Here is a 57,671-nt window from a genome sequence, read left to right as displayed (position 1 = left end):
GATTCTTGGAATCGTTAATGTCGCCACATGAATATGAAGCAATTAAAGTAAATGTTAGCGTTGGTAAACATACTTTTGTTTTAAATGAAAAGATTACACGTCAATTAGGCTACAAAGCACTTAAAATGAGTAATAATGATGTGGTTAAGGGTGCTTCTTTTAAAAAGGGAGAAAGTTATTATCTTAATAATATCAAGGTTAATGAACATGAAACAACGCCTCCAGAATACTTTAATGAAGGTTCACTGTTAAAAGCGATGGAGAATCCGCAAAACTATATTCAACTTAAAGAGAAGAAACACGCTAATACATTGAAGCAAACTGGTGGGATTGGCACAGTTGCGACGCGTGCTGATATCATCGAGAAGCTATTTAATATCAATGCCATTGAATCTAGAGATGGCAAGATTAAAGTTACACCTAAAGGAAAACAAATTCTAGAGCTTGCGCCACAAGAATTAACATCTCCATTGTTGACGGCTGAGTGGGAAGAGAAGTTAATGCAAATTGAAAAAGGTAAGTACAATTCACGACGCTTTATTGATGAAATGAAGTCATTTACGCAAGCTATTGTAAATAATATTAAAAACAGTGAGCAAAAATACAAGCATGATAATTTAACGACAACAGAATGTCCTACCTGTGGGAAATTTATGATTAAAGTTAAAACTAAAAATGGACAAATGTTAGTGTGCCAAGATCCTGCTTGCAAAACTAAAAAGAACGTACAACGCAAAACCAATGCACGTTGTCCAAATTGTAAAAAGAAAATGACATTATTTGGTAGAGGGAAGGATGCAGTATATCGATGTGTTTGTGGTCATACAGAAACGCAAGAACAAATGGATAAAAGGTTCAAAAATAAAACGAGTGGCAAAGTATCTAAAAAAGAAATGAAAAAATATATGAATAAAGAGGAGTCACTTGAGAATAACCCGTTTAAAGATGCACTGAAAAATCTAAAATTATAGTTTAAAATCGAACTTAATTAAGTTAAATATCGGAAAAGTTCGTTTTTAGTATTGTGTTTTTCGGCAAGTAATATTAAAATATTAAAGTATTTCAATTAAAGGAGTTTAAAGCCGTGAAAAAATACTTTCAATTCGACGAGTATGATACTAACTATAAGAAAGAGATCATCGGTGGTATCACAACTTTCTTATCAATGGCATACATTTTAGCTGTAAATCCTCAAGTATTAAGTTTAGCAGGTGTTAAAGGTGTATCAGGCGACATGAAAATGGATCAAGGTGCTATTTTTGTGGCAACAGCTTTAGCAGCATTTGTGGGTTCTTTATTTATGGGACTGATTGCGAAATATCCGATTGCACTTGCACCAGGGATGGGACTTAATGCATTCTTCGCATTTACGGTAGTATTAACGATGGGTATTCCTTGGCAAATAGGTTTAACAGGGGTACTATTCTCAGGAATATTCTTTGCAATTCTAACTGCAACCGGTCTTCGAGAAATAATTATTAATGCTATTCCGTATCAAATGAAAATGGCAGTATCTGCTGGGATTGGATTATTTATTACTTTTGTAGGTTTACAAAGTGCTGGTATTATTGTAAAAAATGATTCTACATTAGTTACTTTAGGACATTTAACTAAAGGTCCTGTATTATTAGCAATCTTTGGTATCGCGATAACAATTATTTTATACGCTAGAAAAGTACCAGGCTCAATTTTTATTGGTATGATTATAACTGCTATCGTTGGAATGATAACAGGATTAATACATACACCTTCAGGCATAGTAGGTAAAATACCTAGCATTACACCAACATTTGGTGCAGCCTTTGAAGCATTTAAAGATCCAGGCCAATTATTTACGATTCAATTTTTAATTGTTATTTTAACATTCTTCTTTATAGACTTTTTTGATACTGCAGGAACATTGGTGGCTGTAGCAACTCAAGCGGGTATTATGAAGGAAAACAAATTACCTAGAGCAGGTAGAGCGTTATTTGCCGATTCACTCGCAACTATTGTGGGCGCGATCTTTGGTACAACAACTACAACGTCTTACATCGAATCAACGTCAGGTGTAGCGGTTGGAGCAAGAACAGGGTTTGCAAGTATAGTAACTGGATTCTGTTTCTTGTTAGCATTATTCTTCAGTCCGTTAATTGAAATTGTTACAAGTGCAGTAACAACACCTGCATTAGTAGTGGTTGGTATTTTAATGGCTGCGAATTTTGCAGAAATTAACTGGAAGAAATTTGAAGTCGCAGTGCCAGCATTTATAACAATTATTATGATGCCACTATCATATTCAATTGCAACTGGTATTGCTTGTGGATTCATATTCTATCCAATTACAATGATCATTACAAAAAAACATAAAGAAGTACATCCAATTATGTATTTCTTAATGGTACTATTCATTCTATACTTCATCTTTGTACACGGCTAAATTGTCATAAAGGGCTGTAACAAAATAATAAGATAATGCTACTTTGCAAATTAGTAGTAGTTGACTGAACTGAAAAATGCTTAAATTAAACTTTTTCAGTTCTAGTCAACCTTGAGAGCGGGACCCTAGCAAAGAGAATTTCACTAAGAAATTCTACAAGCTAAGCAAGCTAGGAGCGGACGATGAATTTAAAAGAATCCGTCCCACTTCTTTCCTACGATTAGTTAAGCATTACTTAACTAAACGTTTTAATTTATTTTTTGAATAAGATGTTAAACTGTATTTGATTGTACGTTTGGCTAATGTGGGGACATTTAATAATCGTACGATTTTTGATTCATTATCAGATAATGAATCGTTTTTAAAAGTCTATTTATACAAGCGACGACGGCAGTCTTTTGAGATTACTCATTAGGCTGCTTTTTTAGTTTGTAATAATAATCGACGACATGATTATCGTAGTTACGCTGGTCTCGGATAATATTCATCACTATCCAAAATAATGATTGTCTAGCTTTTTTATTTCCCCGCTTATTAATAGTATCCCTATAATAAGTGTTACCAGATTGATATGGTTTGATATCAATACCTATATAAAAATAGCTGTGAAGAAATCTACCGTCATAGATCTCTTCACAGCTAATTTAAGTATAGTATGTTTTAAATTACCATTTCTTGGATTGATCATCTTTATATTGTGTGTAAACGACTTTAGCATCTTTATTACGAACGTAGTTAGGTGCGTTTAAAACAACGAAAATAAAGAAAACCATTAGGAAGAATAGAATCCAATGGACAAACATACCAATAATAGGAATAAATGCGATAAAAGAACCAACAATACCTATAATAGGAATGATAGACATTGGCTTAATAGCATTTTGAGTATCTATTAATAGAATAAGGGCTACTATAAGATATAAAAAGGCATTGACTAATAAGGGTTGCCAACCGAAGCCTAAAATAAAGCTTCCACCTAGAAATGGTATACCATAGAAAAATTCACAAATTAATAAGACGACGCTTATAATTGCAAGCGCAGTTTTAGTACCTTTCTTCAAAACATTCACCTCCGGATGTAAATAAAAGAAACAAATTCAAATTTCTACTATTATATAGAAGAAATCAAAATTCATAACAACAATTACCTATATTATAAAGTAAAAACAAAAAAAGGGAAAAAATTTACCTAAAATGGTTGATGTCCTCATCTATTTAAAGTACAATACTTAGGTATGTGTTAGACAAAGTACAAAAAGTTATAGAAAAGCCTTGATTTATCAATGTATTTCCTGTAACATATCTAATGTTGGACTTGATGAAAGCGATGAAGCGAAAGGTTACTGACACACCCGGCCGCTTTGCCATGGCGTTGTGTGAGATAGTTTTCGTGGAGAAGTCTATCACTTAAATGTAGACGAATAAGGAGGGAAAATTATGGCAAAACAAAAAATCAGAATCAGATTAAAAGCTTACGATCACCGTGTGATTGATCAATCAGCAGAGAAAATTGTTGAAACTGCAAAACGTTCTGGTGCAGAAGTTTCTGGACCAATTCCGTTACCAACTGAAAAATCAGTTTACACAATTATCCGTGCGGTGCATAAGTACAAAGATTCACGTGAACAATTCGAACAACGTACACATAAACGTTTAATCGATATTGTTAACCCAACACCAAAAACAGTTGATGCCCTAATGGGATTAAACTTACCATCTGGTGTAGACATCGAAATTAAATTATAATAGAAAATTTTAGGAGGTGGACTTTCGATGACCAAAGGAATCTTAGGAAGAAAAATTGGGATGACACAAGTATTCGGAGAAAACGGTGAATTAATCCCAGTAACAGTAGTAGAAGCAAGTCAAAACGTAGTATTACAAAAGAAAACTGAAGAAGTAGATGGCTACAATGCTATCCAAGTAGGTTTTGAAGACAAAAAAGCATATAAAAAAGATGCTAAATCAAATAAATATGCAAATAAACCAGCTGAAGGTCACGCTAAGAAAGCAGGCACAGCACCTAAGCGCTTCATTCGTGAATTCAGAAACGTTAATGTTGATGAATACGAAGTAGGTCAAGAAGTCACAGTAGATACTTTTGAAGCAGGAGACATTATTGATGTAACTGGAACTTCAAAAGGTAAAGGTTTCCAAGGTGCAATTAAACGTCATGGCCAAGCACGTGGTCCAATGGCTCACGGTTCTCATTTCCACAGAGCACCAGGTTCAGTAGGTATGGCTTCAGATGCATCAAGAGTGTTCAAAGGCCAAAAAATGCCTGGACGTATGGGTGGAAACACAGTTACTGTTCAAAACTTAGAAGTAGTTCAAGTTGATACAGATAACAACGTGATTTTAGTAAAAGGTAACGTACCTGGACCTAAAAAAGGTTTCTTAGAAATCCAAACTTCAATTAAAAAAGGTAATAAATAATAAGTAGCGAAAGGAGGAAAAGCATAATGGCTAATTATGATGTTTTAAAAGTAGACGGATCTAAATCAGGTTCTGTTGAATTAAGCGATTCAGTATTCGCTATTGAACCAAATAACAGTGTTCTTTTCGAAGCAATTAATTTACAACGTGCTTCATTACGACAAGGAACTCACGCAGTTAAAAATCGTTCTGCTGTACGTGGTGGCGGACGTAAACCATGGAGACAAAAAGGTACAGGACGTGCACGTCAAGGTACTATTCGTGCCCCACAATGGCGTGGTGGTGGTATCGTATTCGGTCCAACACCAAGAAGTTATGCATACAAAATGCCTAAGAAAATGCGTCGTTTAGCATTACGTTCTGCATTATCTTTCAAAGTGAAAGAAAACAACTTCACTATCGTTGATAATTTTGGTTTTGAAGCTCCAAAAACAAAAGAATTCAAAAACGTATTAACTACACTTGAACAACCTAAAAAAGTGTTAGTAGTTACTGATAGCGAAGACGTAAACGTTGAATTATCTGCTCGTAACATCCCTGGCGTACAAGTTAGTACTGCACAAGGATTAAACGTATTAGATATCACTAGCGCTGACAGTGTTATTATTACTGAATCAGCTGCGAAAAAAGTTGAGGAGGTGCTCGGATAATGGAAGCAAGAGATGTTCTTAAGCGCCCCGTAATCACTGAAAAATCTTCTGAAGCAATGGCTGAAGATAAATACACTTTTGACGTAGATACTCGTGCTAATAAAACACAAGTTAAAATTGCAGTTGAAGAAATTTTCGACGTTAAAGTTGCAAATGTAAACATCATCAACTACAAACCTAAGAAAAAACGTATGGGCCGTTACCAAGGCTATACAAACAAAGGAAGAAAAGCGATTGTTACTTTAAAAGAAGGTTCAATTGACTTATTCAACTAAACAATAAAATAAAAGTTACCATTAAGGAGGTAAGCGACAATGGCTCTTAAAAAATATAAGCCAATTACAAATGGTCGTCGTAATATGACTAGTTTAGATTTCGCTGAAATCACGAAATCAACTCCTGAAAAGTCATTATTACAACCGCTACCGAAAAAAGCGGGTCGTAACAACCAAGGTAAATTGACAGTTCGTCACCATGGTGGAGGACACAAACGTCAATACCGTGTTATCGATTTCAAACGTAACAAAGATGGAATCACTGCAAAAGTTGATTCAATCCAATATGATCCAAACCGTTCAGCTAACATTGCTTTATTAGTATATGCTGATGGTGAAAAACGTTATATTATTGCTCCAAAAGGATTACAAGTAGGCCAAGAAGTTGAAAGTGGTGCAGATGCCGACATTAAAGTTGGTAACGCATTACCTTTACAAAACATTCCTGTTGGTACTGTAATTCACAATATCGAATTAAAACCTGGTAAAGGTGGACAATTAGCTCGTTCAGCGGGTGCAAGTTCACAAGTACTTGGTAAAGAAGGTAAATACGTATTAATCAGATTACGTTCTGGTGAAGTTCGTATGATCTTATCAACTTGCCGTGCTACAATTGGACAAGTTGGTAACTTACAACATGAATTAGTTAATGTTGGTAAAGCTGGACGTTCTAGATGGAAAGGTATCCGTCCAACAGTTCGTGGTTCAGTAATGAACCCTAACGATCACCCACACGGTGGTGGTGAAGGTCGTGCTCCAATCGGTAGACCATCTCCAATGTCACCATGGGGTAAACCAACACTTGGTAAGAAAACTCGTCGTGGTAAAAAATCATCAGACAAACTTATCGTTCGTGGACGTAAGAAAAAATAATAACAACTTATTTGGGTGTGCGGCTTAATTGCTGCACGCACACAATAAGAAGGGAGGCGCCCAAATGGCTCGTAGTATTAAAAAAGGACCTTTCGTCGATGATCATTTAATGAAAAAAGTAGAAGCTCAAGACGGAAGCGAAAAGAAACAAGTAATCAAAACATGGTCTCGTCGTTCTACAATTTTCCCAAATTTCATCGGTCATACTTTTGCAGTATACGATGGTCGTAAACATGTACCTGTTTATGTAACTGAAGATATGGTAGGTCACAAATTAGGTGAATTTGCTCCAACTCGTACATTTAAAGGACATGCTGCAGACGATAAAAAAACTAGAAGATAATAAATAGAAGTAGAGGAGGAAATCCTAATGGAAGCAAAAGCGGTTGCTAGAACAATCAGAATCGCACCTCGTAAAGTAAGATTAGTTCTTGACTTAATTAGAGGTAAAAATGCTGGAGAAGCTATTGCTATTTTAAAATTAACTAACAAAGCTTCATCACCAGTAATTGAAAAAGTATTAATGTCCGCTTTAGCAAATGCTGAACATAACTATGACATGAACACTGATGAATTAGTAGTTAAAGAAGCATATGCAAATGAAGGACCAACTTTAAAACGTTTCCGTCCACGTGCACAAGGTCGTGCAAGTGCTATCAATAAACGTACAAGCCACATTACAATCGTCGTAAGTGACGGTAAAGAAGAAGCTAAAGAAGCTTAATAACTATTTAAGGAGGGAACACTGTGGGTCAAAAAATTAATCCTATCGGACTTCGTGTCGGTATCATCCGTGACTGGGAAGCAAAATGGTATGCTGAAAAAGATTTCGCTTCACTATTACACGAAGATTTAAGAATCCGTAAATTCATTGATAACGAATTAAAAGAAGCATCAGTTTCTCACGTTGAAATCGAACGTGCTGCTAACCGTATTAACATTGCCATTCACACTGGTAAACCAGGTATGGTAATTGGTAAAGGCGGATCTGAAATTGAAAAACTTCGTAATAAATTAAACAACTTAACTGATAAAAAAGTACACATCAACGTTATCGAAATCAAGAAAATTGATATCGATGCTCGTTTAGTTGCTGAGAATATTGCACGTCAATTAGAAAACCGTGCTTCATTCCGTCGTGTACAAAAACAAGCTATTTCAAGAGCTATGAAACTTGGTGCTAAAGGTATCAAAACTCAAGTATCAGGTCGTTTAGGCGGAGCTGACATTGCTCGTGCTGAACAATATTCAGAAGGAACTGTTCCACTTCATACTTTACGTGCTGACATCGATTATGCACATGCTGAAGCAGACACTACTTACGGTAAATTAGGTGTTAAAGTATGGATTTATCGTGGTGAAGTTCTTCCTACTAAGAATACTAGTGAAGGAGGAAAATAATAATGTTACTACCAAAACGTGTTAAATATCGTCGTCAACATCGTCCTAAAACAACTGGTCGTTCTAAAGGCGGTAACTATGTAACATTTGGTGAGTATGGATTACAAGCTACTACAACATCTTGGATCACTTCTCGTCAAATCGAATCTGCTCGTATTGCTATGACACGTTACATGAAACGTGGCGGGAAAGTTTGGATTAAAATCTTCCCTCATACACCATATACTAAAAAACCTTTAGAAGTACGTATGGGTGCTGGTAAAGGTGCCGTTGAAGGCTGGATCGCTGTTGTAAAACCAGGTAGAATTTTATTCGAGGTTGCAGGCGTATCAGAAGAAGTTGCTCGTGAAGCATTACGTTTAGCAAGTCACAAACTTCCAGTAAAAACTAAGTTTGTAAAACGTGAAGAATTGGGTGGTGAAACAAATGAAAGCTAAGGAAATTAGAGACTTAACCACTTCAGAAATCGAAGAACAAATCAAATCTTCAAAAGAAGAGCTTTTTAACCTACGCTTTCAGTTAGCTACAGGTCAATTAGAGGAAACTGCACGTATTCGTACAGTTAGAAAAACGATTGCACGTCTAAAAACTGTTGCTCGTGAAAGAGAAATCGAAGAAAGTAAAGCTAATCAATAAAACATTCGAAAGAGGAGGTTACAAAAGTGAGTGAAAGAAACGATCGTAAAGTTTATGTAGGTAAAGTTGTTTCAGATAAAATGGACAAAACTATCACTGTATTAGTTGAAACTTACAAAACACACAAATTATACGGTAAACGTGTAAAATACTCTAAAAAATACAAAACTCATGATGAAAACAATTCAGCTAAATTAGGAGACATTGTTAAAATTCAAGAAACTCGTCCTTTATCAGCATCAAAACGTTTTCGTTTAGTAGAAATTGTTGAAGAGTCAGTAATTATTTAATACAAGATTAGAGATAAGGGAGGTTTAACTAATGATCCAACAAGAAACTCGTTTAAAAGTAGCAGACAACTCTGGTGCTCGTGAAGTTCTTACAATTAAAGTATTAGGTGGATCTGGTCGCAAAACAGCGAACATCGGCGATGTTATCGTATGTACTGTTAAAAATGCAACACCAGGTGGCGTTGTTAAAAAAGGTGACGTAGTCAAAGCTGTTGTCGTTAGAACTAAATCAGGCGTTCGTCGTAATGATGGTTCTTATATCAAGTTTGATGAAAATGCATGTGTCATTATTCGTGATGACAAAGGCCCACGTGGTACTCGTATCTTTGGTCCTGTTGCTCGTGAATTACGTGAAGGCAACTTCATGAAAATCGTTTCATTAGCACCAGAAGTACTTTAATTTATAAAAACCAAATCATTTAAGGAGGTGCCCACATGCATATCAAAAAAGGTGACAACGTAAAAGTTATCGCAGGTAAAGACAAAGGTAAAGAAGGTAAAGTAATCGCTACTGAACCTAAAAAAGACCGTGTCGTTGTGGAAGGTGTTAACGTAATTAAAAAACACCAAAAACCAACTCAATTAAATCCTGAAGGTGGAATCTTAGAAACAGAGGCAGCAATCCATGTTTCTAACGTACAATTATTAGACCCTAAAACAAACGAACCTACACGTGTCGGTTACAAATTTGTTGATGGTAAAAAAGTTCGTATCGCTAAAAAATCTGGCGAAGAAATCAAATCTAATAATTAATAACTAGTTGAAAGGAGGATCCACTTTGAACCGTTTAAAAGAAAGATACAATACTGAAGTTACTGAAAACTTAGTTAAAAAATTCAACTATAGTTCTGTAATGGAAGTACCAAAAATCGAAAAAATCGTTGTAAATATGGGTGTAGGTGATGCAGTTCAAAACTCTAAAGTGTTAGATAACGCTGTAGAAGAATTAGAATTAATCACTGGTCAAAAACCATTAGTAACAAAAGCTAAAAAATCAGTTGCAACATTCCGTTTACGTGAAGGTATGCCAATCGGTGCGAAAGTTACACTTCGCGGAGAAAGAATGTATGAATTCTTAGATAAATTAATCGCAGTTTCATTACCTCGTGTACGTGACTTCCAAGGTGTTTCTAAAACAGCATTCGATGGTCGTGGTAACTACACATTAGGAATTAAAGAACAATTAATTTTCCCAGAAATCGACTATGATAAAGTAAGTAAAGTAAGAGGAATGGATATTGTTATCGTAACAACTGCTAACACTGACGAGGAAGCTCGTGAATTGTTAACAAACTTCGGTATGCCATTTCGTAAATAATCTCTAAAAAGGAGGCTAATTAAGTGGCTAAAACTTCTATGGTTGCTAAGCAACAGAAAAAACAAAAATATGCAGTACGTGAATATACTCGTTGTGAACGTTGTGGTCGTCCACATTCTGTATATCGTAAATTTAAATTATGCCGTATTTGTTTCCGTGAATTAGCTTACAAAGGGCAAATCCCTGGCGTACGTAAAGCTAGCTGGTAATATATAAGAGTCTGAAAGGAGGCAACAATCAATGACAATGACAGATCCAATCGCAGATATGCTTACTCGTGTAAGAAACGCAAACATGGTGCGTCACGAGAAATTAGAATTACCTGCGTCTAACATTAAAAAACAAATTGCTGAAATCTTAAAAAGTGAAGGTTTCATTAAAAACGTAGAATACGTTGAAGATGATAAACAAGGTGTTATTCGTTTATTCTTAAAATATGGTCAAAACAATGAACGTGTTATCACAGGATTAAAACGTATCTCTAAACCAGGTTTACGTGTTTATGCTAAAGCAAACGAAGTACCTAAAGTATTAAATGGTTTAGGTATTGCATTAGTTTCAACTTCTGAAGGTGTTATCACTGACAAAGAAGCAAGAAAACGTAACGTTGGCGGAGAAATTATCGCATACGTTTGGTAATAATAAATAAGGAGGTGCCATAACATGAGTCGTGTTGGTAAGAAAATTATTGACATCCCTAGCGACGTTACAGTAACTTTTGATGGTCATACTGCTACTGTAAAAGGTCCTAAAGGTGAATTAACTAGAACATTTAACGAAAGAATGACTTTCAAACAAGAAGAAAACACTATCGAAGTTGTAAGACCTACTGAGTCTAAAGAAGATAGAACAGTTCATGGTACAACTCGTGCTTTATTAAATAATATGGTACAAGGTGTTTCTCAAGGTTTCGAAAAAACACTTGAGCTTGTTGGTGTAGGTTACCGTGCTCAAATGCAAGGTAGTGACTTAGTATTAAACGTTGGTTACTCTCACCCTGTTGAAATTAAAGCTGAAGATGGCATTACTTTCGCAGTAGAGAAAAACACAACTGTTAGAGTATCTGGTGTATCTAAAGAACAAGTTGGTGCAATCGCATCTAACATCCGTTCAGTAAGACCTCCAGAACCTTACAAAGGAAAAGGAATCCGTTACCAAGGTGAATACGTTCGCCGTAAAGAAGGTAAAACAGGTAAATAATAGATAACTCTCTTAAGAAAGGAGTAATACAATGATCAGTAAAATTGATAAAAACAAAGTGCGTTTGAAAAGACATGCTCGTGTGCGTACTAAATTATCAGGTACAGCTGAAAAACCACGTTTAAATGTATATCGTTCAAACAAACACATTTATGCACAAATTATCGATGATGTTAAAGGCGTAACTTTAGCTCAAGCTTCATCAAAAGATAAAGATATCGCAAGCGAATCAGCTTCTAAAGTAGATTTATCTACAAAAGTAGGCGAAGCAATTGCTAAAAAAGCATCAGAAAAAGGCATTAAAGAAATCGTATTTGATCGTGGCGGTTATTTATACCATGGTCGTGTAAAAGCTTTAGCAGAAGCTGCTAGAGAAAGCGGATTAGAATTTTAATTTAAAGGAGGGACAAATACATGGCTCGTAGAGAAGAAGAAACGAAAGAATTTGAAGAACGCGTTGTAACAATCAATCGTGTTGCTAAAGTTGTTAAAGGTGGACGTCGTTTCCGTTTCACTGCATTAGTAGTAGTTGGAGACAAAAATGGTCGTGTAGGTTTCGGTACTGGTAAAGCACAAGAGGTACCAGAAGCTATCAAAAAAGCTGTCGAAGCAGCTAAAAAAGATTTAGTAGTTGTTCCACGTGTTGAAGGAACTACTCCTCACACTATCACTGGTCGTTACGGTTCAGGTAGCGTATTCATGAAACCAGCTGCACCTGGTACAGGGGTAATCGCTGGTGGTCCAGTTCGTGCCGTATTAGAATTAGCAGGTATCACTGATATCTTAAGTAAATCATTAGGATCTAACACACCAATCAATATGGTTCGTGCTACTATCAATGGTTTACAAAACCTTAAAAATGCTGAAGATGTTGCTAAATTACGCGGCAAATCAGTAGAAGAATTATATAATTAAGGAGGGAAAATAGATAATGGCTAAATTACAAATTACCCTCACTCGTAGTGTTATTGGTCGTCCTGAAACACAACGTAAAACTGTTGAAGCTTTAGGTCTTAAAAAGACTAATAGTTCAGTAGTAGTTGAAGATAACCCTGCAATCCGTGGGCAAATCAACAAAGTTAGACACTTATTGACAGTAGAAGAAAAATAATTAAGGAGGTGCCTATATAATGAAATTACATGAGTTAAAAGCAGCTGAAGGTTCACGTCGTGTACGTAACCGTGTTGGCCGTGGTGCTGGTTCTGGTAATGGTAAAACTAGTGGTCGCGGACAAAAAGGTCAAAAAGCACGTTCAGGTGGTGGCGTAAGACCAGGATTTGAAGGTGGACAATTACCTTTATTCCGTCGTTTACCAAAACGTGGTTTCACTAACATTAATCGTAAAGAATATGCTATTGTTAACTTAGACCAACTTAATAAATTTGAAGATGGTACTGAAGTAACTCCAGCTTTATTAGTTGAAACTGGTGTAGTTAAGAATGAAAAATCTGGTATTAAAGTACTAGGTAACGGCTCACTTGATAAAAAATTGACAGTGAAAGCTCACAAATTCTCAGCTTCAGCAGCAGAAGCAATTGATGCAAAAGGTGGAGCACACGAGGTGATCTAATGTTTCAAACGCTTGTGAGCTTCTTTAAAACTAAAGAAGTTCGAAACAAGATTTTCTTTACCTTAGCAATGTTAATTATATTCAAAATAGGAACTTACATTCCGGCTCCAGGTGTTAACCCTGAGCCTTTTGAACAACAAGGTTCTGATCAAGGAGTCGCCGCTCTTCTTAATACGTTTGGTGGCGGAGCCTTAAAGAACTTTTCAATATTTGCTATGGGCATTATGCCCTACATCACTGCATCTATCGTAATGCAATTATTACAAATGGATATTGTTCCGAAATTCTCTGAATGGGCGAAACAAGGTGAAGTAGGTAAAAGAAAGCTTAGCAATGTAACACGTTATTTCGCTATCATTTTGGCTTTTATACAGTCAATTGGTATGGCATTCCAATTTAATAACTATTTAGGTGGTAAATTAATTATTCACCAATCTGTAATGAGTTATTTATTGATTGCCGTTGTTTTAACAGCAGGAACAGCATTTCTAATTTGGCTTGGTGACCAAATCACTCAATTTGGTGTGGGTAATGGTATTTCTATCATTATCTTTGCAGGTATCTTATCAACATTGCCGTCATCAATTATCCAATTTGTGCAACAAGCATTTGTTGGTAATGATGATACAACGTTGGCATGGTTAAAAGTGATTGGCTTAATTGTAGGATTAGTTTTACTTACAATTGGTGCGATTTATGTACTAGAAGCAAAACGTAAAATTCCTATCCAATACGCTAAAAAACAATCTGCACAAAGATTAGGATCCCAAGCAACATATCTACCTTTAAAAGTTAACTCTGCAGGGGTAATTCCAGTAATCTTTGCGATGGCATTTTTCTTATTGCCAAGAACATTAACACTGTTCTTCCCTAAAGCTGATTGGGCGCAAACTATATCTGAATATGCTAACCCTTCAAACACTTACGGCATGATTGTTTATGTAATTCTAATTATTGCATTTACGTATTTCTATGCCTTTGTTCAAGTTAATCCTGAAAAAATGGCTGACAACTTGAAGAAACAAGGTAGTTACGTTCCAGGTATCAGACCTGGCGATCAAACTAAAAAATATATTACTAAAGTACTTTATCGCTTAACTTTTGTCGGCTCTATTTTCTTAGCAGTCATTGCGATATTACCAATTCTAGCAACTAAGTTTATGAGTTTACCTCAATCGATTCAAATTGGTGGTACAAGCTTATTAATCGTAATTGGTGTAGCAATTGAAACTATGAAATCACTTGAAGCTCAAGTGAGTCAAAAAGAATATAAAGGCTTTGGTGGTAGATAATTTGTAGGAGGGCAATTTATGAATATCATTTTAATGGGTTTACCTGGCGCAGGTAAAGGTACTCAAGCGAGTGAAATTGTTAAGAAATTCCCAATACCACATATATCTACTGGTGACATGTTCAGAAAAGCGATTAAAGATGAAACAGATTTAGGAAAAGAAGCTAAATCTTACATGGATCGTGGAGAATTAGTCCCTGATGAAGTTACTGTAGGTATCGTTAAAGAAAGAATATCTGAAGACGATGCAAAAAAAGGATTCTTATTAGATGGCTTCCCAAGAACAATCGATCAAGCTGAGGCATTAAATGAAATTATGTCTGAGCTTGGTAGAAACATTGATGCGGTTATAAACATCGAAGTTCCTGAGGAAGAATTGATGAATCGTCTTACAGGTCGTCGTATCTGTGAGAAATGTGGTACGACTTATCATCTTGTATTTAATCCTCCAAAGGTTGATGGTATTTGTGATATCGATGGTGGAAAACTTTATCAACGTGAAGATGATAATCCTGAAACAGTATCTAATCGCTTAAACGTTAATGTTAAGCAGTCTAAACCTATTTTAGAGTACTATAATGAAAAAGGTGTGCTTAAAAACATTGATGGCGCGAAAGATATTGACGATGTAACCAAAGATGTCATTGATATCTTAGATCAATTAAAATAGATCAACTTAATACGGTCTAGGTTTATGTGAATTTGATTAGGTTTCTCTGGCAAGAATTAATTTTCTGAGTGTCGAATGACGATAATAATTCCCGCATTTTGTTAAACTTATTATAACTAGTCACTATATTAGATTCGTATCGTTGAAGTTGTCTATTGACGATTACCTTACTATTGTAAAAAGGGGGAAGTTAATCAATGGCGAAACAAGATGTAATTGAATTAGAAGGTACAGTATTAGATACTTTACCAAATGCTATGTTTAAAGTAGAATTAGAAAATGGTCATGAAATTTTAGCGCACGTGAGTGGTAAAATTAGAATGAATTATATTCGTATTCTACCTGGCGACAAAGTAACTGTAGAAATGTCTCCGTATGATTTATCACGCGGTAGAATTACTTATCGTTATAAATAATCGTCACTCCATAATATAGGGAGGTATAAAAATGAAAGTAAGACCATCAGTTAAACCAATTTGCGAAAAATGTAAAGTCATTAAACGTAAAGGTAAAGTAATGGTAATTTGTGACAATCCTAAGCACAAACAAAGACAAGGTTAATAAAAGAGAGGTGTAAATATATATGGCACGTATTGCAGGAGTAGATATTCCACGTGAAAAACGTATCGTTATTTCATTAACATATGTATATGGTATTGGTACTTCAACAGCTAAAAAAATCGTTGAAGAAGCTAACGTATCAGCAGACACACGTGTAAAAGATTTAACAGATGACGAATTAGGTCGTATTCGTGAAGTTGTTGACAGTTATAAAGTTGAAGGTGACTTACGTCGTGAACAAAACTTAAACATTAAACGTTTAATGGAAATTTCATCATACCGTGGTATCCGTCATCGTCGTGGTTTACCAGTTCGCGGTCAAAAAACTAAAAACAACGCACGTACGCGTAAAGGCCCAGTTAAAACTGTAGCTAACAAGAAAAAATAATAGGTAAAGGAGGCAAAATATAAATGGCACGTAAACAAGTATCTCGTAAACGTAGAGTTAAAAAGAATATTGAAAATGGTGTGGCTCACATCCGTTCAACATTCAATAATACAATCGTAACTATCACTGATGAATTTGGTAATGCTTTATCTTGGTCATCAGCTGGTGCATTAGGTTTCAAAGGATCTAAAAAATCAACTCCATTCGCAGCGCAAATGGCTTCTGAAACTGCATCAAAATCAGCAATGGAACATGGTTTAAAAACTGTTGAAGTAACAGTAAAAGGACCTGGACCAGGTCGTGAATCAGCTATCCGTGCATTACAATCAGCTGGTCTAGAAGTAACTGCAATCAGAGACGTTACTCCAGTACCACATAACGGTTGTCGTCCACCAAAACGTCGTCGCGTCTAATTTTTAATAGATTGTTATTGTTACAGATCACTGAGCGAAACAGTTTAAAATTAAGTCGACGTAATTAAGGAGGATTTTTGTAAATGATAGAAATTGAAAAACCTAGAATTGAGACAATTGAAATTAGTGAAGATGCTAAATTCGGTAAGTTCGTTGTTGAACCACTAGAACGTGGCTACGGTACTACACTAGGAAACTCCTTACGTCGTATCCTACTATCTTCATTACCAGGTGCAGCCGTTAAGTACATTGAAATTGAAGGTGTTTTACACGAGTTCTCAGCTATAGATAATGTTGTTGAAGATGTTTCTACTATCATTATGAACATCAAAAAATTAGCACTTAAAATCTATTCTGAAGAAGATAAAACATTAGAAATCGATGTTCGAGATGAAGGCGAAGTTACTGCAAGTGACATTACTCATGATAGTGATGTGGAAGTTCTAAATCCAGAACTTAAAATCGCAACAGTGTCTAAAGGTGGACATTTAAAAATTCGTCTTGTTGCTAACAAGGGTAGAGGTTACGCATTAGCAGAACAAAATAATACTAGTGATTTACCAATCGGTGTAATTCCTGTTGATTCACTATACTCACCAGTTGAACGTGTTAACTATACAGTTGAAAATACACGTGTCGGTCAAAGTAGTGATTTTGATAAATTAACTTTAGATGTTTGGACTAATGGTTCAATCACTCCACAAGAGTCAGTATCATTAGCTGCTAAGATTTTGACTGAACATTTAAATATTTTTGTAGGTCTTACAGATGAAGCACAAAATGCTGAAATCATGATTGAAAAAGAAGAAGATCAAAAAGAAAAAGTACTTGAAATGTCTATTGAAGAATTAGACTTATCAGTACGTTCATACAACTGTTTAAAACGTGCAGGAATCAATTCAGTTCAAGAGTTAGCTGATAAATCTGAAGCTGATATGATGAAAGTTCGTAATTTAGGTCGTAAATCTCTAGAAGAAGTTAAATATAAATTAGAAGATTTAGGATTAGGATTAAGAAAAGAAGATTAATAAGTTAAAGGAGGTCAACTCATGGGTTACAGAAAATTAGGTCGTACTTCTGATCAACGTAAAGCTATGTTACGTGACTTAGCTACTTCACTTATCGTTAGTGAACGTATTGAAACTACAGAAGCTCGTGCAAAAGAAGTTCGTAGTGTTGTTGAGAAATTAATCACTTTAGGTAAAAAAGGAGATTTAGCTTCTCGTCGTAATGCTGCTAAAACATTACGTAATGTTGAAATCTTAAACGAAGATGAAACGACACAAACTGCACTTCAAAAATTATTCGGTGAAATTGCTGAACGTTATACAGAACGTCAAGGTGGTTACACTCGTATTCTTAAAGTAGGTCCTCGTCGCGGAGACGGTGCTGAATCAGTTATCATCGAATTAGTAGATTAATTCAAGATATAAATACACTAACTACTTATATGTAAAGCAAATGAGTGCAACGATAATGTTTGCCACATACAAATATTGTCTAGCTCAGAGTGCCCCATCAATTAAATAAATTTCAAAGCGTGAACTCAACTAAAATATGATGGGGTGCGCGCTTTTTTATTTTAATAGCGCATATCAGCAACCAATGATTTAAAATGTTCTTATATGATGAGATACGAACTTTTAATATTTGACTGCAAATTCACAGTAGTTGACTAAATTGAGATGGCTCAATTAAATGCGAATGACTATAGTCAACCTTAGAGAGGCGGGATATTGAATTCAATAAGAATTCTATCCGGTCCTCTTTTTATATTCAGAAATGAAACAAAGTTTCATATACATGATAATCATATTCATGTAAACTATAAGAGTACAAATTTTTAGGAGGGATTCTAGTGGAGGCAAATCATACAAATATTATTGAACTTAAGCATATCGATTTTCAATATCAAGGCGATGCAGCCTTCACACTGAGCGATGTATCCTTTCAAATCCCTAAAAATAAATGGACTTCTATAGTTGGTCACAATGGCTCTGGAAAATCTACAATTGCTAAACTCATTGTTGGTATTGAAACGGCTACGAATGGTACGGTATATTTTAATCAATCACCGATTATTAACGAGGAGTTTAAAAATATACGTGAACACATAGGCATTGTCTTTCAAAACCCTGAGAACCAATTTGTAGGTTCAATTGTTAAATATGATGTTGCCTTCGGTTTGGAAAATCATTCTGTTCCCACAGAAAAAATGAAAGTCATCGTTGCTCGGGCGATTAGTGATGTTGGAATGACTGATTATGCTGACTATGAGCCACATTCACTATCAGGTGGTCAAAAACAACGTGTCGCTATTGCAGGCGTGTTAGCATTAAGCCCAACCGTGATTATTTTAGATGAAGCGACGTCTATGCTGGATCCTCAAGCTAAAAAATCATTATTAAGCTTGATTCAAGATGTTAAAGCAACGAAAGATGTGACAATTATATCTATTACACATGATTTAACTGAAGCACTTGAAGGAGATCATGTGATTGTGATGAATCACGGAACAGTTTATAAAGAAGGTAGCCCTAAAGCAATTTTCAAAGATATACATATGTTACAAGAACTTGGTCTAGATTTACCTTTTTCAATGAAAATGAATCAATTGCTAGGATTTGATGATCAGTTCATAACATATGAAGGGTTGGTAGAAAAGCTATGATAATTAAGTTTAATGATGTTGCTTATACCTATCAACGAGGCACACCTTATGAGTATAATGCATTAGAACATATTAATTTAACGATTGAACAAGGAAAGTACTACGCTATTGTAGGACAAACTGGAAGTGGAAAATCAACCTTAATTCAACATTTTAATGGGTTACTAAAACCAACAAACGGTTATATAGAGCATGATCAACTGACAATTACAGCAAAGACTAAAGATAAGTTGATTAGGCCTATACGACAAAAAGTTGGCCTAGTGTTTCAATTTCCTGAATCACAATTGTTTGAGGACAATATTGAAAGAGAAATCGAGTTTGGACCTAAGAACTTTGGCATGAATGTTGAAGAAGTGAAGGAAAGAGCGTTTGATTTATTATTAGAGTTAGGTTTTCCAAGAAATGTTATGTCACTGTCACCCTTTCAAATGTCGGGGGGACAGATGCGTAAAATTGCAATTGTTTCAATATTAGCTATGGACCCAGATGTGATTGTGTTAGATGAACCTACAGCTGGTTTAGATCCAAAAAGTCGTCAACAAGTGATGGCGTTATTTAAAGAAATACAAATAAAGCAAAATAAAACAATCATCCTTGTGTCTCATGATATGAATGAAGTTGCAAAATACGCTGAAGAGATTATCGTGATGAATAATGGCAATATTGTTGAACAAGTGACACCTAAGGAACTGTTCAGACAAGTGAACCGATTAGAAGAATGGCATATAGCATTACCAGATGTCGTCCAATTACAACGTGATATTGAAATCAAACACGGCATTGAATTTAAGACAATCGCATTATCAGAAGATGAATTTGTAAAGATGTATCAGGAGTGTCAACAACATGAAGAATAAATTAATTATAGGTAGATACTTGCCTAATAACTCAGTTATTCACCATCTAGATCCACGGGCTAAGGTCTTATTTGTATTTATGTTTATTATTCTAATCTTTTTTGCACATTCATTTGCAACGTTTGGTTGGATTATATTATTAATATTAGTATTTATGTTTTTAGCGAAGATTAAATTTTGGTTCCTAATTAAAGGTTTGACACCGATATTTATCTTTACGTTATTTACATTTGCAATGCATATCTTTTTCACACATGGTGGCACGCGACTAGTAGATTACGGAATCATAAAAATTGATAGTGCCGGCATACTAGAAGGTATATTTATATCATTACGTCTGATTACTATCGTGATGGTTGCAACGATAATGACTTTATCTACAAGTCCAATTGATTTGACAGATGCTTTTGAAAAATTATTAACTCCATTAAAATGGTTTAAGATACCTGTACATCAACTAAGTATGATTATGTCAATCGCATTAAGATTTATTCCAACATTAATGGATGAATTAGATAAAATTATATTAGCTCAAAAATCACGTGGTTCTGAGTTGAGTTCAGGTGGACTAATGACACGTATTAAAGCATTTATACCTTTAATGATTCCGTTATTTATTTCAGCTTTTCAAAGGGCTGAGGAGTTAGCCATTGCTATGGAAGTGCGTGGTTATGATGCAAATGTAAAGCGAACAAGTTATAGAAAATTACAATGGCGAATGGCTGATACGATGTGCTTAATCAGTTTCATTCCCATAGCTGTCGTATTATTCGTATTAAAATACATTGGAGTGTAATACAGTGCGTATACTCGTTAATATTTCTTATCAAGGAAGTCAATTTCTGGGCTTCCAAATTCAGCAACAAGGAAGAACGGTCCAGCAACAATTCGAAAAAATATTAAAGCGTATGCATCGCCGCCATGTCCGAATTCATCCTTCTAGTCGCACTGACAGAGGTGTGCATGCATATGAACAGTTTTTTCACTTTGATACTGAATTAAACATTGAACCTAAGCAATGGAAGTATGCGATGAATCGTGCGTTACCAGACGATATATATGTGAATGATGTCCAACACGTCGATTATCAATTTCATTGTCGTTACGACTGTGTTGGTAAACGATATCGTTATAGAGTCTATCAAGGATCTCATCGTAATCCTTTTGAAAGTGGGCTAAAGACATTTATCAAAGAAGATTTAGATTATTCTAAAATGAACGAAGCTGCGAAGCATTTTATTGGAACACACGATTTTACAGGATTTTGTTCTCAAAAGACTGAAGTTGAAAGTAAAGTGCGAACGTTGTATCAAAGTGAAATCATCATAACCGATGAGGGCTTTGATTATGTAGTGACTGGATCCGGCTTCTTATATAATATGGTTCGCGTGTTAGTAGCGTTTTTAATTGAAGTTGGAAAAGGTAAGCGTAACCCTAATGAAGTACCGACATTATTAAATGAAAAAAATAGAGATAATGTACCGTTTACTGCTCCGGCAGAAGGGCTTTATTTAGAGAAGATATATCTCTCAGAGAAAGGCTTAACAACAGACTTTGGAGATAATATTAAAATTCATCGTAAAAAATCACTACAAAATGATTAAATTGCATTGACAAACGGAGCTATAAAATATAACATAGTTAACGGTATTGTTTTATATCCACCCCATGATAAGCCCCGGAAACTTATTGTGTTACAAGATATATAAGCAAATTATACAGGAATAAAATAAATGAACATTTACGCTTTGAAATCGTAACAGAATGAATAGATTGCAGGCCTCGTTCGTAGGTTCGACTGCGATACGTACCTGTAATCTAAAACGAAGCATTTATTTTTAGGAGGACAATTATTATGCGTCAAACATTTATGGCAAATGAATCAAACATTGAGCGCAAATGGTATGTTATTGATGCTGAAGGCCAAACATTAGGTCGTTTATCATCTGAAGTAGCATCTATCTTACGCGGTAAAAATAAAGTAACTTACACACCACACGTTGACACAGGTGATTATGTAATCATCATCAACGCTGCTAAAATCGAATTAACTGGTAAAAAAGAATCAGATAAAATCTATTACCGTCACTCAAATCACCCAGGTGGTATCAAATCAGTTACTGCTGGTGAATTAAAACGTAATAACCCAGAACGTTTACTTGAAACATCAATCAAAGGTATGTTACCAAGTTCACGTTTAGGTGAAAAACAAGGTAAAAAATTATTTGTATATGGTGGCGCTGAACATCCACACGCTGCACAACAACCAGAAAACTACGAGTTACGTGGTTAATTAGAAGGAGGAAATGACATTGGCACAAGTTGAATATAGAGGCACAGGCCGTCGTAAAAACTCAGTAGCACGTGTACGTTTAGTACCAGGTGAAGGTAATATTACAGTTAACGAACGTGACGTACGTGAGTACTTACCATTCGAATCATTAATCTTAGACTTAAACCAACCATTTGATGTTACAGAAACTAAAGGTAACTATGATGTATTAGTTAACGTACACGGTGGTGGTTTCACTGGACAAGCACAAGCTATCCGTCACGGAATCGCACGTGCATTATTAGAAGCAGATCCTGAATACAGAGGTTCATTAAAACGCGCAGGTCTATTAACTCGTGACCCACGTATGAAAGAACGTAAAAAACCAGGTCTTAAAAAAGCACGTCGTTCTCCACAATTCTCAAAACGTTAATTGCCAAAGCTGTTGCGAATTTATTCGCTTACAGATTTGGTACGCAAATTGCGTCAGCAAGTTGTGTTCCAATAGAACGAGTAAAGCACTTCTCAATTTTGAGAAGTGCTTTTTTATATGCATAAAAGGGAGTGGGATAGAATTCTTTTTAAATTCGTTGTCCCTCTCCCAACTTGCTTTGCTTGTAGAATTTCTTTAAGAAATTCTCTGTGCTGGGGCCCCGCCCGCAAGGATGACTAGAACTGAGAAAAGCTTGATTTAAGCGCCTTCTCAGTTCAGTCAGCTACCGCGAATTTGCAAAAATAGCTTCATTATATTATTTATGTCCCAGCCTCTTTGAATTATCTTTTTACTTTTTAAATACTTCTTCGACGACTTCTGTCATATCATTATGAATGACTAAGTCTGCTTTTCTATCGTATGGTGTTTTATCTCGATTAATGATAACTAAATGATCACCAGTAAAGTTTGAGATGAATCCAGCTGCTGGTTGTACTACAAGTGATGAACCTAATACGATGACAGTGTCAGCCTTTTGGATTTTATCAAGCGCACGAAAAACAGTTGGTTGGTCTAACATTTCACCGTATAGTACGATGTCAGGTCTGATTACCTCACCACATGATTCACAATATCTTAATTCATGATCCATGACATAAGATTTTGTGTATTCCTCACCACACTTAATACAATAGAATCGATTGAGTGTGCCATGAATTTCATCGATATGTTGACTTCCTGCGTCTTCATGTAAGCCATCAATGTTTTGAGTGATGACACCCAAAGATTTACCTTCTTTTTCTAACTCTGCAATCCATTCATGAACAATATTAGGTTTTTTATCAGCTACAAGTAAACGCTTATGATAAAAATCAATAAAGCTTTCTTTATTATCATTAAGATGGTCAATACTTAATAAATATTCTGGAGAATAGCCATCTTTGGATATTTCATCAAATAATCCTCCCATAGAGCGGAAATCAGGAATACCACTTGCAACAGAAACACCAGCGCCAGTGAAGAAGACAATATGATTTGATTTATCTACAATTTCTTTTAACTTTTCGATCTTATTACTCATTCAAAACACTCCATATACACAAATTGATTCTAACTTTTGATAGAATTATATTTAATATTACTTATATACTTATTACAACATACTATCAGATATACTTTCTAGAAATTGCTTTCTAAATATAAGATTTAAATGTAAGTGCATTGATAAAAATGTTAGAGTTCACTTGATTTATAGTATAAAATTAAAATGTGCGAATTAATTTTAATAAATTCAAGTATCCAATGTATATCATTTACTTGAAAATGTGATGTGGGAAGTGAAGAGTTGAATGAATAAATACGATCGTTTAGATGAAATAACTAAACTCGTAAATCAAAGAGGCACTGTTAGAACTAATGAGATTGTAGAAGAATTAAATGTATCGGATATGACAGTAAGACGTGATTTAGCTGAACTTGAAGAAAAAGGATTACTTACCAAAATTCATGGGGGCGCAAGAAGTAATGCTATGTTTCAATTTAAAGAGAAGTCACATCAAGAGAAACACACACACAATATAGAAGAAAAACGAAACGTTGCACGAAAAGCCATTCATTTAATCGAAGAAAACGATACGATTTTTCTTGGACCTGGTACGACAATAGAATGTTTAGCCGAAATCATGGAGTTAAAATCACTAACAGTTATTACAAATTGTTTCCCAGTGTTTAAAATATTGTTTGAAAAAAGATCAATTGATTTTAAAGTTTATTTACTTGGTGGGGAAATGAGGGCGTTAACCGAGTCATTTGTAGGTGAAATGGCCAATGCACTGCTTAAAACAAAACGTTTTAGCAAAATGTTTTTTAGTTGTAATGGCATTAAAGATGCAGATGTTCTTACATCAACAGTCGATGAAGCGTATACCCAACAATTGGCTTTAGAGCGATCAGTTGAAAAGTACTTACTAATAGACTCATCAAAATTAGGGAAAGAAGACTTTACCCAATTGTGTAGGTTAGACGATTTAACTGCAGTCATAATTGATAAGGTCGATGTTGATAACATAGAGAAATTAAAATTACATACTGAAGTGATTGAGTAAATTACACTTTAAGTCTGATATTGTTTGAAATTAAACAATATTAGGCTTTTTTATATTTCAAAAAGATAAATAAACATAAAACAAAACAATTTTGTTTAAAACAACTAATTATCAAACAATATTCAAACATTTAATGTTGATTATTTGTTTATTTATGTTTATAATTTAAACATAAAGAGTTGAAAGCGCTTTTTCACAATATAAAGATAGACACATATATGTGAATCAATTTATTAAAGGAGAATGGTTATGACAGTTATTATTGGTTCAGATGTAGACGGTAAACGACTCAAAGAAGTAGTCAAAGCATTTTTAAAAGAGAATAATCATGAAGTATTAGATGTAACAGAAGGCAAAGATGTTGACTTTGTTGATTCAACATTAGCCGTTGCGCAAGAAGTTCAAAAGAATGATGAGAATTTAGGCATTGCAATTGATGCTTATGGCGCAGGAAGTTTCATGGTCGCTACTAAAATCAAAGGAATGGTTGCAGCAGAAGTTTCAGATGAAAGATCTGCTTATATGACACGTGGTCATAATAATGCTCGCATGATTACGATGGGTTCAGAAATTGTTGGAGATATGCTTGCTAAGCATGTTGCTAAAGAATTTGTAAATGGACACTATGACGGTGGTCGTCATCAAATCCGTGTAGATATGTTAAATAAAATGTGCTAAATAGGAGGACTTTAAAATGAAAATAGCTATTGGTTGCGATCATATTGTAACAGACACAAAAATGGCAGTTTCAAAACATTTAAAAGAACAAGGACATGAAGTAATTGATGTAGGAACATACGATTTTACAAGAACACACTATCCAATTTTTGGTAAAAAAGTGGGTGAAGCTGTAACAAGCGGTGAAGCGGATTTAGGTGTATGTATTTGTGGAACAGGTGTTGGTATTAGTAACGCTGCTAACAAAGTGCCAGGCGTACGTACTGCTTTAGTTCGTGATATGACAACAGCGCTTTATTCAAAAGAGGAATTAAATGCGAATGTTGTTAGTTTTGGTGGAAAAATCGTAGGTGAATTATTCATTTTTGATATTGTAGATGCTTTCATCAAAGCGGAATATAAACCAAGCGAAGAGAATAAAAAATTAATAGCTAAAATTGAGCATTTAGAAGCACATAATGATAAACAAGCTGATCCTCATTTCTTCGATGAATTTTTAGAAAAATGGGACAAAGGTGAATATCACGATTAAGGGTGACAATCTATGATTCTAACGTTAACACTAAATCCTTCGATAGATATTTCATATTCTCTAGACCATTTTAGTCTTGATACAGTGAATCGTGTTAATAACACGATAAAAACTGCGGGAGGCAAAGGGTTAAATGTAACTCGTGTTTTATCAGAATATGGTGAAGATGTGACAGCAAGTGGTTTCTTAGGTGGCAAGTTGGGCGAATTTATAGAGCAGCAATTGAACGCCAATCAAATTAATCATCACTTTTTTAAGATTAATGAAGAAACACGAAATTGTATTGCTATTCTTCATGAGGGACAACAGACTGAGATTCTTGAACAAGGATCTTCAATCACTGAGCTAGAAGCGTCAGAATTTAAAACGCATTTGGCCAAATTATTAACAAAAGCTAACGTCATTGCGATGTCTGGTAGCTTACCAAGAGGATTGAAGTCGGATTATTATGCCGATTTAATTCAGTTAGCCGAACAGCATCAGAAATTGACTATCTTAGATAGTTCAGGTCAATCTTTGTTAGATGTTTTGCTAAGTGATTATAAACCAACTGTAATCAAACCTAACATCGATGAGTTGGCACAATTGTTACAAACGAAAGTAACCTCAGAAATTGAGTGTCTAAAAGATGCAGTTAATCAACCCATATTTGATGGTATAGCGTGGATTATCGTTTCACTAGGAAGCGAAGGTGCATTCGCCAAACATCATAACAACTACTATAAAGTAAATATTCCTCGCATAGATGTGGTGAATCCTGTTGGATCAGGTGATTCAACTGTAGCAGGTATTGCATCAGGTTTAATTCATCAAGATGAGGATGACGTACTATTAAAAAAAGCCAATGCATTTGGAATATTAAATGCAATGGAAAGTCAAACTGGACATATTGATGTACATAAATTTGACGAAATATTCCAACAAATTGAAGTTATAGAGGTGTAATTAATGACTAAATCACAACAAAAATTAGCATCAATAGAGCAATTGAGTAATCAAGAAGGCGTTATCTCAGCTTTAGCGTTTGACCAACGTGGTGCTTTGAAAAGAATGATGGCTGAGCATCAAACAGAAGAACCAACTGTTGAACAAATTGAACAACTAAAAGTATTAGTATCTGAAGAATTAACACAATATGCTTCGTCAATTTTATTAGACCCTGAATATGGTCTTCCAGCATCTGAAGCGCGTAACAAAGACTGTGGATTATTATTAGCCTACGAAAAAACAGGTTATGACGTAAATGCTAAAGGACGTTTACCAGACTGCCTAGTTGAATGGTCAGCAAAACGTTTAAAAGAACAAGGCGCTAATGCGGTTAAATTTTTACTTTACTATGATGTTGATGATTCAGAAGACATTAATATTCAAAAGAAAGCATATATTGAAAGAATCGGATCTGAGTGTGTAGCAGAAGTATCCCATTCTTCCTAGAAGTACTTACTTATGATGATAATATTCCGGATAATAAAAGTGCTGAATTCGCGAAAGTAAAACCTCGTAAAGTCAATGAAGCTATGAAATTATTTTCCGAAGAACGATTTAATGTAGATGTACTTAAAGTTGAAGTACCGGTAAATATGAACTTTGTAGAAGGATTTACAGAAGGTGAAGTTGTTTATAGCAAAGAAGAAGCGGCGCAACATTTCCGTGATCAAGAAGGTTCAACACATTTACCATATATCTATTTAAGTGCTGGTGTTTCTGCAGAATTATTCCAAGAAACATTGAAATTTGCACATGAAGCTGGTGCGAAATTTAATGGTGTACTTTGTGGACGTGCTACTTGGTCAGGTGCAGTAAAAGTGTATATCGAAGAAGGCGAAGCAGCTGCACGTAAATGGTTACGCACTACTGGATTCAAAAATATTGATGATCTTAATAAAGTATTAGAATCAACTGCAACATCATGGAAATCAAAATAAATCATTTAAAGGGGGCACATCATAATGAATAGAGAAGAAGTGCAATTACTAGGGTTTGAAATTGTAGCATATGCTGGAGATGCACGTTCAAAATTATTAGAGGCATTAACTGCAGCTAAAAATGGTGAGTTAGATAAAGCAGACCAATTAACTGAAGAAGCAAACGAATGTATTGCAAATGCACATAAAGCGCAAACAAGTTTGTTAGCTAAGGAAGCACAAGGCGAAGATATCGCATATAGCGTTACAATGATGCACGGTCAAGACCATTTAATGACAACACTACTATTAAAAGATTTAATGAAACATCTATTAGAATTATATAGAAGAGAGAGTTGAATGCTATGAACAAATTAATTGCTTGGATTGAGAAAGGAAAACCGTTCTTTGAAAAAATATCTCGTAATATTTATTTAAGAGCTATTCGTGATGGATTTATCGCAGCAATCCCAATTATCTTATTCTCTAGTATCTTTATTTTAGTTACCTATGTTCCTAACGTGTTTGGTTTCACATGGAGTAAAACAATGGAAGGAATTCTAATGAAACCATACAACTATACGATGGGCATTGTTGGTTTTATAGTAGCAGGTACGACTGCTAAATCATTGACTGATTCGTTTAACCGGAAATTGGATAAAACAAATCAAATTAACTTTATCTCAACTATGATGGCAGCAATGTGTGGCTTTTTATTCCTAGCAGCGGATCCTGCAAAAGATGGTGGATTCTTAAGTGGATTTATGGGAACGAAAGGTTTATTAACAGCATTTCTATCAGCATTTATTACTGTGATTGTATATAACTTCTTTATCAAACGTGATATTACAATCAAAATGCCGAAAGAAGTTCCACCTAACATTTCGCAAGTGTTCAAAGATATATTTCCTCTATCAGCAGTAATCATTATTTTATATGCGTTAGATTTAATTGTGAGAGCTACTGTACATACGAATGTAGCCAATGGTGTATTAAAATTATTTGAACCATTGTTTACTGCAGCAGATGGTTGGGTTGGTGTAACTATTATCTTTGGTGCCTTTGCATTCTTCTGGTTCGTTGGTATTCACGGTCCGTCAATCGTAGAACCAGCTATAGCAGCTATCACGTATGCTAACTTAGAAGCGAACTTACATTTAATTCAAGCTGGAGAACATGCTAATAACGTTATTACACCAGGTACTCAAATGTTCGTTGTTACTATGGGGGGAACTGGTGCAACGTTAGTCGTGCCATTTATGTTTATGTGGCTAACTAAATCGAAACGTAATAAAGCGATTGGTAGAGCATCTGTAGTACCTACATTCTTTGGTGTCAATGAACCAATTTTATTTGGTGCACCATTAGTGTTAAACCCAGTGTTCTTTATTCCGTTTATCTTTGCCCCAATTGCAAACGTATGGATCTTTAAGTTCTTCGTAGATGTATTAGGAATGAACAGTTTTAGTATCTTCTTACCATGGACTACACCAGGTCCATTAGGTATCGTGATGGGTACTGGTTTTGCATTTTGGTCATTTGTACTTGCTATCGTCTTAATTGTAGTAGATGTAATTATTTACTACCCATTTGTAAAAGTGTATGATGAACAAATTTTAGAAGAAGAATTAGGAAATAAAACTGCTAATAATGAGTTGCAAAACAAAGTAGCAGCAAACTTTGATACTAAAAAAGCAGATGCCATCCTAGCATCAGCTGGTGCGACTGATACAAGTCATTCTCAAACAGGTCAAGATGAAGCATTCAATAAGAATGAAACGCAACAAAGTAACATCACAGAACAAACCAATGTACTTGTTCTATGTGCTGGTGGAGGAACTAGTGGTTTATTAGCTAACGCTTTAAATAAAGCAGCTGAAGACTATAATGTTCCTGTTAAAGCAGCAGCAGGCGGTTATGGTGCGCATATGGATATTATGAAAGATTATCAATTAATTATTTTAGCGCCTCAAGTTGCTTCAAATTATGAAGACATTAAGCAAGATACAGATCGACTAGGTATTAAATTAGCTAAAACACAGGGTGTTGAATATATTAATTTAACTCGAGATGGCAAAGCAGCATTAGACTTCGTTCAACAACAATTTGAAAAATAATTAGGAGATGAAAGTATAATGAAAAAATTACCAGAAGATTTTATATTCGGTGGTGCGACAGCGGCTTATCAAGCAGAAGGCGCGACTAAAACAGATGGAAAAGGTCGTGTAGCATGGGACACTTATCTTGAAGAAAACTATTGGTATACAGCTGAACCAGCAAGTGATTTTTACAATAAATATCCTATTGATTTAGAATTAAGTGAAAAATTTGGTGTGAATGGTATTCGTATTTCGATTGCATGGTCACGCATATTCCCTAAAGGATATGGTGAAGTTAATCCTAAAGGTGTAGAATACTATCATAATTTATTTAAAGAATGTCATAAAAGACATGTAGAGCCATTTGTAACATTGCACCACTTTGATACTCCAGAAACATTGCATAGTGATGGCGACTTTTTAAATCGTAAGACAATCGATTACTTTGTAGAGTATGCAAAATTCTGTTTCGAAGAATTTGAAGAAGTTAATTATTGGACTACATTTAATGAAATTGGGCCTATTGGTGATGGTCAATATTTAGTGGGTAAATTTCCACCAGGAATTAAGTATGACTTTGCTAAAGTGTTTCAATCACACCACAACATGATGGTCGCACATGCAAAAGCTGTGAAGTTATTTAAGGATAATGGCTATAGTGGTGAAATTGGAGTCGTACACGCATTGCCAACTAAATACCCTTATGATCCAACAAATCCAGAAGATGTTAGAGCAGCTGAATTAGAAGATATCATTCACAATAAATTTATCTTAGATGCAACTTATCTTGGTAAATATTCTCGTGAAACTATGGAAGGCGTTCAACACATTTTATCTGTTAATGGTGGTAAATTAGATATACCAGAAGAAGATTATAAAGTATTGGATGCGGCCAAAGATTTAAATGACTTCTTAGGTATCAATTACTACATGAGTGATTGGATGAGAGGTTATGAAGGTGAATCTGAAATTACGCATAATGCCACAGGTGATAAAGGTGGTTCTAAATATCAACTCAAAGGTGTAGGTCAACGTGAATTTGATGTTGACGTACCCCGTCCTGATTGGGACTGGATGATTTATCCAAAAGGATTATATGATCAAATCATGCGTGTAGTTAAAGATTATCCAAATTATCATAAAATCTACATTACTGAGAATGGACTTGGATACAAAGACCAATTTGATGAAGAACGTAAAACGGTAGATGATGACGCTCGTATAGATTATGTGAAAAAACATCTTGAAGTCATTTCTGATGCTATTCGTGATGGTGCCAATGTAAAAGGTTACTTCATATGGTCATTAATGGACGTCTTCTCATGGTCAAATGGTTATGAAAAACGATATGGTCTATTTTATGTCGACTTTGAAACACAAGAACGTTATCCTAAGAAGAGTGCATATTGGTACAAAGAACTAGCGGAAAGTAAGGAAATTAAATAAGAGCTGGACAGAAATTAAAATAAATTCGTTGTTCCGCCTCAAAACTATTATATTCAATCAATTAGGGCAGAGAAAATGCTTATATCAAGCTAATCTCTGTCCTATTTCTTTATTAATAGTTTAATCCTATTACTACAATAAATTAGCAATTTATATTTAGTTCATTAACATGCGTATTTAAATTTACTAACTAACTTAATTTTCATATTTATAACAATATCATTTATACTTATAGAAAACCTATTGGAGTATGATATTATGAGCACTTTTAAAACCATTATTTTTAGTTTAATTATAAGCATATTGATATTTACGATAGTTGGTTGTCAAACAAATCGTAATCATTCATCTAATTATCAGAATAATAATCAAAAGCAGGTTGCAACATTGTTTATGCATGGGTATGGAGGAACGAATCATTCCGAAAAATATATGGTCAATCAAGCAGTAACTAAAGGTGTGACTAAGGATGTTGTTACAGCAAATGTTTCAACCAATGGAGAAGTTCAGTTTAGAGGCAATATCTCGAAGAGGTCAAACAATCCAATTATCAAAATATTATTTGAAGATAATAAAAATGGGGATGTAGCACAAAATGCCAAAAATATTAAAAATGTACTCACTCAAATGAAAGACAAATATCATATAGAGCATTATAATTTCGTAGCACATTCAATGGGGAATTTATCATTTGCTTACTTTATGAAATATTATGGGAATGACAATGAATTGCCTCAACTTCAAAAAGAAGTAAACATAGCTGGTACATATAATGGTGTTTTAAATTTAAATGAAAAAGTAAATGAAATATCTGTTGATAAAAATGGTAAACCGAGTAAAATGAACGCAAATTATAAAGAATTATTAGGTCTTAAAAATAGTTATAATCATAAAAATATAGAAGTGTTAAATATTTATGGTGACTTACAAGATGGTACACATTCAGATGGAAGTGTATCAAATAGTTCGTCACGCTCCTTAAAATATTTGTTAGGTGATAGTCCTAAAACTTATAGAGAATCTAAATATACAGGAAAAGAAGCGCAACACAGTGCGCTACATCATAATAGAGAAGTATCAGATGAAATTATAAAATTTTTGTGGGAATAAATTGTCACAATAATAATTGTCAAATTGTAATGCCAGACACGATGATTTTATTGTGAGGTGTTAGCGATGAGTTGAATTAATTCTAGTCTAGCATCTTCTCCAAACACGTGAGGCATAATCATGATTTCATCTACATGATACGTTTCTATTAATTGAGTTAATTTTATTCGTACTTCATTAGGTAGGCCACTAATAACACGACGCTTGTTTTGTTCAATTTTTTTTAATTCACTCGAAGTATAATGACGGTGTTGCGCAGTAATAATTGATGGGTAAGATTTTGGTTGATTGAGATAATTGATACGCAAAAGCCATAAATGTAGGGCATCTAATAAATCAGCAACTTTATTAGACGTTTGAGCTGTAACTACAAATGTAGACAGAATAACATAAGGCTTCTTTGATTCTGATATGTCATTCAATTGATTGTATCGATGTCGATAATAGCTGATAAGATGATTTAGCTTATCTTGTGGTTGTCCCATATATGCAATTACAAAAGGTAACCCTTTTTGCGCAGCTAATTCTGCACTGCGTTCGCTCATTCCTAAAATAAACATATCAGGTGAGTCATCAATTTGAGGTGTTGCATATATAGACATATATCGATGCGGTTCATCATATTGGTTACTAAAGTAGTGTCGCAAATCATCTATTTGATTGTCTAGAGTAGGCTTTTTGTTTTTATACTCATTAAGCGCTTCATTTACTTGCTTAAAACTTGGTGACCGACCTAAACCCATATCTATTCTGTGAGGGTGACATGCTGACATTATTTTAAATTGTTCAGCCACTTTATAAGCACTATAATGAGGTAACATTACGCCACCACTACCAATCTTTATCGTTTGCGTATGTTCTAGTAACATCATCATTACAATTTCTGGTGCACTAGATGCGACCGAAAAAACATTATGATGTTCAGCAACCCAAAATCGTGTATAACCTAATTTCTCAGCAGTTTGAGCTAACGTTATACTATGCTTAAATGCATCATGGGCATTGCTATTTTCAAAAATTGGAACATAGTCTAAAATGCTTAATTTCAATTATAAATATGCCCCTTTCAACAGTAATAATAAGTTAGATAAATTGTATTAGTATTGTAAAATGAAGCCATCTATATTGCTATCTATTTGTTTATAATATTATACTTAGTTAAAACATAAGCATAGTTAAAGGTGGCGTTAAATCAATGAAAGTAATTGGATTTGAACAACCATTTCAGTTATCAGAAGGCAATTTATTTAAAACGTACGCGTTAGATATTCCAAAACCAAAGGCACATGAATTATTAGTTAAAATACAATCTATCAGTGTTAATCCAGTAGATACGAAACAACGTTTGACGGAGGTATCAAAAGTACCTCGTGTATTAGGTTTTGACGCAGTCGGTTATGTTGAATCAGTTGGAAGCGACGTTCGTATGTTTGAGGAAGGTGACATTGTATATTATTCTGGCTCACCCGATCAAAATGGATCAAACGCAACATATCAAATCATTGATGAAAGATTAGTTGCTAAGGCGCCTCAAAACATTAGCTTCGAGCAAGCTGCAAGTTTACCATTGACTGGTATAACTGCATCCGAGACATTGTTTGATGTATTTGGCATTTCACATAATCCTGAAGATAATAAAGGGAAATCATTGTTAATCATAAATGGAGCAGGAGGTGTAGGTAGTATTGCGACACAAATTGCTAAGGCTTATGGTCTACACGTTATAACGACTGCATCACGTGACGAAACCATTCATTGGACTAAGGACATGGGTGCTGACATTGTCCTCAATCACCAAGAAGATTTAGTTAAGCAATTTAAAGCGCAAGGCATTGAATTAGTAGATTACGTCTTTTGTACATTCGATACAGATATGTATTATGACACAATGATTGAATTAGTGAAGCCAAGAGGTCATATTGCAACGATAGTAGCATTTCAAAATAAACAAGATTTAAATGCTTTGAAACCTAAAAGTTTAACTTTCTCACATGAATTTATGTTTGCAAGACCATTGAATCAAACGGATGATATGATTAGACATCATGAATACTTAGAAGATATTACTAAGAAAATTGAGCAACATGTATATAAACCAACTACAACGAGAGTAATAGAGGGCTTAACGGCTGATAATCTATATCAAGCACATCAAATATTAGAATCGAATTCAATGATTGGTAAATTAGTTATTCGTTTAACGCAATAACTTAAATATATAAATAATTTAATTGTAATAGAAATATGAATAATTGGCGTTTATTCCTGTTGAAAAAGGCAATAGGTATAAACGTCATTTTATTTTGACCAAAATTGAATAAACAATATTTGTTGAAAGGAGTATATGATGCGAAAAAAGTCGATTAGTTTAGTATTTTGGAGAGCATTAGCTATTTGTACACTATTTGTTATATACGGTGCTATTTTTCCTAAACAATTAGAGATAGGAACCCAAAACATTACTACATTTATAGCGAAGCATTTCTCATGGTACTACTTATTGCTAGTTTTACTTATATTCTTTGTCTGCGTGTATTTATTATTTTCAAGATATGCGTCGATTACACTTGGTGAAGAAGGTGAAGATCCAGAATTCTCTCTTCCATCATGGTTTGCTATGTTATTTAGTGCTGGTATGGGCATTGGATTGGTATTTTGGACTACTTCTGAACCGATCAGTCATGCGTTTACATTAACGCCTATACATAAAGCAGGTAGTCAGACGGCTATTAATGATGCCTTTCAATTTGCATTCTTCCATTGGGGTGTACATGCATGGGCTGTATATGGAATTGTGGCTTTAGTCTTTGCATACTTTAGTTTCCATAAAGGATATCCTGGTTTAGTAAGTGCAACATTAGTCCCTATATTTGGTGAAAAATCTATGAAGGGACCTTTAGGTGGCGCAATTGATGTGTTAGCTGTTATTGCAACAGTTACTGGCGTTGCAGCAACACTTGGATTTGGAGCACTTCAAATCAATGAAGGCTTAAATTTCCTGTTTAATATCCCTAATAATTTTGGCACTCAGGTTATATTAATTATTATTGCGACAGCTTTGTTTACTTGGTCAGCGTGGTCTGGGATAGACAAAGGCATTAAAACACTCAGCAACGTTAATATGCTATTAGCATTTATTGTATTAATAGGATTATTTATAGTGGGGCCAACACTTTATATCCTAAACACATTTACAAATGGATTAGGTAATTATATCTTTAATTTCTTTAATATGAGCTTACGTATTCCAATGAATGGTGGAGAAAAATTCCAATGGCTTCAAAACTGGACTATTTTCTATTGGGCCTGGTGGGTATCATGGGCACCCTTCGTCGGTATCTTTATAGCAAGAGTTTCAAGAGGACGTACGATTAAAGAATTTATTCTCGGTGTATTATTTGTTCCAGCACTTGTATGTTTCTTTTTCTTTGCAGTTTTCGGCGCATCAGCGGTGTATTTACAAGATAAAGGTATTGCTAATATTGCAAAAGAAGCAACAGAAACAGCAACCTTCGCTACTTTAGAACATTATCCACTTGGATTTATTTTAAGTATTGTCACTTTAGTCGTTATTATGATTTTCTTTGTGACGTCAGCAGATTCAGCAACGTATGTATTAGGCATGTTAAGTTCAAAAGGTGATATTAATCCAGCTTCTTTTGTCAAAGTAAGTTGGGGTATAATACTAGCATTATTTGCCATGATTATGATTTATACCGGTGGTACGCAAGCAATTCAAAACTTACTTATTATAGCAGCTTTACCATTTTCAGTTGTCATAATATTAATGATTTGGTCATTATTTAAATCGTTAAGTATAGATCATCCAAGAACGTCTAACAAATTTCCAAATATATTGCAGTATAAAACGTCGAAGCAAAAAGAAATAAAAAAATAAGAATGAAATATATGTTTTCACTGTGCTAAATTTGGGAATACTCTTTGTAGAAAGTAAAAAATTAATAAATATTTAAATAATTATATTAATAATTTTGAATTAATGTTTTGAATAATATTTATAGGGTATTAATTCGTATACAATAATTCAACAATAACTTAGGAGGTGCGTACGAGGTGAAAAGACTAAAAAACTTTATCCTCGGCCTATTAATAGTTGCTATTGTTGGATTCCTATTGTTTATGTACATAAAAGATAGTCGAATAACAAAATATCAAGACTACTTCCTACAATTCAATTGGTTCCAACCACTATTAATTGGTTTGGCTGCATTACTTATATTGATAGGCTTAATATTAGTATTCAGCATATTTAAACCAACATATAGAAAACCAGGATTATACAAAGATTATGATGATGGTCATATTTATGTATCTCGTAAAGCAGTCGAAAAATCAGCTTACGATACAATTACTAAATACGATCAAGTAAGACAACCTAACGTCGTTGCGAAACTTTATAATAAGAAAAATAAATCTTATATCGATATTAAGGCTGACTTCTTAGTACCTAATGATGTACAAGTTAAGTCTTTAACTGAAAGTATTCGTTCAGACATTAAACATAATGTTGAGCATTTTACTGAATTACCAGTTAGAAAACTTGAAGTGAATGTCAGAGATCAAAAAACAGCTGGCCAACGCGTTCTGTAAGGGAGGGATAACATGGCTGATAATAATAATCAAAATGGACAAGATGGAAGTCAACAAATCATTGACTTTATTAAATCTTACAAATGGCGAATCATTGGTTTCTTTGCATTTTTAATTATAGCAATCTTATTCCTAACTTTAGGATTTTGGAAAACAATTTTAGTTATCGTATTATGTTTAATCGGAATCGGTGTTGGGTATATTAAAGACCGTACACAGGATTTCATGAATTTTTTAAATAGATGGAGTTAACCTATTTATTTGAGAACACATTATTAAAAGACTAAAAAATAATATATAGATAAAAGGAGAATGTAATATGTCAGTAGAAAACAATAATAACAAAGCTAAACAAGCGTATAACAATCAAACAGGAGTTAATGAAAAAGAAAGAGAAGAACAACAAAAACAAGCAGAACAATACAGACAACAAAATGAACAACAACAATTCGAAAACAAATTAACATTTTCAGATGAAGTTGTTGAAAAAATCGCAGGCATCGCAGCTCGTGAAGTTAAAGGTATCTTAGATATGAAAGGCGGTTTCGCTGATAACTTCACTAATGCATTTTCAAGTGGTAACAACGTAACAACAGGTGTTTCTGTTGAAGTTGGCGAAAAACAAGCAGCAATTGACTTAAAAGTAATTTTAGAATACGGTGAATCTGCACCAAAAATCTTCCGTAAAGTTACTGACTTAGTTAAAGAACAAGTTAAATACATCACTGGCTTAGAAGTAGTAGAAGTAAACATGCAAGTAGATGATGTGATGACTAAAAAAGAATGGCAACAAAAAAACGAAAAAAATAATAACAACAACAATAACAATTCTGAAAGATCAGGATTACAATAAGTATAAATTTAACCCTTTAGGTTGTGTGCACAGCCTAAAGGGTTTTTTGTATCAATTTTATTTGTTCAAACGATTTGTCATTTTATTTATGCAATGGATTACTTACTTTAATGTAAGTATAGTGATGTGCTTCATCCTCTAAACGCATTGTAGTCACGCATTTATAATCTATTACTTCATCAAATATGACTTTTTTAATTTGAGATATGCGATCTGTGTTAACGTTTGTTAATTGATTTAGAATATGATGAATGATATTTCCAACACTATTCCATATTGTAGCTTCAAATTTGTCGTCATCGATAAACTTAGAAACGGTCAATATAAGTTCACCTATATGATTTTGAACAGTCGAGTAAAATACTTTATTAAATACTGTAGTTTTAGAATCGGTTAGTATTCTAGATTTTTCGTGAAAATGCTCAGTCACATAACCAGCTTCATTTAATTGTTGTTCATCGATTCGTAAACCTTCAAAGTCACGAATATATATGGTACGCAATCGGCCATCAGTATTAAATGTTGCAATTGAATTTTGTAAATGTGCTTCTAATGCAATACCATATTTCACATATAAAGGCATGACGATACCCAACAGTTGAGAAATATAGTCGGTTAACCATTCGTGTGCTGCAACGTCTAAACTATCCTTTACATAATTCGTTTTATAGCGCTGAATTAAACTTATTATCGGCGGTTCTTCATTATTTTTATAAGTAGCCACTAAACTCGATGGAATAATAGGCACACTATCATTGTCTATTAGATTATAAATATTATCTCTAAAAAGGGTCCCTAATTGTTCACTACGATCTGTTTGTATAGCCTCAGCGTCTTTTGAATTATAAAAGTGAATGCCAGCAAATTCATTTAAAATACCAGTTCTATAGTATGTGAAATCTACATCTTGTTCTAGAATGTCATTTAAAATACGAGTCACTAAAGGACCATTGTGTGTGGTCTGTTCAGATAAAGTTCTAATTTCACCAGTAATATGCACATTAGTAGATAATTTGATATGTGGCAAAGTTACAGGATATTTTGGCATTAATGTTCTGAATGATAATCCAGCATAATATGGCAGTTCTACGTTTAATGGAATCATTAAATGATGCTTTAATTCTTCTTCGTATTGATGTAGTAATATGTTATGAAACTGCCATGGGTGGACAATCATCAATTCATAATCATCTAGATTACTAAAACCAGTACATTCATTTGCAATGCGTTGATAGAGTTCTGGAAAGTGGGATTTTAGTTCATCATTATACGTAAGCGATAACGTTTCTGTTTTAGCAATACTTTGATGAATAAGTACACATTTTAAATTAATTTCTTTATTATATTCAGAACTATATTTAATATTTTCATTAGCATTTAGCCCTTTACGTAATTTAGCACCAGGATGAAGCGGATGACCTTCAATAACAGCCTGCTCCGAACGTAAATAACTATCTTGTTCATTAAAAATAATGTCCAATAATGGTTCGTTTGCATGTTGCATCTCATAAGCTTGATAAGCAAGTGCTAACGCCATATTTGCAACACTATTCTCCATATCATCCTTAAATTGTGAACTTGCTTCATTATCTAACGCTGGTTTTTCTTTTAAAATGCTAGCTAATATTTCATTTGGATGCAATATACGACAAAATTGGTTACTATGTTTAGCGCGATAATAAAACGGGCCTTCAACATCCACACGTCCAAAAGCATGCTTACCAGTAATACGTGCAAAGATATATTTATCCTCTTGTGGAAAATACACGCGCATCATTTGGTGTTGTCCATCGATGGGACAGTCTTCGATATCATTGGACCACATGATGACACTATTTGATTGAGCGTTAACTAAATTCTCTCTGTAGAGTGATGTAATTAAACGTTGTGAGATTTTATCTCGTGCAATGAGTAACTCATTTTTAAAGTAGCTAACTAAGTGGGGTAACGCTTGTTCTAAATAGTTTAACGCGCCTAATTCTTCCTCAGTTAACTGTATGTTTTTATTATGTATTGAAATTAAATTATTCATATGGCACCTCAAATTCATTTTACAAAAATCTAAAACATTTGTATAATCCATAATATCGATAATGATATTCATTATCAATTATAAATATTATTATAAATAAGTAGGTGGAATACTGTGGCGAAATTTTTCTTCTCTAGTTCCTTTTTATTATTTCTAGGGAATTGGATAGGACAAATTGGCTTGAATTGGTATGTGCTTACTAGTTATCATAACGCAGTCTATTTAGGATTGGTTAATTTTTGCCGACTCGTACCGATTTTGTTATTAAGTGTCTGGGCTGGCGCTATTTCAGACAAGTTTGATAGAGGGAAATTACTTAAAATAACTATTTCATCCTCATTTATAGTGACAGGCATACTATGTGCTTGTACTTTTCTATTAGCTAAAGTACCAATTAGTATCATTCTGATTTATGCGACACTTAGAGGTATGATTAATGCGACAGAAACACCAATAAGACAGGCTGTATTACCTGATTTATCTAGTCGGTTAAATACGAGTCAAGCTGTTTCATATCATTCTTTCATCATCAACATTTGTCGTTCAATCGGTCCAGCGGTTGCAGGACTTATTTTATCTATTTACCATGCACCGGCTACTTTTCTTGCTCAAACGGCGTGTTACTGCATTGCGACACTTTTATGTTTACCATTAACGTTCAAGAATGAAAGTGAGATAAGTAAAGCGGGCAAGGCGTTTTCTTTTAATGTTGTTTGGGAATACTTTAAGAATAATATGCAAGCTTCAAGAATATTCATTACTTCATTAATCATAATGGCTACAGGTTTTTCATATACGACATTAGTCCCAGTATTAGTACATGATATATTTCCAGGTCGTTCAGAAATATTTGGCGTATCAATGACTTTTTGTGCCATAGGTGGTATGCTAGCCACACTTTTACTACCTATGATTTTGAAAAAGTTAAATACCGTTCATATGTATTATTTAAGTTCTTGTCTATTTGGCATAGCACTATTAGGCGTCATCATACATCAGATTATAGTCATGTTCATTTGTATGGCACTTGTAGGTTTATTTAGTCAATTCGCGAGAACGTCAAATCGAATTTACTTTCAAGAGGATATAACACCTGAGCATCGTGGAAAAATATTAAGTATCGTAATGATGGACAGAGGAATGATACCATTAGGAAGTTTACTATTAACAACTTTATCAGAAGTTATGGGTGCTATTAATACATTCATCGTAATGGGCGTATTTACTTTTATAATTGCATTCATAGCATATATGATGCAAAGACCAATTAAAGTGGAGGAGTAACGTATGATTCAAAACGCATGGCAAAATGCGGACACCAACATTCAATATCGCATTTTAAATGCATTGATCAAAGAAAGCATTTGGCCTGAACAAACCATAATAACAACTCAAAATCATCAATTAACTATACAATATCATGGGTGTATACTATCTACTCATTTTAATCGTAAAAGTATGATGTCACGATATGACTTTAAAGGTCCAATTACATACCAATGTGGTAATGAAAATAAAACAATCACTGAGGTAGAGAAATTATTAAGTATTTTAAAACATCACTTTGATATTGATATACAACAACAACTTATTAATGAAATTATACATAGCAGGGATAGCTTTGTTGAGATTTATAAGCAATTCGATCAACGGCAACATAACGTGCAATCAAGTATGCAGTTCTCTTGTATGCCGACCACATTAAATTTCTTTGCATGGTTACAGCATTTAAGTGATTCCAATGAGATTAATGATTTATTATATTCGGAAAGTTTAGTATTGGAAGGACATCCAACGCATCCACTTACTAAAACTAAACTGCCATTAACTATGGATGAAGTTAAAATGTATTCGCCTGAATTTGAAAAAGTCATTCCATTAAAAATAATGTTATTACAGAAAGACTGCGCTCAAGCGACAAGTATTGATGGTACTGAAGACTTTATATTAAGAGAAGTTATTCCAGAATATCAATTAAGGCTAAGAAAATATGCACAATCGATACAAATTTCATTAGAAGACTATTACGTCATATTGGTACATCCGTGGCAATACAACCATACCATTTATGACAAGTTTTCAAATTGGATAGCGCACAAATTATTAGTCACGACACCATTCGAAGTCGATTCTAAAGCCACATTATCATTTAGAACGATGTCTTTAATTAATAAACCTTATCACGTAAAACTACCTGTAAATGTACAAGCGACAAGTGCTGTCAGAACTGTATCAAGTGTAACAACAGTAGATGGACCAAAATTGAGTAAGTCTCTACACAATGTCTTAAACCAATATTCACAACTAAACGTTGCCATCGAGCCATATGGATTGTGTGCTAAAACAAATGACGATGACGCGAGACAATTGGCATGTATCATAAGAGAAAAACCTTACATAGCAAATAATGGTGTGACAATTGTTACTGGTGCATTGGTTAACCCAAATCCAATTGATCAACACATCACAGTTGATAGTTATATTGAGTGGGTTAATGGTGAAGTAAATAAAAGTGGCATCATAACGTTTATGGAAAATTATAGTCGACAACTTATTACACCTTTACTCAATTTAATACAAGACTATGGCATAGCATTAGAAGCACATATGCAAAATACGATAGTAAATTTGGGCCCGAATTTTCAAATGAATTTTATTGTACGAGATTTAGGTGGCTCTCGTATAGACTTAAACACACTTACACATAAAATGAATAATATACAAATAACAAATCAAAGTTTATTAGCCCAAACAATTGAGGAAGTCATTGCTAAATTTCAGCATGCGGTTATACAAAATCAGTTAGCTGAATTAATATATCATTTTTCAAAAAAAGAAATTATAACAGAAGCGGAATTGTTTCATATAGTCCGAAAAGAAGTCGGAGTCGCTATTAATGATCATAAGCCACATGCCCAAGCATTAAGAGATGTGCTGTTTGGTCCAACGATTACTGTAAAAGCTTTATTGCGTATGCGTATGACCAATAGAGTGAAAAAATATTTAAATATACAACTTGAGAACCCAATTCGAAAAGAGGTGTAATAAGTGGCTCAAATCAATATAAATTTATCTAAAATTGAATATAATGCAGAAGCGTTGAGAACATTATTAGAAGAGAATGATATACATTTAACTCCAGTCATCAAATGCATTGCCGGTGACAGTCGCATTATTGAAGCATTAATTCAATCAGGAATTACGCATTTTGCAGAATCCAGACTTGAGAATATAAATGAAAACTTCAAGGATCAATGCAATTATCTACTTTTAAGACCAACATCTAAGAAACACTATACACAACTTGTCGAAACAATAAAAATAAGTATGCAAACAGAAATTGAAACGATTAGAGAAATCAATGACATCGCTAAAAGTTTAAATAAAAAACATCAAATTATGCTAATGATAGATTGGAAAGATAGACGTGAAGGCGTAATTACCTACGATGTATTAAACTATATAGAAGAAATTATAAAAATGACTCAAATTCAGTTAGTAGGTATCGCTTTTAATTTTATGTGTTTTAAATCATCCGCACCAACTGAGGACGATATATTTAAAATAAATCAATTCGTTGATGCTATTGAAAATAATTTAGGATTTAGATTGAAAGTTATATCCGGCGGTAACTCAAGCATGATTCCTCAATTAATGTATAACGATTTGGGTAGAATTAACGAATTGAGGATAGGTGAAGCCCTGTTTAGAGGTGTTGATACTACAACTTATCAATCTATTCCGATGTTATTTCAAAATGCCATTACATTAGAAGCGGAAATATTGGAGATTAAGCCACGATTATCAGACAACAACCAATGCTATCTACAAGCTATAGTAGATATAGGCTATGTTGATACAGATATTGACAAAATTAAACCGATAAAAAATGATGTTGATATTGTCGGCGCATCAAGTGACCATCTTATGATTAACTTAAATAATCAAGATTATTATAAAATTGGTGATGTTATTGAATTCTCACTGGAATATGAGGCACTTTCTCAAGTCATGTACCATAATCGTATGACAAAGAACTATTTAAAGGATCATTATATTCATTCTTTGAATAATCAAATGAATCATTATCCAATACTGACACATAAATAATTTATTATTTGAATTAAATTGATATCGAAACATTATGTAATAGATTAATTAGCCTTTAATTTAGAATTATATTTCTGATTAATGGCTTTTTAATTTATACTTATATACCTATATTCTGTTGTTAATTAAAATTACAATAATTTTTTATAAAAAAAATTAAAAAATATCCTAAACTATATTGACATTGATAATCGTTATCAATAAACTGTGTATTGTAAACCTATACATATTAAGGAGTGGAATTCATGAAAGGCTTTAAGTTTGCAGGGATAGTTGCATTACTATTTGCATTAGTATTAGTTACTGCATGTGGTAATGTTAGTAATAATGGGTCAGACGATTCAAATAGTAAATCGTCATCTAAAGACGCAATTAAAATTAAACATGAATTAGGTACTACAGAAGTTCCTAAAGATGCTAAGCGTGTAGTAGCTTTGGAATTTTCATTCGTAGATGCATTGGCAGCACTTAATGTTAAACCAGTAGGGGTTGCTGATGATAATAAACCAAATCGTATTATCAAGCCATTAAAAGATAGAATTGGTGATTACAAATCAGTTGGTACACGTAAACAACCTAATTTGGAAGAAATCAGTAAATTAAAACCCGATTTAATTATTGCGGATAGTAACCGACATAAAGGTATTTACAAAGAATTAAGTAAAATTGCACCGACAATAGAATTAAAAAGTTTTGATGGTGACTATAACGATAATATAGAAGCGTTTAAAACGGTCGCTAAAGCTTTAAATAAAGAAGATGAAGGTAAAAAACGTTTAGAAGAACATAAAGAAAAATTAGCTAAATACAAAGATGAGATTCAATTTGATAAAAATGAAAAAGTGTTACCAGCAGTAGCGTCTAAGTCTGGATTATTAGCGCATCCAAGTGAATCTTATGTAGGTCAATTCCTAACTCAACTTGGCTTTAAAGAAGCATTAAATAAAGATGTTACTAAAGGTTTAAGTAAATATTTACAAGGACCTTATTTACAACTCAATGCTGAAACGTTAAAAGATGTTAATCCAGAACGTATGTTTATAATGACTGATGGTGCAAGTCCTAAAGAACCATCTTATCAAGAAATGAAAAAAGATCCAGTTTGGGATACATTAGATGCGGTTAAACATAATCGTGTAAGTATTGTTAGCCGAGATACTTGGGCTAGAGCTCGTGGTTTGATATCTTCTGAAGAAATGGCTAAAGAACTTGTTGAAATTTCTAAAAAAGACAAAGAAAAGTAAGGTGGCTAAGCGATGACTATTAGATCAACTGATAGTCAATCTGCTATAGATAAAGCAAATAAGAGACGCACTACACTCACATTTATTGTGAGTGGGTGCTTTCTTTTTATTTTTGCATATTTTAATTTAGCGATTGGCTCTTCTGAAATTTATGCAAAACATATTTTCGAATACTTTTTTACGTCTATGGATAATAAACAAACATTTCTTATTCATAATGTAAGAATGCCTAGAATGATTGGCGGTTTATTGATTGGTGGTGCATTGGCTTTAGCAGGTCTATTAATGCAGGCAATCACTAGAAATCCACTCGCATCGCCTCAAATATTCGGAGTTAATTCTGGCGCATCGTTTGTCATAGTACTAATTACCATATTAATACCTGCATTAGGAAATTATGCTACGTACTTAGCATTTATAGGTGCATTTATTGGAGGATTAACTGTCTATGTATTATCCGGATCTACGAAAAAAATAACACCAATTAAATTGGCCCTTGCAGGAATGGCAATTCATTTATTTTTCAGTAGTTTAACGCAAGGCATCATCATTTTAAATGAAGATTCTAATCCTACCGTTATGTTCTGGTTAGTAGGTTCATTGAATGGATTGAAATGGACTGCAGTCTTGTCAGTTATGCCTTGGCTCATATTAGCGCTTATCATAACGATGTTATTAGGCCGTCAATTAACCATAATGGAATTAGGAGACGATATAGCGAAAGGATTAGGCCAGAAGACTCAGCTTATCAGAATTATAGTTGGCCTACTTGTCATCGTACTAGCAGGCGCGTCTGTTTCAATAGCAGGGCCCATTGGATTCATTGGCTTAATTGTCCCTCATATAGTTAAACGCTATATAAGCAAAGATTACTTCTTAATGGTGCCATTAACATTTCTAATTGGTGCAGATTTATTATTGCTATCAGATATGTTAAGTCGACTTATAACATTCCCTTATGAATCACCAGTTGGTATTGTTACATCATTTGTTGGAGCAATCTATTTCTTATTAATAACTTTAAAAGGGGTGAAACGAATATGACAAAACGACAATTATCTATTCGTTATGCCATTGTAATTACTTGTTTAATTGCAAGTGTCTTTGTAAGTTTATGTGTTGGTTCAACAATGTATAGCCCGTTAAAAGCACTTCACAGTGTTTTAAGTTTGGATGATTTTATACTTAATGAATACCGTATTCCAAGAACGTTATTGGGGTTAGTTGTAGGAAGTAGTCTGGCTATTTCTGGAGCAGTGATTCAAGGTGTAGTTAGAAATCCACTTGCATCTCCGGATGTAATCGGAATAACTAAAGGTGCAAGTTTAGCAGCAATTATTGTAATTATGTTATTTCCTTCTGCACCACTATTAGTATTACCAATTGGTTCGTTTATAGGTGCATTATTAATCAGTTTAATTTTGTCATTTTTGATTTCTAAATATAATATTAAAGGATCAACATTAGCTTTGATAGGTTTAGCTATCGGTGCGATATGTACAGCTGTGGTTCAATTTTTACTTATTAGAAATCCTATGGATGCTAATAATGCTTTAGTTTGGTTAACAGGTAGTTTATACGGTCATACCATTGATAATTTTTATTCAATCCTACCTTGGTTTATTATTACTTTACCATTCGTATTAGGTTTGAGTTATCAATTAGATATTTTAAATTTAGGCGAACATATTGCTACAGCACTTGGTGCAAGGGTACAAAGACTTAAGATGATTTTACTTATTTTATCCGTAATGTTAGCGGGTGCTTCTATCTCAGTTGTTGGTGGAATTAGCTTCCTAGGTTTAATTGCACCCCATATTGCTCGATCAATTGTAGGACAGCGATATTTTCATGTAGTAATCATGTCTGGTTTGATAGGTGCGATTTTAATTTTATTCAGTGATGGATTGGCTAGAGGTATTCACCCACCATTAGATATACCTGTTGGTGTTATCATTGCCATCATTGGTGTTCCTTATTTCTTATTTTTATTAAGAAGAATATAATGAAGTTAAAGAGCTAATTTTCCTCTAATTAAACGTGGAGATTTAGCTCTTTTCATATTGCATCTCTATTAAAAATAAGATATAGTATTAAACATATTATTCATAAAAATGCATATATTCTTATATTTATATATAATTATAAGTCTGTTAGTAATATAAATACATAATTAATGAATATAAAAACATCAATTATGAGAGAGAAAGAGGTTATAAATGGTGGAAGGATATACGAAGCAACAAATTGCTAAAGGTAGAGCGAAGTTTATAACAATGTCTATTATTGGAATTATACTTTTCTTAATTCCTATTCCGGTTACGCAAGATGGTGAAAAACAAACGACATTACCTGTAGCGTTTTTAGCTAATTGGTTAAAAGGTCTACTTGGAGATGCAATGCCTATCATCATCATTACTATTATTACATTATCTGCAATATTAACACTTTTGTATTCCACTCTATTTAGAAGTAAGGTTAAGCCTGGTGGACTATTAGATAGTGCATTTAAAGTCGGCCCAGTTTGGATGACATTAAGATTATTGGCAGTTGTCTTTGTCTGGATGACTTATTTTAAGTTAGGGTCAAAAGTGATTTATTCAGAAGATACAGGTGGATTAGTGTTTAACGACCTATTACCAACCTTAGTTGCAGTATTTTTATTCGCTGCACTATTTTTACCGTTCTTAATGGAATATGGGTTGTTGGAATTTTTAGGGCCTTTATTTAGACCAATTATGAGACCTTTATTTACATTACCTGGACGTTCGACAGTAGACAATCTTGCTTCATTTATAGGCGATGGAACTGTAGGTGTGCTGATTACAAGTCGACAATATGAAAGAGGTATTTACTCTAGAAGGGAATCAATAGTGATTTCGACTACATTTAGTGTAGTTTCTATCACTTTTGCAATTGTTATCGCAGAAACGGTTGGACTTCAACATAAGTTTTTTGCTTTTTACTTAACAGTAATCGTTTCATGTTTTGTAGCAGCTATGATTATGCCTCGTATTTGGCCATTGAACCAAATACCCGATGAATTTACGAAAGAAGTTTCTGAAAATACTAGATTAGAAAAATTACCTGAAGGTAAAACGGCGATAGGCTATGGTTTTGAAGAGGCGACAATTGTTGGTTTGAAAGCACCGGGATTTAAAGAATTTTGGAAATCAGGTTTAAAAACGGTCATAGATATGTGGTTTGTTATCCTTCCAGTTGTTATGAGTATAGGAACACTTGCAACGATGATTGCTAACTATACACCGGTATTCTCAATTATTGGACAACCATTTATTCCGATTCTTGAATTATTGCAAATACCGGAGGCAGCTAAAGCTTCTGAAACTTTATTAATTGGTTTTGCGGACATGTTCTTACCTTCCATACTCATCGCTGATGCACATAGTGAAATTACGAGATTTGTTATAGGTGCATTAAGTATTTCTCAATTAATTTATTTATCAGAAGTTGGTGGTGTAATACTTGGTTCTAAAATACCAGTTAGCTTAGGTAAACTATTTATGATTTTCTTAATCAGAACTGCTATCACTTTACCGATTATTGCATTGATGGCCCACTTATTGTTATAACCACAATTTAGGCAATGAAGATTTATGTTGGGAATATTGATCCTATTCAACCAACATAACTTCATTGCCTTCTTTTTAATTTAAGGTAGCTAATACATTAGCTTTGACAATTTCACTATTTATAACTGGAGATGTTTCGGCCGATGTTTTACCTTTATTTTGATGTGCTTCTTTAAATGCATCACTTTTAGTCCATGCTTCGAAATCTTTTTCAGTTTCCCACCACGTATTGACATACATATCTTCACTGTCTTTGTCTCGTTCAACTTTCCAAACTTCAATTTTATGGAAACCTTGTAATGCTTCAATTTTTCCACCTTTAGTAAATCTTGGTGCCATTTTTTCAGCGAATCCTTTTTTTACAGTAATTCTATTTGTTACTACAAACATTTTTTAACCTCCTTATTCTTAAGCATAGTGTAATTAATAACTCGGAAAATAAAAAGTAATTAAGTATTAAATGTCTAGGTATATAAAAACTGCCAACTACATTTAATGCGTTGACAGTGAAATATTACATATAACTTTGCGAAAGAAATTGTATTATATCATTACTTAGTTAATTCATTATAAACTTTTTGGTCATTGTGCGTATAAATAATGTATTCATGATCATCTGTATCAATAATCACTCTATTCGTTTTACCAAAAGTAGAACCAATACGTGAAATATTTTTAGAGTCTAAATCTGGAACGGCATGAATTTCTTGGTCTTGTGAGATATTTTTAATGTCACTAGTAGGGATTTTAATATCTGCTACTCTCCATTGAATTCTAACTTCATTATTATCTTTCTTTACAGTCATTGCCATTAAAGAACACATCCTTTATGTTATTTATGTCTATATCATATATCAGTATGTAATCGTTTTCAAGTATTAATGCTATACTTTTTTATTTTGTGATACACTATTTACTTCAACCGAAAATATGTTCGTATTTTAGCGCATTTTGTGTTAGAATGTTCTCTATAAAGGAGAAGGTATATGACAGGCAAAACTCACGTATCTGCTGGTTTGCTAGTGGGTGCATTAACAACCGAACACTTTCAAACTGATTTGTTCTCTACTGTTACTGTATTATGTTTAGCAGTGGTTTCAAGTTTGCTTCCAGATATTTGTCATACTGGAAGTAAGATTGGTAGGAAATTAAAGTTGCTAAGCATAATCATTAGGCTTTTATTTGGTCACAGGACATTCACTCACTCATTATTATTTATTGGTATCATTGGATTACTCCTTAATTTAATTCAAACTCCTATATACTATTTGGTTTCCATTATCGGTGGTATGGCGTCTCATGTTATACTAGATATGTTAACGCCAAGAGGAGTAAAGTTACTTTATCCGATTCCTCTAACTATTAAGTTCCCATTCACCTTTAAAACAGGCGGCTTAGTTGATGTATCACTGGCTACTGCATTAAGTATTGGCGCATTATACATATTATTCCAAACGTTTATTAATGATTTATTACAATATATAAGCCAGTCCATTTTAGGGTAATACTAAATTATTATGGGTATGAATACATATTGAATTCATCACAAGGAGAGTTAAAATGTTAGATCAAAATCAATTAAAGAAATATAATCAAGAGCATTTGAGTGAATATGAAAAGCTAATGAGTAGTAATGAAAAAGAAAAATTAGAAGCTAAAGTGAATGATTTAGATTTAGAAAGTATTCAGCAATTATTTAAAGATTTATATATAAATCGTCAATCGATTTCAGACGTATCAACAGTTTCAGAAGTGAAATATCAGCGCAAGTCAGACTTGACGGATCAAGAAGTAGCTAAATATGAACATAAAGGATTAGAAGCAATAAGAAACGGTGAATTTGCAGTACTTTTGATGGCTGGTGGTCAAGGTACTCGATTAGGTTATAAAGGACCTAAAGGTTCTTTTGAAATAAAAGGTATTAGTTTATTTGAACTACAAGCACAACAATTACTTAAACTTAAAAAAGAAACGGGTCATTTAGTTAATTGGTATATCATGACTAGTGATATTAATCATGAAGAAACGTTAACGTATTTTGAACAACACGATTATTTTGGCTATAATCCTGATAATATACATTTCTTCAAACAAGATAATATGGTTGCGTTAAGTGAAGAAGGACGTCTTATTCTGAATGAACAAGGTTATATTATGGAGACGCCAAATGGTAATGGCGGTGTATTTAAATCATTAGATAAGAATGGCTTTTTAGATAAAATGGCAACTGATGGTGTGAAATATATTTTCTTAAATAATATTGACAATGTATTAGTTAAAGTTTTAGATCCACTATTTGCAGGATTTACAGTAGTACATGATTGTGATGTAACATCTAAATCAATTCAACCTAAAGATGGTGAAAGTGTTGGACGTTTAGTAAATCAAAATAGTAAAGATACAGTACTTGAATACTCTGAATTAGATGAAGAAGTAGCAAATACGTTTAATAATGCAAATATTGGTATTCATGCCTTTAAAGTTGGATTTATTAAACAAGTGGTAAATAATGACTTACCATATCATTTAGCAGTGAAAAATCTAAAACAATTAGATGAAGATTTTGGTGTTGTTGAAAAACCAACTTTAAAATTTGAACTGTTCTATTTTGATATTTTTAGATATGCAACTAGTTTTAACACGTTACAAGTTAATAGAGAAGATGAATTCTCTCCACTTAAAAATAAAGAAGGTAAAGATAGTGTTGAAACTGCTACATCAGATTTAGAACGTATGAATTTAATTTAAAGGGTGGTGGTGTTAGATGTCTAACTCATCTAAGAATACAAAAAGTGCTGTTGTTGAATCTTTTAAAGACATCATCCCGCTATCTTTTGGTGAAGAAATAGGTAATGCAGTATCACATGGTGTTGCTGCATTGATTACACTTTTTTTACTTCCTTATGCGGCAGTACATAGTTATATAGCCCATGGAACGTTGAGCTCAATCAGTGTTTCAATATTTGTAATTAGCATTTTTATGATGTTTATCTCATCTACAATATATCATTCAATGAAGAACAATACTGCACATAAATACATATTGAGAATCATAGATCATAGTATGATTTATGTTGCAATTTCTGGGACGTATACGCCCGTTCTATTAACTGTTGTAGGCGGATGGATAGGTTGGTTAGTGTTTATATTATTATGGGGTACCACAATTTGGGGCATATTATATAAATCCATCTCTGAAAAAGTGAATCCAAAGTTAAGTTTAATTGTATATCTTGTGATGGGATGGGTTGGTATTATTTTTCTTCCTATTATCATTATGCGTACGTCATGGATGTTCATTTTATTTATAGTTTTAGGCGGTTTATCATATACGATTGGGGCTTGGTTTTATGCGCAAAAAAATCGTCCTTATTTCCATATGATTTGGCATATATTTATCGTTATCGCTTCAATGTTCCACTTTATTGCAATACTTTATTTTATATAGAGAAACTAAAAAATAAGGTTGATGATTTTATCGGTCATCAGTCTTATTTTTATTTTAAAGTGATTATTATATTGCGTCTGAATAATTCTAACGATTATTCTATTAAAGAATCTAAAAAGATAAAAAGGAGGAAAATTGTTCATGAACTTAAAATCTATAGGTATTGTTGTTACATTGGTTTTAACTATGTTTATGGCTGCAATTGAAAGTTCAATTATTTCATTAGCCATGCCTACAATAAGAACAGATTTAAATGCTGGAGCATCAATATCATTAGTATTTACAGTTTATTTTATTGCGTTGGTAGTAGCTAATCCGATTGTTGGTGAATTATTAACACGTTTTAAAATTCTTTATATTGCAATGGTAGGTTTATTATTATTTGGTATAGGTAGTTTAATGTCAGGAATGAGTAGCACATTTGTTATGCTCATCATCTCAAGAATCGTCCAAGGATTAGGAGCGGGGGTTATGATGTCGTTAACTCAAATTGTTCCTAAATTAGCTTTTGAAATACCATTTAGATACAAAATTATGGGTATAGTTGGAAGTGTATGGGGGATATCTAGCATTATCGGACCATTGCTAGGTGGAGCTATTTTAGAGTTTGCAACATGGCATTGGCTATTTTTCATAAATATCCCGATAGCGGTTATTGCAATTATTTTAGCATTTGTCACGTTTCATTTTCCTGAGGAAGCGGAAGTTAAAGCATCTAGCTTTGATGTCAGAGGACTTACATTATTTTATGTGTTCATAGCTTTATTTATGTTTGGTTTATTATATAAGTCATCAATAATATTAAATATGATTGCTTTAGTGTTAGCATTTATATTTATATTTATTTTATTTAAATTTGAAAGCACAATCAAAAATCCATTCATACCAATTTCAGAGTTCAATCGTTCAGTCTCATTAGTATTTGTTACGGACCTCTTAATAGCGATGACTTTAATGGGATACAATTTATATATACCGATTTACTTACAAGATCATCTGCATCTTTCTCCACTTCAAAGTGGATTAGTTATATTCCCATTGTCAGTAGCTTGGCTAGTTTTAAATTTTAATTTAGCAAAAGTTGAAGCTAATTTAACACGTAAGGCATTATACATCACTGCATTCACTTTATTATTAATCAGTAGTATCATACTAATGTTTGGTTTGAAAATGCCATTATTAATTGCAGCAACTGTAATACTCGCTGGACTAAGCTTTGGTTTTGTTTACACTAAAGATAGTGTCATCGTTCAAGAAGAAACAAATCCGAGACATATGAAGAAAATGATGTCCTTTTATGCATTAACCAAAAATTTAGGTTCATCAATAGGTTCAACTGTAATGGGGTATTTCTACGCTATGTCAATAGGATTTATAAATGGTCATTTTTATAATATTTTACTTGCAGCTGCATTAGTGAGTATCTTACTCATCATCATGTGGTCAACGCTTTATAAATCCGAGGCATAGCATATTAAAGCTTTGACATAAACTAAATGTGATGGTTTATTAAGTTCTTTTAATATCGCGCTTTAAATTTTATATTGCGTTTTATAAATGATAAAATAGCCGTGTGAAACAAAGGAGGGCAAAAGATGAAGTTTTTTAAAAATAATTATAAAAATATTTTATCTACTTTATTTGTCCTCACTATCTTTATTATTTCAGGTGCTATTTTTTTAATGTTTTTAGGATTTGGTTTATTTGGTTTAAGTCGAATCCTAATTTTTTTTAACTTAGGAGACTTTACCTATAACAAAAATTTAGTAGATAATTTAGTTTATTATGGAAGTTATATCGTTTTTGGTTACTTCATTTTATTTGCCATTGAACATTTAATGGACTACTTTAGAAAGCAATTGCCTAACAACCCATATTTTAGTGGTAGTATGTTTCATTTGATTTCTTATGTCGTAACAACGATACTCTTTTATTTTATAATTCATATACACTACGTTTATATAAAAATTGACTTTTGGGTCATCGCAGTCATCATAGGGCTATTATATATTTTTAAAATTATATTTTATCCAGATAGTGAGAATCTTAATAATAAGAAAGAATAAGCATTTAGTTTGCTTGGCGTACTAAAATTTGGTTGAATATAACAATGTCTTTGAATTAAAAGGAGTTTTTATATGGCGAATATAGAAGTATCCACAAAAAAACGGAACCTCATTGTTGCAGTAATGTTATTAAGTGCATTTATAGCTATTTTAAATCAAACTTTATTAAATACTGCTTTACCGCATATTATGAGGGAACTAAATACATCTGAAAATACTGCCCAATGGTTGGTAACTGGTTTTATGTTAGTTAATGGGACAATGATTCCGTTGACTGCATACTTAATGGATAGAATTAAAACCAAGCCATTATACTTAGTTTCTATGGGAATCTTCCTTATTGGATCTATTGTTGCTGCTATTGCACCTAACTTTGGTGTTTTAATGTTTGCCAGAGTGATACAAGCAATCGGTGCTGGAATTATTATGCCGCTCATGCAGTTTACGTTATTTACTTTGTTTTCTAAAGAAAAGCGTGGTTTTGCAATGGGCTTAGCTGGCTTAGTTATCCAATTTGCACCAGCGATTGGCCCTACTTTTTCAGGCTTAATTATAGATAATACGAGTTGGAGAGTACCATTCATTATCGTTGTAGGCATTGCACTTATAGGTTATATCTTTGGTGCTATTACATTATCAAGTTACAATGAAACTAAAAAAACAGCATTAGATAAACGATCAGTTATTTATTCAACGTTAGGATTTGGATTGATGCTTTATGCATTTAGTAGTGCAGGCAATCTTGGATTCACTCATCCAATTGTTATCTTCTCATTTATAATTGGAATGTTAATTGTTGTTGCGTTTGTAAGAAGACAATTATATATAACTAATCCGTTGTTAAATCTCCGAGTTTTCAAAAGTAAAATTTTCACTTTCAGTACTATTACTTCAATGATTGTCATGATGTCAATGGTAGGTCCAGCACTTTTGATTCCCTTGTTCGTTCAAAACGGTCTTGGTCTTAGTGCCTTCATGTCTGGATTGGTCATAATGCCAGGGGCTATTTTAAACGGTATAATGTCTGTTTACACCGGTAAAATTTACGATAAATATGGACCTAGACTTTTAATCCTAATTGGATTTATCGTGCTCATTATAACTACTGCCTTGTTGAGTTTCTTAAAATATGATTCATCTTATACCATGTTAGTTATCGTGTATGCAATAAGAATGTTTGCTGTTTCATTATTGATGATGCCAATTAATACAGCAGGTATTAACGCACTTAAAAATGAAGACATTTCGCATGGTACTGCCATCATGAACTTTGGCCGTGTTATGGCTGGCTCACTTGGAACGGCCTTAATGGTAACCATTATGAGTATTGGGGCTAAATTACTAAGTCAAAGTTCATCTATAAGTGCCAATCATGAAATCGCACAAAGACAAAGTGTTGCAGCAGGTGTTGATTTATCATTTGCAATAGTAACTGGATTAGTGATTGTTGGTTTCATCTTCTCTCTATTTATTAAAGAAGAAAGACACTACATTAAAAAAACAACGAATACGCGTGATATATAACGATTAGATAATGATAGAAGTTAGTCTTCATATATTGAGCTAACTTCTTTTTTTATATATCTAAAAAATATATACTAATTTAGAAAGTCAATACATATTAATATTTGTTATTATATAGATATAAAGAATGCTAAGGGGGATTTACATTGTTAACGGTAGATCAAGTGAAAGAAATAGTCGGAGCATTAAAAGATCCGATAATAAATGTACCACTTAAAGAAACAGATGGCATCATCGAAGTAACTACAAAAGAAGAAATAGAACACGTTAGTGTTAAAGTGGCAATGGCGCAACTAGGTGGACAACCACAGTTAGATTTACAAATGGCAATAGTAAAAGCGCTAAAAGAAAATGGGGCTAACACTGTTGGGATACGATTTGAAGAGTTACCTGCCGAAACGGTAGAACAATATACAGGTAAAAAAGAAGAACAACCAAAAACTATAGAGGGATTATTATCTAAAGATAATCCAGTAGAATTTATAGCGATTGCTTCAGGTAAAGGTGGCGTAGGTAAATCGACAGTTGCAGTAAACCTAGCAGTTGCTTTAGCACGAGAAGGCAAACGTGTTGGTTTAGTAGACGCTGATATCTATGGATTTAGTGTACCTGATATGATGGGTATTGACGAGAAACCGGGAGTCCAAGGTAAAGAAATAATTCCCGTTGAACGTCATGGCGTAAAAGTGATATCAATGGCATTTTTCGTAGAAGAGAATGCGCCGGTTATATGGCGTGGACCAATGCTAGGCAAAATGTTAACTAATTTCTTTGTAGAAGTGAAATGGGGAGAACTTGACTATTTACTATTAGACTTGCCGCCAGGTACAGGTGATGTAGCTTTAGATGTTCATTCAATGTTACCAAGTAGTAAAGAAATCATTGTAACTACGCCTCATCCGACAGCAGCATTTGTAGCTGCAAGAGCAGGAGCAATGGCTAAACATACTGAACACTCTATCTTAGGTGTCATTGAAAATATGAGCTATTTCGAAAGTAAAGAAACTGGTAATAAAGAATATGTCTTTGGTAAAGGTGGCGGACGTAAACTAGCAGATGAATTAAATACGCAGCTACTAGGTGAATTACCATTAGAACAACCTACATGGAATCCCAAAGATTTCTCACCATCTATTTATCAAGCAGATGATCGATTAGGTAAAATTTATACGTCTATTGCTCAAAAAGTGATAGCATCTACAATTAAAAAATAAAATCCTATTTAGTGTAAAATTAGCGCATGGAAATTCAGATTTCCATGCGTTTTTCTATTGCAAAATATTTTGAATCTGATAGAATAATTTCTTGTGAGCAACAATGAAACTTGAACATAACAAAGATAAAAATTAGTTCAAAAAAAGTGTTGACTTAACTATTCAAACTTGATATTATATAAAAGTCGTCGAAAACGGAATGTTAATTCCTTACAAAGTTTGTTAAAATGGTGTAAAACTTACCATTGCAAAATAAAAAAAGATGACTTAAAATAATAAAAGTAATCAACAAAAGTTGTTGACTTTCTAAAAAGAATGTTATACAATTAAGAAGTTAGTTTAAAAATGAACATTGAAAACTGAATGACAATATGTCAACGTTAATTCCAAAAACAGTAACTTAACTGTTACAAACACTATTTAGTATTATGAGCTAATCAAACATCATAAATTTTTATGGAGAGTTTGATCCTG

Annotated in this window: 70 protein-coding genes and 2 pseudogenes (1 of these 72 running past the window's edge); 65 read left to right on the top strand and 7 right to left on the bottom strand. The window is 33.5% G+C overall.

Going from position 1 to position 57,671, the window contains the following annotated elements; genetic code table 11:
- Both AK212_RS00355 and AK212_RS00350 read left to right on the top strand, forming a co-directional pair.
- Positions 1-971: the final stretch of a DNA topoisomerase III gene (locus tag AK212_RS00355; protein WP_053028559.1), read on the top strand. Its footprint begins 1,165 nt before the window's first position; only the last 971 of its 2,136 coding nucleotides appear in the window; the start codon falls outside the window, past its left edge; it ends in the stop codon at positions 969-971.
- Between the two features lie 113 nt (positions 972-1,084).
- The gene (locus AK212_RS00350; protein WP_053028558.1) at positions 1,085-2,419 is read left to right on the top strand and encodes an NCS2 family permease; all 1,335 of its coding nucleotides are present in this window, start codon (positions 1,085-1,087) and stop codon (positions 2,417-2,419) included.
- 314 nt (positions 2,420-2,733) lie between these two features.
- On the opposite strand, the pseudogene AK212_RS12835 reads toward AK212_RS00350, so the two are convergent.
- Together AK212_RS12835 and AK212_RS00345 are read right to left on the bottom strand one after the other, a co-directional pair.
- Positions 2,734-3,015, bottom strand: a pseudogene (locus tag AK212_RS12835) (transposase); the annotation flags it as partial.
- A gap of 69 nt (positions 3,016-3,084) precedes the next feature.
- Positions 3,085-3,480: a hypothetical protein gene (locus AK212_RS00345; RefSeq protein WP_053028557.1), complete on the bottom strand. Its 396-nt coding sequence runs from the start codon at positions 3,478-3,480 to the stop codon at positions 3,085-3,087.
- A 376-nt stretch (positions 3,481-3,856) separates the two neighbouring features.
- Here AK212_RS00345 and rpsJ point away from each other — a divergent pair, with 376 nt between their 5' ends.
- From rpsJ to rpsI, 35 genes are all read left to right on the top strand, one after another.
- The gene (gene rpsJ, locus AK212_RS00340; RefSeq protein WP_015900978.1) at positions 3,857-4,165 is read left to right on the top strand and encodes a 30S ribosomal protein S10; all 309 of its coding nucleotides are present in this window, start codon (positions 3,857-3,859) and stop codon (positions 4,163-4,165) included.
- A 27-nt stretch (positions 4,166-4,192) separates the two neighbouring features.
- Positions 4,193-4,855, top strand: coding sequence for a 50S ribosomal protein L3 (gene rplC, locus AK212_RS00335; RefSeq protein WP_053028556.1), 663 nt, complete (start codon positions 4,193-4,195; stop codon positions 4,853-4,855).
- Positions 4,856-4,881: 26 nt separating this feature from the next.
- Positions 4,882-5,505 (top strand): 50S ribosomal protein L4, encoded by a 624-nt coding sequence (gene rplD, locus AK212_RS00330; RefSeq protein WP_011275126.1) that lies wholly within the window; start codon positions 4,882-4,884, stop codon positions 5,503-5,505.
- Entirely contained in the window at positions 5,505-5,780 is a 276-nt protein-coding gene (gene rplW / locus AK212_RS00325; RefSeq protein ID WP_053028555.1) for a 50S ribosomal protein L23, read from the top strand. Before rplD ends, rplW begins: the two co-directional genes overlap by 1 nt.
- A gap of 39 nt (positions 5,781-5,819) precedes the next feature.
- Complete coding sequence (gene rplB, locus AK212_RS00320; protein ID WP_053028554.1) at positions 5,820-6,653, top strand: 50S ribosomal protein L2; 834 nt, start codon at positions 5,820-5,822, stop codon at positions 6,651-6,653.
- A gap of 64 nt (positions 6,654-6,717) precedes the next feature.
- Positions 6,718-6,996: a 30S ribosomal protein S19 gene (rpsS, locus tag AK212_RS00315; protein WP_001829710.1), complete on the top strand. Its 279-nt coding sequence runs from the start codon at positions 6,718-6,720 to the stop codon at positions 6,994-6,996.
- A gap of 27 nt (positions 6,997-7,023) precedes the next feature.
- Positions 7,024-7,377, top strand: a complete 354-nt coding sequence (gene rplV, locus AK212_RS00310) for a 50S ribosomal protein L22 (RefSeq protein ID WP_001829734.1) — start codon at positions 7,024-7,026, stop codon at positions 7,375-7,377.
- 23 nt (positions 7,378-7,400) lie between these two features.
- Positions 7,401-8,054, top strand: coding sequence for a 30S ribosomal protein S3 (gene rpsC / locus AK212_RS00305; RefSeq protein ID WP_011275129.1), 654 nt, complete (start codon positions 7,401-7,403; stop codon positions 8,052-8,054).
- Between the two features lie 2 nt (positions 8,055-8,056).
- Positions 8,057-8,491 (top strand): 50S ribosomal protein L16, encoded by a 435-nt coding sequence (rplP, locus tag AK212_RS00300; RefSeq protein ID WP_002432945.1) that lies wholly within the window; start codon positions 8,057-8,059, stop codon positions 8,489-8,491.
- Positions 8,481-8,690 carry a 50S ribosomal protein L29 gene (gene rpmC / locus AK212_RS00295; protein ID WP_011275130.1) on the top strand — a complete coding sequence of 70 codons (210 nt, stop codon included), beginning with the start codon at positions 8,481-8,483 and terminating at the stop codon, positions 8,688-8,690. Before rplP ends, rpmC begins: the two co-directional genes overlap by 11 nt.
- Before the next feature lie 26 nt (positions 8,691-8,716).
- Positions 8,717-8,980, top strand: a complete 264-nt coding sequence (gene rpsQ, locus AK212_RS00290; RefSeq protein WP_011275131.1) for a 30S ribosomal protein S17 — start codon at positions 8,717-8,719, stop codon at positions 8,978-8,980.
- 31 nt (positions 8,981-9,011) lie between these two features.
- The gene (rplN, locus tag AK212_RS00285) at positions 9,012-9,380 is read left to right on the top strand and encodes a 50S ribosomal protein L14 (protein ID WP_002466492.1); all 369 of its coding nucleotides are present in this window, start codon (positions 9,012-9,014) and stop codon (positions 9,378-9,380) included.
- Between the two features lie 35 nt (positions 9,381-9,415).
- Positions 9,416-9,733, top strand: a complete 318-nt coding sequence (gene rplX, locus AK212_RS00280; RefSeq protein WP_002448459.1) for a 50S ribosomal protein L24 — start codon at positions 9,416-9,418, stop codon at positions 9,731-9,733.
- Positions 9,734-9,758: 25 nt separating this feature from the next.
- On the top strand, positions 9,759-10,298 hold the full coding sequence (rplE, locus tag AK212_RS00275) for a 50S ribosomal protein L5 (RefSeq protein WP_011275133.1): 540 nt from the start codon (positions 9,759-9,761) through the stop codon (positions 10,296-10,298).
- Positions 10,299-10,321: 23 nt separating this feature from the next.
- Positions 10,322-10,507, top strand: a complete 186-nt coding sequence (locus AK212_RS00270; RefSeq protein ID WP_001140799.1) for a type Z 30S ribosomal protein S14 — start codon at positions 10,322-10,324, stop codon at positions 10,505-10,507.
- Between the two features lie 31 nt (positions 10,508-10,538).
- Positions 10,539-10,937, top strand: coding sequence for a 30S ribosomal protein S8 (gene rpsH, locus AK212_RS00265; protein WP_011275134.1), 399 nt, complete (start codon positions 10,539-10,541; stop codon positions 10,935-10,937).
- Positions 10,938-10,961: 24 nt separating this feature from the next.
- On the top strand, positions 10,962-11,498 hold the full coding sequence (gene rplF, locus AK212_RS00260; protein WP_011275135.1) for a 50S ribosomal protein L6: 537 nt from the start codon (positions 10,962-10,964) through the stop codon (positions 11,496-11,498).
- A gap of 31 nt (positions 11,499-11,529) precedes the next feature.
- Positions 11,530-11,892, top strand: a complete 363-nt coding sequence (gene rplR, locus AK212_RS00255; RefSeq protein ID WP_053028553.1) for a 50S ribosomal protein L18 — start codon at positions 11,530-11,532, stop codon at positions 11,890-11,892.
- Between the two features lie 20 nt (positions 11,893-11,912).
- Entirely contained in the window at positions 11,913-12,413 is a 501-nt protein-coding gene (gene rpsE / locus AK212_RS00250; protein WP_011275137.1) for a 30S ribosomal protein S5, read from the top strand.
- Between the two features lie 16 nt (positions 12,414-12,429).
- Positions 12,430-12,609, top strand: a complete 180-nt coding sequence (gene rpmD, locus AK212_RS00245; RefSeq protein ID WP_011275138.1) for a 50S ribosomal protein L30 — start codon at positions 12,430-12,432, stop codon at positions 12,607-12,609.
- 19 nt (positions 12,610-12,628) lie between these two features.
- Positions 12,629-13,069 (top strand): 50S ribosomal protein L15, encoded by a 441-nt coding sequence (gene rplO, locus AK212_RS00240; protein WP_053028552.1) that lies wholly within the window; start codon positions 12,629-12,631, stop codon positions 13,067-13,069.
- Positions 13,069-14,361, top strand: a complete 1,293-nt coding sequence (secY, locus tag AK212_RS00235; protein WP_053028551.1) for a preprotein translocase subunit SecY — start codon at positions 13,069-13,071, stop codon at positions 14,359-14,361. Before rplO ends, secY begins: the two co-directional genes overlap by 1 nt.
- Positions 14,362-14,379: 18 nt before the next feature.
- On the top strand, positions 14,380-15,030 hold the full coding sequence (locus AK212_RS00230) for an adenylate kinase (RefSeq protein WP_053028550.1): 651 nt from the start codon (positions 14,380-14,382) through the stop codon (positions 15,028-15,030).
- 197 nt (positions 15,031-15,227) lie between these two features.
- Positions 15,228-15,446, top strand: a complete 219-nt coding sequence (gene infA, locus AK212_RS00225) for a translation initiation factor IF-1 (RefSeq protein WP_001829792.1) — start codon at positions 15,228-15,230, stop codon at positions 15,444-15,446.
- Positions 15,447-15,477: 31 nt separating this feature from the next.
- Positions 15,478-15,591, top strand: a complete 114-nt coding sequence (gene rpmJ / locus AK212_RS00220; RefSeq protein WP_001829709.1) for a 50S ribosomal protein L36 — start codon at positions 15,478-15,480, stop codon at positions 15,589-15,591.
- A gap of 22 nt (positions 15,592-15,613) precedes the next feature.
- The gene (gene rpsM / locus AK212_RS00215; RefSeq protein ID WP_011275142.1) at positions 15,614-15,979 is read left to right on the top strand and encodes a 30S ribosomal protein S13; all 366 of its coding nucleotides are present in this window, start codon (positions 15,614-15,616) and stop codon (positions 15,977-15,979) included.
- A 23-nt stretch (positions 15,980-16,002) separates the two neighbouring features.
- Positions 16,003-16,392 carry a 30S ribosomal protein S11 gene (gene rpsK / locus AK212_RS00210; protein ID WP_000101625.1) on the top strand — a complete coding sequence of 130 codons (390 nt, stop codon included), beginning with the start codon at positions 16,003-16,005 and terminating at the stop codon, positions 16,390-16,392.
- A gap of 83 nt (positions 16,393-16,475) precedes the next feature.
- The gene (locus AK212_RS00205) at positions 16,476-17,420 is read left to right on the top strand and encodes a DNA-directed RNA polymerase subunit alpha (protein ID WP_011275143.1); all 945 of its coding nucleotides are present in this window, start codon (positions 16,476-16,478) and stop codon (positions 17,418-17,420) included.
- A gap of 21 nt (positions 17,421-17,441) precedes the next feature.
- Positions 17,442-17,813, top strand: coding sequence for a 50S ribosomal protein L17 (gene rplQ / locus AK212_RS00200; RefSeq protein WP_011275144.1), 372 nt, complete (start codon positions 17,442-17,444; stop codon positions 17,811-17,813).
- A 437-nt stretch (positions 17,814-18,250) separates the two neighbouring features.
- Positions 18,251-19,063, top strand: coding sequence for an energy-coupling factor transporter ATPase (locus AK212_RS00195; RefSeq protein WP_053028549.1), 813 nt, complete (start codon positions 18,251-18,253; stop codon positions 19,061-19,063).
- On the top strand, positions 19,060-19,923 hold the full coding sequence (locus AK212_RS00190) for an energy-coupling factor transporter ATPase (protein ID WP_053028548.1): 864 nt from the start codon (positions 19,060-19,062) through the stop codon (positions 19,921-19,923). Before AK212_RS00195 ends, AK212_RS00190 begins: the two co-directional genes overlap by 4 nt.
- Complete coding sequence (locus AK212_RS00185; RefSeq protein ID WP_053028547.1) at positions 19,913-20,719, top strand: energy-coupling factor transporter transmembrane component T family protein; 807 nt, start codon at positions 19,913-19,915, stop codon at positions 20,717-20,719. Before AK212_RS00190 ends, AK212_RS00185 begins: the two co-directional genes overlap by 11 nt.
- Positions 20,720-20,723: 4 nt before the next feature.
- Positions 20,724-21,527, top strand: a complete 804-nt coding sequence (gene truA, locus AK212_RS00180) for a tRNA pseudouridine(38-40) synthase TruA (protein WP_053028546.1) — start codon at positions 20,724-20,726, stop codon at positions 21,525-21,527.
- A 251-nt stretch (positions 21,528-21,778) separates the two neighbouring features.
- Positions 21,779-22,216, top strand: a complete 438-nt coding sequence (gene rplM, locus AK212_RS00175) for a 50S ribosomal protein L13 (protein ID WP_011275149.1) — start codon at positions 21,779-21,781, stop codon at positions 22,214-22,216.
- A gap of 19 nt (positions 22,217-22,235) precedes the next feature.
- Entirely contained in the window at positions 22,236-22,628 is a 393-nt protein-coding gene (gene rpsI / locus AK212_RS00170; RefSeq protein WP_011275150.1) for a 30S ribosomal protein S9, read from the top strand.
- Positions 22,629-22,977: 349 nt separating this feature from the next.
- Here the strand turns inward: rpsI and AK212_RS00165 are convergent, their stop codons facing one another.
- A complete protein-coding gene (locus AK212_RS00165; protein ID WP_053028545.1) occupies positions 22,978-23,709 on the bottom strand; it encodes an NAD-dependent protein deacylase in 732 nt (243 codons plus the stop codon).
- A 268-nt stretch (positions 23,710-23,977) separates the two neighbouring features.
- On the opposite strand from AK212_RS00165, the gene AK212_RS00160 reads away from it, so the two are divergent.
- From AK212_RS00160 to AK212_RS00120, 9 genes and pseudogenes are all read left to right on the top strand, one after another.
- Complete coding sequence (locus tag AK212_RS00160; RefSeq protein ID WP_053028544.1) at positions 23,978-24,733, top strand: DeoR/GlpR family DNA-binding transcription regulator; 756 nt, start codon at positions 23,978-23,980, stop codon at positions 24,731-24,733.
- Positions 24,734-24,982: 249 nt separating this feature from the next.
- A complete protein-coding gene (gene lacA / locus AK212_RS00155) occupies positions 24,983-25,411 on the top strand; it encodes a galactose-6-phosphate isomerase subunit LacA (RefSeq protein ID WP_053028543.1) in 429 nt (142 codons plus the stop codon).
- 16 nt (positions 25,412-25,427) lie between these two features.
- Positions 25,428-25,943 carry a galactose-6-phosphate isomerase subunit LacB gene (gene lacB, locus AK212_RS00150; protein WP_053028542.1) on the top strand — a complete coding sequence of 172 codons (516 nt, stop codon included), beginning with the start codon at positions 25,428-25,430 and terminating at the stop codon, positions 25,941-25,943.
- Positions 25,944-25,955: 12 nt separating this feature from the next.
- On the top strand, positions 25,956-26,888 hold the full coding sequence (locus AK212_RS00145; protein ID WP_053028541.1) for a tagatose-6-phosphate kinase: 933 nt from the start codon (positions 25,956-25,958) through the stop codon (positions 26,886-26,888).
- Positions 26,889-26,891: 3 nt separating this feature from the next.
- Positions 26,892-27,868: pseudogene (gene lacD / locus AK212_RS00140) on the top strand (tagatose-bisphosphate aldolase).
- Positions 27,869-27,892: 24 nt separating this feature from the next.
- Complete coding sequence (locus AK212_RS00135) at positions 27,893-28,207, top strand: PTS lactose/cellobiose transporter subunit IIA (RefSeq protein ID WP_053028540.1); 315 nt, start codon at positions 27,893-27,895, stop codon at positions 28,205-28,207.
- A gap of 5 nt (positions 28,208-28,212) precedes the next feature.
- Positions 28,213-29,964 carry a lactose-specific PTS transporter subunit EIIC gene (locus tag AK212_RS00130; protein WP_053028539.1) on the top strand — a complete coding sequence of 584 codons (1,752 nt, stop codon included), beginning with the start codon at positions 28,213-28,215 and terminating at the stop codon, positions 29,962-29,964.
- Positions 29,965-29,979: 15 nt separating this feature from the next.
- Positions 29,980-31,392: a 6-phospho-beta-galactosidase gene (gene lacG / locus AK212_RS00125; RefSeq protein WP_154392003.1), complete on the top strand. Its 1,413-nt coding sequence runs from the start codon at positions 29,980-29,982 to the stop codon at positions 31,390-31,392.
- Between the two features lie 258 nt (positions 31,393-31,650).
- Complete coding sequence (locus AK212_RS00120; RefSeq protein WP_053028537.1) at positions 31,651-32,502, top strand: alpha/beta hydrolase; 852 nt, start codon at positions 31,651-31,653, stop codon at positions 32,500-32,502.
- A gap of 47 nt (positions 32,503-32,549) precedes the next feature.
- On the opposite strand, the gene AK212_RS00115 is transcribed toward AK212_RS00120, so the two are convergent.
- The gene (locus AK212_RS00115; protein WP_053028536.1) at positions 32,550-33,551 is read right to left on the bottom strand and encodes an LLM class flavin-dependent oxidoreductase; all 1,002 of its coding nucleotides are present in this window, start codon (positions 33,549-33,551) and stop codon (positions 32,550-32,552) included.
- Positions 33,552-33,697: 146 nt separating this feature from the next.
- Here AK212_RS00115 and AK212_RS00110 point away from each other — a divergent pair, with 146 nt between their 5' ends.
- From AK212_RS00110 to AK212_RS00090, 5 genes are all read left to right on the top strand, one after another.
- A complete protein-coding gene (locus AK212_RS00110; RefSeq protein ID WP_053028535.1) occupies positions 33,698-34,711 on the top strand; it encodes a zinc-binding alcohol dehydrogenase family protein in 1,014 nt (337 codons plus the stop codon).
- A 138-nt stretch (positions 34,712-34,849) separates the two neighbouring features.
- A complete protein-coding gene (locus AK212_RS00105; RefSeq protein WP_053028534.1) occupies positions 34,850-36,400 on the top strand; it encodes a BCCT family transporter in 1,551 nt (516 codons plus the stop codon).
- Between the two features lie 176 nt (positions 36,401-36,576).
- On the top strand, positions 36,577-37,113 hold the full coding sequence (gene amaP, locus AK212_RS00100) for an alkaline shock response membrane anchor protein AmaP (protein ID WP_053028533.1): 537 nt from the start codon (positions 36,577-36,579) through the stop codon (positions 37,111-37,113).
- Between the two features lie 12 nt (positions 37,114-37,125).
- Positions 37,126-37,365: a DUF2273 domain-containing protein gene (locus tag AK212_RS00095; protein WP_053028532.1), complete on the top strand. Its 240-nt coding sequence runs from the start codon at positions 37,126-37,128 to the stop codon at positions 37,363-37,365.
- Between the two features lie 67 nt (positions 37,366-37,432).
- Positions 37,433-37,966: an Asp23/Gls24 family envelope stress response protein gene (locus AK212_RS00090; protein ID WP_053028531.1), complete on the top strand. Its 534-nt coding sequence runs from the start codon at positions 37,433-37,435 to the stop codon at positions 37,964-37,966.
- Positions 37,967-38,048: 82 nt separating this feature from the next.
- On the opposite strand, the gene AK212_RS00085 is transcribed toward AK212_RS00090, so the two are convergent.
- Positions 38,049-39,998: an IucA/IucC family protein gene (locus tag AK212_RS00085; RefSeq protein ID WP_053028530.1), complete on the bottom strand. Its 1,950-nt coding sequence runs from the start codon at positions 39,996-39,998 to the stop codon at positions 38,049-38,051.
- Positions 39,999-40,112: 114 nt separating this feature from the next.
- On the opposite strand from AK212_RS00085, the gene AK212_RS00080 reads away from it, so the two are divergent.
- From AK212_RS00080 to AK212_RS00050, 7 genes are all read left to right on the top strand, one after another.
- The gene (locus tag AK212_RS00080; protein WP_053028529.1) at positions 40,113-41,282 is read left to right on the top strand and encodes an MFS transporter; all 1,170 of its coding nucleotides are present in this window, start codon (positions 40,113-40,115) and stop codon (positions 41,280-41,282) included.
- 3 nt (positions 41,283-41,285) lie between these two features.
- On the top strand, positions 41,286-43,043 hold the full coding sequence (locus tag AK212_RS00075) for an IucA/IucC family protein (protein WP_053028528.1): 1,758 nt from the start codon (positions 41,286-41,288) through the stop codon (positions 43,041-43,043).
- Positions 43,044-43,046: 3 nt separating this feature from the next.
- Positions 43,047-44,108 carry an alanine/ornithine racemase family PLP-dependent enzyme gene (locus tag AK212_RS00070; RefSeq protein ID WP_053028527.1) on the top strand — a complete coding sequence of 354 codons (1,062 nt, stop codon included), beginning with the start codon at positions 43,047-43,049 and terminating at the stop codon, positions 44,106-44,108.
- Positions 44,109-44,353: 245 nt separating this feature from the next.
- Positions 44,354-45,352, top strand: a complete 999-nt coding sequence (locus AK212_RS00065) for an ABC transporter substrate-binding protein (protein ID WP_053028526.1) — start codon at positions 44,354-44,356, stop codon at positions 45,350-45,352.
- A 12-nt stretch (positions 45,353-45,364) separates the two neighbouring features.
- Positions 45,365-46,396 (top strand): FecCD family ABC transporter permease, encoded by a 1,032-nt coding sequence (locus AK212_RS00060; RefSeq protein ID WP_053028525.1) that lies wholly within the window; start codon positions 45,365-45,367, stop codon positions 46,394-46,396.
- Positions 46,393-47,358 carry a FecCD family ABC transporter permease gene (locus tag AK212_RS00055; protein ID WP_053028524.1) on the top strand — a complete coding sequence of 322 codons (966 nt, stop codon included), beginning with the start codon at positions 46,393-46,395 and terminating at the stop codon, positions 47,356-47,358. The genes AK212_RS00060 and AK212_RS00055 overlap by 4 nt, the downstream gene beginning before the upstream one ends.
- Before the next feature lie 213 nt (positions 47,359-47,571).
- The gene (locus tag AK212_RS00050) at positions 47,572-48,945 is read left to right on the top strand and encodes a YjiH family protein (RefSeq protein WP_156305040.1); all 1,374 of its coding nucleotides are present in this window, start codon (positions 47,572-47,574) and stop codon (positions 48,943-48,945) included.
- A gap of 75 nt (positions 48,946-49,020) precedes the next feature.
- Here the strand turns inward: AK212_RS00050 and AK212_RS00045 are convergent, their stop codons facing one another.
- Positions 49,021-49,335, bottom strand: coding sequence for a heme oxygenase (locus AK212_RS00045; protein ID WP_053028523.1), 315 nt, complete (start codon positions 49,333-49,335; stop codon positions 49,021-49,023).
- 161 nt (positions 49,336-49,496) lie between these two features.
- A complete protein-coding gene (locus AK212_RS00040; RefSeq protein ID WP_053028522.1) occupies positions 49,497-49,757 on the bottom strand; it encodes a SunI/YnzG family protein in 261 nt (86 codons plus the stop codon).
- 174 nt (positions 49,758-49,931) lie between these two features.
- Between AK212_RS00040 and AK212_RS00035 the strand changes: the two genes are divergently transcribed.
- From AK212_RS00035 to AK212_RS00005, 7 genes are all read left to right on the top strand, one after another.
- On the top strand, positions 49,932-50,450 hold the full coding sequence (locus tag AK212_RS00035; RefSeq protein ID WP_053028521.1) for a metal-dependent hydrolase: 519 nt from the start codon (positions 49,932-49,934) through the stop codon (positions 50,448-50,450).
- A gap of 55 nt (positions 50,451-50,505) precedes the next feature.
- Positions 50,506-51,693 carry a UTP--glucose-1-phosphate uridylyltransferase gene (locus AK212_RS00030; protein WP_053028520.1) on the top strand — a complete coding sequence of 396 codons (1,188 nt, stop codon included), beginning with the start codon at positions 50,506-50,508 and terminating at the stop codon, positions 51,691-51,693.
- A gap of 16 nt (positions 51,694-51,709) precedes the next feature.
- Complete coding sequence (gene trhA, locus AK212_RS00025; protein WP_053028519.1) at positions 51,710-52,393, top strand: PAQR family membrane homeostasis protein TrhA; 684 nt, start codon at positions 51,710-51,712, stop codon at positions 52,391-52,393.
- Between the two features lie 141 nt (positions 52,394-52,534).
- Positions 52,535-53,863 (top strand): multidrug efflux MFS transporter SdrM, encoded by a 1,329-nt coding sequence (gene sdrM, locus AK212_RS00020; protein ID WP_053028518.1) that lies wholly within the window; start codon positions 52,535-52,537, stop codon positions 53,861-53,863.
- A 125-nt stretch (positions 53,864-53,988) separates the two neighbouring features.
- Complete coding sequence (locus tag AK212_RS00015; protein WP_053028517.1) at positions 53,989-54,459, top strand: SepA family multidrug efflux transporter; 471 nt, start codon at positions 53,989-53,991, stop codon at positions 54,457-54,459.
- Between the two features lie 72 nt (positions 54,460-54,531).
- On the top strand, positions 54,532-55,983 hold the full coding sequence (locus tag AK212_RS00010; protein WP_053028516.1) for an MDR family MFS transporter: 1,452 nt from the start codon (positions 54,532-54,534) through the stop codon (positions 55,981-55,983).
- A 146-nt stretch (positions 55,984-56,129) separates the two neighbouring features.
- Complete coding sequence (locus AK212_RS00005) at positions 56,130-57,197, top strand: P-loop NTPase (RefSeq protein ID WP_053028515.1); 1,068 nt, start codon at positions 56,130-56,132, stop codon at positions 57,195-57,197.
- The last annotated feature ends 474 nt before the right edge of the window (positions 57,198-57,671 follow it).

This window comes from Staphylococcus borealis (assembly GCF_001224225.1).
GTDB classification, from domain to species: domain Bacteria; phylum Bacillota; class Bacilli; order Staphylococcales; family Staphylococcaceae; genus Staphylococcus; species Staphylococcus borealis.
This window is presented reverse-complemented; position numbering and strand designations above follow the sequence as displayed.

Excerpts from the sequence above, each read along its gene's own strand:
- secY (WP_053028551.1), top strand. The coding sequence starts at position 13,069 with ATGTTTCAAACGCTTGTGAGCTTCTTTAAAACTAAAGAAGTTCGAAAC.
- AK212_RS00095 (WP_053028532.1), top strand. The coding sequence starts at position 37,126 with ATGGCTGATAATAATAATCAAAATGGACAAGATGGAAGTCAACAAATC.
- AK212_RS00120 (WP_053028537.1), top strand. The coding sequence starts at position 31,651 with ATGAGCACTTTTAAAACCATTATTTTTAGTTTAATTATAAGCATATTG.
- rpsS (WP_001829710.1), top strand. The coding sequence starts at position 6,718 with ATGGCTCGTAGTATTAAAAAAGGACCTTTCGTCGATGATCATTTAATG.
- AK212_RS00075 (WP_053028528.1), top strand. The coding sequence starts at position 41,286 with ATGATTCAAAACGCATGGCAAAATGCGGACACCAACATTCAATATCGC.
- rpmC (WP_011275130.1), top strand. The coding sequence starts at position 8,481 with ATGAAAGCTAAGGAAATTAGAGACTTAACCACTTCAGAAATCGAAGAA.
- AK212_RS00130 (WP_053028539.1), top strand. The coding sequence starts at position 28,213 with ATGAACAAATTAATTGCTTGGATTGAGAAAGGAAAACCGTTCTTTGAA.
- AK212_RS00055 (WP_053028524.1), top strand. The coding sequence starts at position 46,393 with ATGACAAAACGACAATTATCTATTCGTTATGCCATTGTAATTACTTGT.
- infA (WP_001829792.1), top strand. The coding sequence starts at position 15,228 with ATGGCGAAACAAGATGTAATTGAATTAGAAGGTACAGTATTAGATACT.
- rplB (WP_053028554.1), top strand. The coding sequence starts at position 5,820 with ATGGCTCTTAAAAAATATAAGCCAATTACAAATGGTCGTCGTAATATG.
- AK212_RS00230 (WP_053028550.1), top strand. The coding sequence starts at position 14,380 with ATGAATATCATTTTAATGGGTTTACCTGGCGCAGGTAAAGGTACTCAA.
- AK212_RS00090 (WP_053028531.1), top strand. The coding sequence starts at position 37,433 with ATGTCAGTAGAAAACAATAATAACAAAGCTAAACAAGCGTATAACAAT.
- rplQ (WP_011275144.1), top strand. The coding sequence starts at position 17,442 with ATGGGTTACAGAAAATTAGGTCGTACTTCTGATCAACGTAAAGCTATG.
- rplO (WP_053028552.1), top strand. The coding sequence starts at position 12,629 with ATGAAATTACATGAGTTAAAAGCAGCTGAAGGTTCACGTCGTGTACGT.
- rpmD (WP_011275138.1), top strand. The coding sequence starts at position 12,430 with ATGGCTAAATTACAAATTACCCTCACTCGTAGTGTTATTGGTCGTCCT.
- AK212_RS00060 (WP_053028525.1), top strand. The coding sequence starts at position 45,365 with ATGACTATTAGATCAACTGATAGTCAATCTGCTATAGATAAAGCAAAT.
- rpsM (WP_011275142.1), top strand. The coding sequence starts at position 15,614 with ATGGCACGTATTGCAGGAGTAGATATTCCACGTGAAAAACGTATCGTT.
- rplM (WP_011275149.1), top strand. The coding sequence starts at position 21,779 with ATGCGTCAAACATTTATGGCAAATGAATCAAACATTGAGCGCAAATGG.
- AK212_RS00065 (WP_053028526.1), top strand. The coding sequence starts at position 44,354 with ATGAAAGGCTTTAAGTTTGCAGGGATAGTTGCATTACTATTTGCATTA.
- rpsK (WP_000101625.1), top strand. The coding sequence starts at position 16,003 with ATGGCACGTAAACAAGTATCTCGTAAACGTAGAGTTAAAAAGAATATT.
- AK212_RS00135 (WP_053028540.1), top strand. The coding sequence starts at position 27,893 with ATGAATAGAGAAGAAGTGCAATTACTAGGGTTTGAAATTGTAGCATAT.
- AK212_RS00190 (WP_053028548.1), top strand. The coding sequence starts at position 19,060 with ATGATAATTAAGTTTAATGATGTTGCTTATACCTATCAACGAGGCACA.
- rplR (WP_053028553.1), top strand. The coding sequence starts at position 11,530 with ATGATCAGTAAAATTGATAAAAACAAAGTGCGTTTGAAAAGACATGCT.
- AK212_RS00010 (WP_053028516.1), top strand. The coding sequence starts at position 54,532 with ATGGCGAATATAGAAGTATCCACAAAAAAACGGAACCTCATTGTTGCA.
- trhA (WP_053028519.1), top strand. The coding sequence starts at position 51,710 with ATGTCTAACTCATCTAAGAATACAAAAAGTGCTGTTGTTGAATCTTTT.
- AK212_RS00165 (WP_053028545.1), bottom strand. The coding sequence starts at position 23,709 with ATGAGTAATAAGATCGAAAAGTTAAAAGAAATTGTAGATAAATCAAAT.
- AK212_RS00085 (WP_053028530.1), bottom strand. The coding sequence starts at position 39,998 with ATGAATAATTTAATTTCAATACATAATAAAAACATACAGTTAACTGAG.
- rplX (WP_002448459.1), top strand. The coding sequence starts at position 9,416 with ATGCATATCAAAAAAGGTGACAACGTAAAAGTTATCGCAGGTAAAGAC.
- AK212_RS00045 (WP_053028523.1), bottom strand. The coding sequence starts at position 49,335 with ATGTTTGTAGTAACAAATAGAATTACTGTAAAAAAAGGATTCGCTGAA.
- AK212_RS00040 (WP_053028522.1), bottom strand. The coding sequence starts at position 49,757 with ATGGCAATGACTGTAAAGAAAGATAATAATGAAGTTAGAATTCAATGG.
- rplV (WP_001829734.1), top strand. The coding sequence starts at position 7,024 with ATGGAAGCAAAAGCGGTTGCTAGAACAATCAGAATCGCACCTCGTAAA.
- rplD (WP_011275126.1), top strand. The coding sequence starts at position 4,882 with ATGGCTAATTATGATGTTTTAAAAGTAGACGGATCTAAATCAGGTTCT.
- rplW (WP_053028555.1), top strand. The coding sequence starts at position 5,505 with ATGGAAGCAAGAGATGTTCTTAAGCGCCCCGTAATCACTGAAAAATCT.
- rplF (WP_011275135.1), top strand. The coding sequence starts at position 10,962 with ATGAGTCGTGTTGGTAAGAAAATTATTGACATCCCTAGCGACGTTACA.
- AK212_RS00015 (WP_053028517.1), top strand. The coding sequence starts at position 53,989 with ATGAAGTTTTTTAAAAATAATTATAAAAATATTTTATCTACTTTATTT.
- rplC (WP_053028556.1), top strand. The coding sequence starts at position 4,193 with ATGACCAAAGGAATCTTAGGAAGAAAAATTGGGATGACACAAGTATTC.
- AK212_RS00205 (WP_011275143.1), top strand. The coding sequence starts at position 16,476 with ATGATAGAAATTGAAAAACCTAGAATTGAGACAATTGAAATTAGTGAA.
- sdrM (WP_053028518.1), top strand. The coding sequence starts at position 52,535 with ATGAACTTAAAATCTATAGGTATTGTTGTTACATTGGTTTTAACTATG.
- lacA (WP_053028543.1), top strand. The coding sequence starts at position 24,983 with ATGACAGTTATTATTGGTTCAGATGTAGACGGTAAACGACTCAAAGAA.
- AK212_RS00185 (WP_053028547.1), top strand. The coding sequence starts at position 19,913 with ATGAAGAATAAATTAATTATAGGTAGATACTTGCCTAATAACTCAGTT.
- AK212_RS00035 (WP_053028521.1), top strand. The coding sequence starts at position 49,932 with ATGACAGGCAAAACTCACGTATCTGCTGGTTTGCTAGTGGGTGCATTA.
- AK212_RS00160 (WP_053028544.1), top strand. The coding sequence starts at position 23,978 with ATGAATAAATACGATCGTTTAGATGAAATAACTAAACTCGTAAATCAA.
- AK212_RS00050 (WP_156305040.1), top strand. The coding sequence starts at position 47,572 with ATGGTGGAAGGATATACGAAGCAACAAATTGCTAAAGGTAGAGCGAAG.
- rpsH (WP_011275134.1), top strand. The coding sequence starts at position 10,539 with ATGACAATGACAGATCCAATCGCAGATATGCTTACTCGTGTAAGAAAC.
- lacB (WP_053028542.1), top strand. The coding sequence starts at position 25,428 with ATGAAAATAGCTATTGGTTGCGATCATATTGTAACAGACACAAAAATG.
- rplN (WP_002466492.1), top strand. The coding sequence starts at position 9,012 with ATGATCCAACAAGAAACTCGTTTAAAAGTAGCAGACAACTCTGGTGCT.
- AK212_RS00105 (WP_053028534.1), top strand. The coding sequence starts at position 34,850 with ATGCGAAAAAAGTCGATTAGTTTAGTATTTTGGAGAGCATTAGCTATT.
- AK212_RS00145 (WP_053028541.1), top strand. The coding sequence starts at position 25,956 with ATGATTCTAACGTTAACACTAAATCCTTCGATAGATATTTCATATTCT.
- AK212_RS00030 (WP_053028520.1), top strand. The coding sequence starts at position 50,506 with ATGTTAGATCAAAATCAATTAAAGAAATATAATCAAGAGCATTTGAGT.
- rplP (WP_002432945.1), top strand. The coding sequence starts at position 8,057 with ATGTTACTACCAAAACGTGTTAAATATCGTCGTCAACATCGTCCTAAA.
- rpmJ (WP_001829709.1), top strand. The coding sequence starts at position 15,478 with ATGAAAGTAAGACCATCAGTTAAACCAATTTGCGAAAAATGTAAAGTC.
- AK212_RS00110 (WP_053028535.1), top strand. The coding sequence starts at position 33,698 with ATGAAAGTAATTGGATTTGAACAACCATTTCAGTTATCAGAAGGCAAT.
- rpsJ (WP_015900978.1), top strand. The coding sequence starts at position 3,857 with ATGGCAAAACAAAAAATCAGAATCAGATTAAAAGCTTACGATCACCGT.
- rpsE (WP_011275137.1), top strand. The coding sequence starts at position 11,913 with ATGGCTCGTAGAGAAGAAGAAACGAAAGAATTTGAAGAACGCGTTGTA.